The following is a 57,671-nucleotide window of genomic DNA, read 5'->3' on the forward strand; positions in this document are numbered from 1 at the left end:
AGGAAAAAATGCAACTGTGTGTATTTCCTTTACGTCACTAGAGAAATCATAACCATAAGTCATAATTTTCTCATACCAAACACTATCCCAAGCATAGAAAACATCCCAACCAAACGTAGCAGCAACGCTATTAGATGGGGCTGGAAATAATGGAGCAATTAGTAACATTGCGATAGCTATTAGAAGCCTACTAGATAGCCACATTACTATGATAAAAAATAAGCCATCCGGCAAAATTTTTTTCTCTATATTCATTTCTTTTAAATAGATACATTAACTTTTGATTGATGCGTTAGAAAAATTCAGCTTTGAATTTTGGATAAATCATGTCACAGTTTCGTACAACAAACCAGAGTGTAAAACCTAAAGGTATAGAAAACAACTGGATATATATAGGAGTTCCCAAATAGCCAAAAAATGAGGACATTTGCACTACGATAGCTACCCAACGATATTGAGGAAAGTAAAAGGCAAAGATCAGAGAAAATATATCGGTAGGATAGAAATATCTGTCGTGCATCTTGGGTAGGATATATGGCATAAAGAAAACTGATATTGTCGCTAAGTGTATCAGCCTGTCTTGAGTAATTTCTAGTCTACTTTTATAAACAATGTATGCAAATAAAAATATTGCAGATATAGTTAAGCCTAAACCTATAGGAACAACAATATTATAAAAATTACTGGGAATCCATTGATAAATATTAGGTGCATTTTTAGTGAGTTCTTTATATTTATTAGCTTGGTTAAAGTATATTAGCAGCAATTCTGACATTGGTCTGCCTACAAACCAAGCTGGCAATATTAAAACTACATATACTAATGGAATCAATGGTAAATAATACCAATAAATTCTTTTTTTAAGTAACATTATTAATAATAAAGGTGCTAAAAACATAGCTTGGAACTTAAAAGAAAGTGCTATGCCAAAGCTAATTAATGCTAAAACTTGTTTTTGAAGAGATAAAAAATAAATACAGGCAATCAATCCTGTTGTATAGATAACATCACATTGCCCCCAAATGGCACTATTACAAATAACACTTGGACTTAATATAACTGCCAAAAAAGCAAAGATTGGTATTTTCCCTTCTGGGTATTTTAGTTTGACAATTTTGTAAGTAAAAAAGGCACAAAGAAAATCAACAGTTATAGCAAAAAGCTTGATTGCGAAGATTTTTGGCAATCCAGACAGCAGGGTGGCGGAGATTAAAATCCAGTAGAGGTAAGGGGGTGTGTAATCGGCAAAACTATATTTTAGAGCGCTGAAGCCGCCATGAGATGCAATGAAATCATACCAAGGCTCTAAAAAATATTTATAATCAAGCGATTTACTCGGAACAAAAACTAATCGAATTACCACTGCTAAGATAATGCCAATAGTGAAGTATCTATTAACCTGGGATGGGAAAGAGTTTAACAGCCTATTGAACTGATGTTTCACCAATTTTAATAATGTATTGCCGGAAGTTTTCGTTATAAATTGTATCAGTCAAGTTGGCGGTGTCGAAATATTAAATCAAGAGGAAGCGATTAGAAATCGCGGCTACACAAAATTTTCTCGATCTCCTGGGGTTAAAAATTTTGACTTTTCATACTTTTTGTGTATTAGCATTCGCGTCAGCGTGCCGGAGGCTCTATTATGTTCGCCCCATACTACGATCCTTCGTTTGTTATTTGAACAGTGGATTGGCTAGATTGCGCTAGATAGATACCCACTAAAACTACGGCGAAAGTTGCCCAGTCAAACAAACCGACCTGTTCTGAAAAAATGAACCAAGCAAAAATGGAAGCCAGGACTGGTTCGAGAAGAAGTGTGACGGCGACGACGCTTGAGGAGATTCTGCTGAGGCTATAAGCTAAAAGTCCCTGACCCAATACTTGGCAGAAGAGGGCTTGGAAAATGATGAAAAACCAACCCGTCCAGGAATAGGGTAACAGTCGATCTTCGAGAAATGGGAGTACGGGTAGTAGAAACATCGTGGTTACTCCACAGCGCCACAGCATAATAGTTGCGGTGCTAAAACGGGTTCGGAGTCGTTCTATCAGCAGCATACACGTAGCCATGAAAATCGCGGTTAGCAATGCTAAGGTATCACCCAGTATTTGGTCAGTTGCAAATTGCACTTTATTGAGTTCAAATGCGATCGCTCCTGCCAAGGCTATGACCAGTCCAATCACGAATCTGTTATCGAAGCGCCGACCGAATAACACATACCCAGCCAAAGCAACAAATAAGGAGTTCAAATTAGAGAGTAAAGCAACATTAGCAACACTAGTTTGACTCAGCGACCAAGCCCATAAAAGAAGGTAGGTTCCAGCAGAGGTTCCCATTGCCAACAATAGCCACACTTCTTGGCTCGTAAAAGGCTCATTTTCTATAGGTTCATTATCAGATTGTTGGCTGCGGAAAGCTTCAAGTAAATTCCACAGGGCAAAGACAATTGTGGCGATCCAACTGCGATGAAATACTACAGCATTTGCACCAATTTCTTGTTGACATAATTTAGTCAGAGATGGTGCTAAAGATATGGGAATTAGGGCAAATAATAATGATGCAGTTCCTAATAAAGCTGGCGTTTCGGAGAATTGTTGCTTTAGTAATGACAGTTTGCTCGTCATACTTTTAACGAAAGTGTTAACTACATTTGTGACTGATTTCTGGATCGGGAAATTAACAACACCTTGGCTAGATACGGCTAAGTATAAACCCATTAAAACTACAGCGAAACCTACCCAATTTGAGAAAGTCAATTTTTCCGAAAATATTATCAGAGCGAAAATACCGCTAAATACTGGCTCTAACAGATGCACCAATGAGACAACCACAGAGGAAAACTTGGCAAGGCAATAGGTCAAAAGCCCATGACCTAAAACTTGGCAGATCAGCGCTAAGGAAATGACCCACAGCCACCCACTGACTGTAGAAGGAAAAAGCTGATCTTGAGTAAACAAAAGTATGGGTAAGATAATTAGGGCACTAATCGCACTGATCCACAACTGGATTGTGGCCGGAGAAAATTTAGTTCGTAATTTTTCTACGATTAGCAGATATACACTCAAGAAAATTGCAGAAACGATCGCAGCAAAGCCCCCTTGAACTTCGTCTGTGGCGATTTGCAACTCCTCAAATTCTATAGCGATCGCTCCCCCAAGGGCGATGACCATCCCAATCAGGAATTGGCTCTCAAAACTCTTACGATATAACAGCCACACCCCTAAGCTAGTAAATATTGGGGCGAGATTATGTAAAACACTAGAAATCGCAACGCTAGTTTCAGTTAGTGACCAAGCCAAAGAGACTAAAGTGCCAGCCCAAAATATCCCAGCACTTCCCAATAGCAAGAGATCCTGGCTAGTGTAAAATTGCTGTTCTTCAGGTTTGTCTAAGGAAAGTCGCTGACGTATAGCCTTGTATCCGTTCCAGAGCAAGAAGAACACACTAGCAAGCCACAAGCGATTAAATACAGTGGCATTGGGGCTGAGTTGAGTTTCGCTCAATTTCACGAAAATAGAGCCAAAAGATATGGCACCTACACCGACAAATAATGCAGCTAGGGCTATCTTCCTTTGATTGGATACATTCATTAGGGAATTTAAATTCAACTTCTCACCAATAAAGAATCAAACCTCTAACCAACCCAACGTTCTTGGGCAAATCCTACAGCTATTTTGGCTAGTAGTGTCATAAAAGCGCCCAAGATTAAATATCCCTGACGAGGATGGCGAGATAGCAGCACACCAATGGCTATATTCAAAGGCACAATACCATAAGCGAGACGGCTCAAGGAGATAGTACCCCCCGAAGCTAGCAGCAAACCAATACCGCAAAAGCCATAAATAACGGTAACTGCGGTCAGTTGCGTGCGTAAGCGCCATAACACATAGCCACCACCCAAAACCATGAACAAGTTGAGCAAGTTATTGATCCACTCTTCGCTTGCTAGGAGCAACAGAGATAAGACTAAAGCATAAAAGCTATAGAATAATTTCACAAAATTTAAATGTTGACGGAAGCGCCATAAAAGATAGCCACTGGCAACAATCACGCCTAATAACAATAGATACCAGGGGTCTGCAATCCCACCAGATGGTTTTTGAATCCAACCATATTGCCAGTTTTTTGTGCCAACTATAATTTGCATCAGCATATTTAACCAACCCTGCCAATCAAACCCTAGAGTTGGTCGCCATCCTCGTTGTGCTTCGATAAAAGCTAAAGGGTTGCCAAAATAAATCGCACAATAAAAACTGAATAGAAGTATGCCAGTGGCAGTAACAAAACCAGCAATATAGGCTATGGGTGGTCGGCGTTCTTTCCACGCTGCGATCGCTAATGCTGGAATTAATGCCATACCTGTAGGACGTGTTGCTGTCGCCATCGCCCCCCAAAGCCCAGTCCAGCCGTACTGCTTTTGATCAAACGCCCGCAAAGCCGATGTACTCAAAAATAAATACAGCCCCTCTGTGTAAACCACCCCCGTAAACATGGATGATGGATATAAAGAAACTACAGCAGTAGTCCAGTGCGCTGCATTGATGCCATAATTCTCCTTAACCCAAAAATACAAACAGTAAAGCGCTGCGAAAAATGCCAGGTTGTTGACTAACGTACCTGCTAATTCAAACGGCAAGCCCAGCTTCATCAAAACCCAGATGCTTAAGGGAAACAGGGGAAAGAAGGCAAGATTATGTTGCTTACCGTCATTCACAAATTCATATCCAGAAGTTGCGATCGCTCGATAATGCATACTATCCCAGGCATCAAAAACGCCCCAGCCAAAATGAGGCAAAAATTCTTCTGGTGGTAACGGTAGTTTTGGCGCAACCAGCAACATAGCAGTCCAGATGAATATTCGACTGGCAAGCCATATTGCTGCTGGAAATAGGAAATCATTTTTCCATAAAACTTTTTTTATAACTATTTGAACTTTGACCATAGGGTTGAGTGCTTCAACAAACTTCTTTCTGCATCCTTTTACCTATGGCTGTAACACAGCAATTTATGAGTAACATTTTGCATATTAAATCCTCCACCAACATAATTAACAAACTGGACAAATTAGCAATTAATTGAAATTATTTCCTATTTAGTTACTTTTGCCAATTCTCTAGAAGTTTATCTTTAAAAATATAGTATTTATAAGTACATTTTTTGTCTAGTTATATGAAAGTTGAGCTTTATGGCTAGCAGTCGATCGAGTTAAAATCAACAGATTGGGGTTGGCGCAGCGAAAAAAGTATGGATAAATTTCCCTTTGTATCCCCGATCTTGCCCTCCCCGCGTCTCTCCTCGTCTGCGTCAGTGTATCGATTATAGTCATTGCTGTTATTAAAGAGTCCCCAGCAATTTATAGTGGGAGTTGTCTGTAAATCCTTAAGCAATTGTGAAAGCGATTACTCTTGTTGGTTCCACTGGTTCTATCGGTACTCAGACTTTAGATATTGTCACTCAGTACCCAGATCAGTTTCGGATTGTGGGATTGGCAGCTGGGAATAATGTAGAGATGTTGGCTGCTCAAATTCGGCAGTTTCGACCGAAAATAGCAGCAATTTGCTCAGAAGATAAATTACCAGCGCTCAAAGAAGCTATCATTGACCTCGATCCCCAACCGATTCTACTAGCAGGCGAGGCTGGAGTGATAGAAGTAGCTCGCTATGGCGATGCTCAAACTGTTGTCACTGGGATCGTTGGTTGTGCTGGTTTGCTACCCACGATCGCAGCTATTGAAGCTGGTAAAGATATTGCCTTAGCGAACAAAGAAACCCTGATTGCTGGGGCCCCTGTGGTTCTACCCCTAGTCGAAAAACACGGTGTAAAATTACTCCCAGCCGATTCCGAACATTCGGCAATTTTTCAATGTCTCCAAGGTGTGCCAAAGTCAGGCTTGCGGAAAATTTTGCTCACTGCATCTGGTGGGGCTTTCCGAGACTGGGATGTAGAAAGGTTAGCAGATGTAACCGTTGCTGACGCTCTCAAGCATCCTAATTGGTCGATGGGGCGGAAAATCACAGTAGACTCTGCTACTTTGATGAATAAAGGACTGGAAGTAATTGAGGCTCACTTCCTGTTTGGGTTGAATTATGACAATATCGAAATTGTCATTCATCCCCAGAGCATTATTCACTCGCTGATTGAACTGCAAGATACTTCCGTTTTAGCCCAACTCGGTTGGCCGGATATGCGCTTACCCTTACTGTATGCTCTATCTTGGCCCGATCGCATCTATACCAACTGGGAACGACTAGATTTAGTCAAAGCTGGAAATTTAACCTTCCGGGAACCAGATCACCAAAAGTATCCTTGTATGCAGTTGGCTTATGCTGTGGGTAAAGCTGGTGGTTCGATGCCAGCTGTGTTAAACGCTGCAAATGAGCAAGCTGTAGCTTTATTTTTAGATGAAAAAATTCGCTTTTTAGATATTCCCCGGTGTATCGAATGGGTGTGCGATCGCCATCAAAATGATAACCGTGCAAATCCCTCTTTAGATGACATTTTGGCAGCAGATAAATGGGCAAGACAAGAAGTTTTAACAGCGACTGAAAAATTAGAAACTCACCCACGGATAATTTCTTTGCGATAAAAACCTTCACTCAGATACCCAAAAGGCAGATTTGCTGGCTCTTGACCAATTATTGTTTAGCCTTCAGTATTAAGCTGAAGGCTAACGACCAAATATCATACTTTCCTAATATCAAAAATGCGTAGCCGTAAGGCATCGCACTCCATCCCAAAGCCCAAGTCGGTGTAGGATACCAAAGGCAAATATTTTTGGTATATACTATAAATGCGCTTTGAGTGGGACGAGAATAAAGCCGAGTCAAATTTTTTGAAACATGGCATTGAATTCGAGGAAGCTGTAACAGTTTTTGCCGACCCCTATCTTCTGTTTACGGAGGATTCTAGTCATTCTCAGGGAGAAGAAAGGGAATGGGCAATTGGTGAAGCGGAAGATGGCTCAATTGTTGTGGTTGTTTTTACCATGCGAGGTGAGCGACTTAGGATAATTAGTGCAAGAAAAGCTACCTCAAAGGAGTGTCAACAATATGAGTCAGGAATCTGAGTTTCCTTTTGATAGAGCAAGACGAGTTACACCAGAAGAAAACCAAAAATTCAGAGATGCGATCGCAGATCAGTTTGGGGTTACACTCAGAAAGCGTGGACGACCTGCTAAGGGTGAAGAAGAAAAGTATGAGCCGATTTCTATCAGATTTCATCCTAAAATCATAGCCTGGGCGAAAGAAGAAGCAGAAAAACGAGGGGTAGGCTATCAAACGGTTATCAATGAAGCACTATTAGAGAAAATAGGCTGATAGTAAGATTTAAGCTATCTTACAACTCCAATAAGACTAAAATTTAGCGATCGCACTCCCTCCCAAAATACTAAAATGCGTAGCCGTAAGGCTTGTCGTCAGACATCGCACTTTCCTCAACATCACAAATACGTAGCGTGGCTATTTATTATTAGGGCAAATTTCTTTTCGCAAATCGGGACGGGAAGCGAGGTATTCTTTTAAATGGTCGCAACCTCGTATTAGTGAGCTATCTAACCCGAATTTCTCACGATCAATAAAACAGCCTTTTCAGTCTCAGGATGTTTTCAAAAATCAAATCGGAGTCCTAATCTAACTCTTGTATCTTGTGATTATTGATACATAAGATTTAAAAAATTCTTTCCAGTAATTCTGCCAAATTGCCAAATAAGTTGCCTCTCATCTGAATTATAGTCTCATTTTCAGATAATATGACATTGGTACAGTTAGACAAAAAATTTTGGCTTTAGTAGCTATTCCAAATTAGGTCTAATAGCTTTAGCACTAGTGAATTTTAGTTCAGATAAAATTACCCTTTCTGAATAAATATCCTCTCAGGTAAGGGCTATTGTTAAGGAATTTATATATTATGATTGCTACGTTGATTGTAGCTTGGATTGTCTTCGTAATATTGTGGAAGTTGTTGAAAGCCACTCTGAAGAATGCATTAACCATTGCCGCAATTCTGATTTTATTAAACATTAGTTTTGGCATTACCCCACAAGATATTTGGCATCACATCATGCAGTTTACTCAAAGTTTATCAAATATCCAAAGCGGCAAGTAAAAAGTAAGATTAATTAAATTCAGCACAAAATAACTAGACAAGTAGGGGAAATTCATGAATTGCCCCTACTTTAGCAACTTATTAAGGATAGTTAAACTCTGACACAGCGTACTGCTCAATCATTATTTAATGCTGAAATCTTGGCTAATGCATCCTTAAAACTTGGCGGTAACTGACGCATAATCTTGCCTCTTTCGCGATCTAAAGCTACTAAAGTCACCTTGGCAGTAACGTATAATTCTTGTCCATCAGTTGAGACAATTGCATAATCCCAATTAATTCGGACACCTGTTACCTCAGCCATGCGCGTTTTTACTACCACTGCCATACCCAATTGAATTGAACGATGATAACGCAACGACAGTTCTACAACTGGTAAATCACAACCTATCGCAACTAAATCAGCAAATTCAATCCCTATAGATCGCAAGCATTCAATCCGTGCTTCTTCCATCCAAGCTAGATAAGAACCGTGCCAGACAACACCAGAATAGTCAGTGTGGTGGGGTTGCACTCTTAGAGGATATTCAAACCAATTCCCAAATTCATGACTTGATGGATTGTCAAGGGCAGTGGTGGGTGGTAATTTTGGTTGGCTGGGTTTTTCTTGTGACATTTTCACTTTTCTAAGCACCTATAAATTTTCCAAATATGGAATAGCATAAAAATTCATTGCGTTCCATAACTTAATTGATTTAATATTTACACTTCCGAGTATAGGGAGTGTTTTGTTATGCAGCCTAATCTCCGGTATGTTAGTCTTATTACTTTAACTCTACTTAGTTTACTCGGTTTTGGGATGGCATACCCAGACAATAACCAGGTAAGTACAAATACAAGGTTGAAATATAACTCTGGAGAAAAAGCTCAAGCTTTACCCCAGAATAATCAGCTTTTAGAAATTGAAAGGCTCAATGAAGAAGCTATCAAAGAATCTCGGCAAGGTCAATCGGAAGAAGTGTTGCAGAGATTACAGCAAGCACTAGCCATTACTAGAGAACGTGGAGAGCGCTCTTGGGAAGCGGTAACATTCAATAACATCGGCAGAATCTACCAAAGTCAAAGAAAGTATCCTGAAGCACTTCAATCCTATCAGCAAGCCCTATTAATTAATAGAGAACTTGGGGATCTTGTTCGACTTGGCAAAACCTACAGTAACATAGGTTACTTATTTGATATTCAAAATCAACCAGAGTTAGCAATTTTTTTCTACAAGCATTGCTTAATTAATCGTGAGAAAGCTCGCTTGAATCCATCAGCACTGAGTGCGCCACAACCAGACGCTTACAGCATAACTGTTAGCCAGACATATCGGATTTTGGGTGAACGATTGCTCAAACAAGAACGTGTTGCTGAAGCACAAAGGACAATGGATTTACTCAAAGTTGAAGAACTAGAAGAATATCTCCAGACTGTGCCAGGTAATCAACGTACTGTCAAAGCTATTAATATAGCAGCAACAGAAAAACCAATTAAACAAAAGCTGGATCAAACCTTGGATAGTGCTGTTGTGTTGGGTAAAGAACTGACAACACTACGGAAAATTTCTCCCAAGGAGCGATCGCTCGAACAGAAACAACGCATTGAGCAATTAGTCTTAAATCAACAGCAACTTTTGGATAAATTTAACGACTTTATTAATAGTCCTTCAGTGAAAGCACAGATAGAGCAAATTAGCCGTACAGCTAGGCGGCAAAATTTGGATTTGGAGAATCTCAACGAACTTCGGGATAATTTGGCGAGATTGCCTCAAAAATCTGCAATCCTCTATCCACTGATTTTAAAAGATAGCTTGGAATTGGTATTAGTCACTCCTGAATCCCCACCGATTCATCGCACTGTTGCTGTAAAACGCGAAAATCTCCATCAAACAATTGGTACTTTCCGCCAAGCTTTAATCAACCCCAGCCGAAATATCAAAGCACCTGCACGCCAATTGTATGACTGGCTAATTAAACCTATAGAAAAAGACCTGAAGCAATCAGGTACACAAACTCTGATTTACGCTCCAGATGAGCAATTACGCTATATTCCTTTAACTGCTTTATATGATGGCAAACAATGGCTAGTGCAGCGTTTGGGTGTAAATCACATTACATCTGTCAGTCTGACTAACTTAAATACCCCACAAGAATCTACTTTGCGGGTTTTAGCTGGTGCTTTTACTAAAGGTAATTATCAAATTAAAGTTGGGAATCGACAGGTTGCTTTTGCTGGTTTGCCCTTTGCAACGCAAGAAGTGGAAAACTTAGCCGCTACGGTTCCTGAAACTACGAAGCTTTTAGATGATGCTTTTAGCCCCAAAGTCGCTGTACCCCAAATGGATGATTATACAATTGTCCATTTAGCGACTCATGCAGCCTTTGTGGTCGGTAAACCAGAAGATTCGTTTATTTTATTCGGAAATGGCGATCGCGTTAACTTGAGAAATGTCGCTACTTGGTCACTCCCCCATGTAGATTTGGTAGTGTTAAGTGCCTGTGAAACCGGCTTGGGAGGTAAGTTAGGTAACGGTGAGGAAATTTTGGGCTTTGGCTATCAGATGCAACAAACCGGCGCAAGAGCCGCGATCGCTTCGCTGTGGTCTGTAGATGATGGTGGGACACAAGCGCTTATGAGTGCTTTTTATGGTATCCTTACCACCGATAAGTTAACTAAAGCTGAAACCTTACGACAAGCTCAAGTCTCATTAATTACTGGAGACTGGAAAATAAGAAGCCACAATGTACCCGTGGCAGCAGTTAGTAATTTTAGTCACCCGTACTACTGGGCATCCTTTATTTTAATTGGCAATGGACTTTAGGTGTTGACCGTTTCCCATCTCTGTCAAAGGATGCCTTATTCAACTTTGTGGCTGATTCCCACCAAAAAAAATTCATTAAAAATTCATAATTCATGACTTATAATTCATAATTTCTTTATGTAAACAGGTTTTAACTCAAGCATAATTATGTTGGTTGCTTGATAGTTGTGATTTTTCTTAACCTATTTTTTAGTTAGGAATTATGAATTAGTAATTACTAATTATTATGCTAATTCTGATTAACAGTGCATTTTAACTTTCAGCTAAAAGCTCAAAATCAGGCTCGTGAGGTTTTAGCAGATAGAAAAAAATAGGCGATGGGCTACAAGCCAATCACTTGATGGTAATGGAGAACAGACTAAGAGCGATCGCTAACTAAGCCATCATTACCAATTACCGATAATCGATTTCTAATTTGCGATCGACCTTGGGAACCTTAATATTTCTTGGCAAGAATTTTAGAGTCTGTATCGGTTTGCATAGATTGCTTGACAAGATCAGCCAGTTCGTCCAGTTGGCTAATTGCCTCTGCGCCTTCTAGCTTCATTAATTCGCGGTCATCCCGCATTTCCGTCCAAGTAATCCCGTAATCGGACACCAAAAACCGAATCAGGTGGTTATCACCCAAGCTAACCATAAACGATGCACTATTCATTTGGTCGCCACAGGTATAACAAGAAGCAGGATACCCGCGCCGCTCTAATACGACTGCCAAGGCTTGCAGGTTCATTACCAAGTCTTGGACGAATTGTCGATGTTGATGTGCTAGTCTCAGAAACACTTTTGTCCTCCAGACACCACAGTCATTTGAGTTTCTTTTATATTTTCTTTAGATTTTCTCATCCACTGGTATTGTAAACTATTCAATACAATTACCAGACAGATAATATTGAGTCGTTAATTGACTACCTTGTTTAGGGTAGTAGATCAGGGTTTTGAGCGCCGTATCAAACTATTCAGTTTGCAAATTAAAAATCTCGGACAGAATTGCTAAATTTAACTATATCTTTATACACTTCTGTCAGGGTAGATTCTTACATGAAGCATTCCGCTTTAAGAGTAACTTAAATCTAGCACTAGTCAAGTACAGAAAAGCTTCATATTTAATTTTTACTGATGACGTGCAGCCAATTTCAGTGTTATTTAAGGCTATAACGTAGTTTTGCATCGTTATAGTGTCTCTTGCTTAGATGTTTAATCTGTTCTCTTTCTAACGTAGATTTTGGTATAGACCAATAATTAGGTATACCAAATTTCTTCCTCCCGTATATATAAAGTTGAGCAGATGACAGTGTAAATTTTAGATTCAGTACTAAAAGAAGATTAAGTATAGTAATTTATACAACCTTCACGTAGCCGATAGATTAAGTCTGAGTGTAGAATCCAGAATGGATCACCTTAACACTGACAGTATCTAAACTCAGCAGAGCAATGTTGCCATTTAGGCAATATTTTCAGCTATTTTGGGATTATCCTCAAAAAGTGGTACGAACCAAAACAGATAAATTTGGAAAGATAATTATTTTAGTTTGGTTTTGCCACAAAAAATCTATGTATAGTGTATTTCGATTATTTACTCAAACTGAGTAATTATTTTTTATTGGAAGTCGGCGGGGGAATTGGTAAATCTTCCCCATGCCCCAAAACTCAATCCCCTTGCGGATGGAGTTTTTCATTACTAACTAAACATTGCTCGTAGTGCTAACAAGTTTTTCCCCTTTTAACATCCGCGCCGCAGCTTCGAGGAGAGCTTCTTCGAGATAGGGCTTGGTAAAGTAGCCACTAGCACCGAGTTGAGCTGCAATTTGTCTGTGCTTGTCTGCACCCCGCGAGGTGAGCATAGCGATCGGTAGGTGGTTGAGGTTAGAGTCTTTCTGAATGCGAGAGAGTAATTCCAGACCATCGCAACGGGGCATTTCGATGTCGCAAAATACGATATCGCAAGGCAGACCGGAGCGGAGTTTATCCCAAGCTTCCTGTCCGTCACGCGCCTGTTCTACACGATAACCGGCTTTGTTAAATGTCAGGGATAGCAATTCTCGGACTGTAATCGAATCATCGACGATCAGCACTGTCGGGTCAATCTTCGCAGGAGAGGTGTCTATGGGAGCCCCTTTCTGCTGCCAAGAATTACCACCCATTTGTGTAGAAATTCGTCCCTGGAAGATGTCAATTATTTCCAGCACATCAGCAATAGGCATAATCCGACCATCACCCAAGACTGTAGCACCCGCTACACCAATGGGTTTAGGCGCTGGGCCTTCAAATTGCTTAATTACAATTTCTTGTTCGCTTAACACCAGGTCAATCTGTAGAGCAATCAATGTATTTGCCGATCGCACCACAACCACAGAAACCATATCATCATCTCGCGTACCGCCATAGACATTACCGCGACTGATTTGGCGATTGAAGGTTAAAAGCTCCTTCAGAGGTCGGAATGGTAGTACCGTATCGCGCCAGGAAATAAATGATTGTCCATTGGCATCGTGCTGAATATTTTTCACTGGAATATCTAGCGTATCTTCTACACCATCCATCGGGAAGGCGATCCTGGAGCGATCGGAGACGCAGCAGAGAGCTTTACAAATACTCAAAGTCAGTGGTAGACGAATCGTGAAGGTGGTTCCCTTACCGATCGCAGAATCGGTGTTCACTGTCCCCCGAATTTCGCTAATCTCAGAACGCACTACGTCCATACCCACACCACGACCGGAAATTTCATCTGCTTGGTCTTTGATTGTAAAACCAGACTGGAATAGCAGATCGTAGACTTCCAGGCGAGACATGGCTTTTGCTTGCGCTTCTGTAATCATGCCAATCTTCACCGCCTTAGCCTTAACCTTGGCGGAATCGATACCTGCGCCATCATCGCCTACAGAAATGATCGTTTGGTTGCCTTGGTAGAAGGCACGGATAGTAATAATTCCCACAGGTGGTTTACCAGCAGCTTGTCGTTCTTCTGGCGTTTCAATACCGTGAGCGATCGCATTATTCAGCATGTGAGTTAATGGATCGGTCAGATGATCCAAAATCATCTTGTCAATTAAGGTATCACCACCTTCGATTACCAACTCCACTTGTTTGCCACATTTGATGGCGTTGTCGCGCACTCCTCGCCGCCAGCGATCGATAGTTTGGGCAAAAGGAACCATTCGCGCTCTTGTTAATCCCTCTTGTAGCTGGGTGGTTACTTGGCGGAACTGCCTTGCGACTCGCTCGGTTTCTTCGGTGACAAAATCAATATCACTTGCCGACTCACGGACTCGCACAATGCGTTCGATCATCTGCTGTGAGAGTGTATGGAAGGGAGTAAAACGATCCATTTCTAACTCGCTAAAACCCCTATCAGCATTGAAATCAGGTGCTTGCAAGCCAGAGTCTTTCTTTTTGCGTCCAGCTAATAAAGAGGCTTCTAAGAGCGATCGCTCGTACAACTCTTGCATCCTTGCGCCCACATCCGAGAGTTGTTGTACCTGAATCAGCAAGTTATCTAATGACTGCCGTAGCCGTTCATGATCTTGCTCTAAGGTATTGCGATTTACCACCAACTCCCCGACTAAATTACTCATATCGTCCAGTTGCTTAACTGGAACCTTCATCGTTTCTTCAAATCTTGCAGCCCGACGAGTAGAGGGACGGGGAGGTTTGTTGGTGTTCGATTTTGCTGCTGGTGAATGGGATATTGTTTGATCCGCTTCTGCCAACAACTTCTCCAAGTCACCAAATTCATCTATAGCTGGTGGTGGAACGTCATTTTTCGCCAAGACTGGTTGAGTATTGAAGGGTTGGCGTTGGCGTAGCCCGTCGTGGACATTGCTGTCGTTATCTGTACCGAGCAATTCTTCCAGGGCTGCAAAATCTACTTCTGGTATTGAGGTAGCTTTGGGGTTAAGTGCTACTTCCTCTCCTAGTAATGCTTCCAAGTCTGCAAAATCATCTTCTGGAGCAACTACTTCAACGGTTTCTGTAGTTACCAATTCTTCATCTGAGGCAAGAATAGCATTTTCGTCCTCTGACACTGTTACAGATTCAGATATCTCTCCTAAATCATATAAATCGGTTTCTACATCTTCCTGAATAATCGTTTGTGTGAAATCATTGACATCTTGCGAATCAATTGTTGCCGCGTTTTCTTCTAATTGTTGCTGGTTTGTTGCTTCTAATAGAGCAGTTTCTGTAAATAATAAAGCATTTGCAAAACCCAGATATGTGTCGTCCAAATCCGGGTTTATTGGTAATTCAAAAGCAGTTTCTAAGTTATTGTTCTCTTCCGTTTCAAAATTTTCTAAGTTTGTTTGGGCTGAATTTGAAGTGTCACCAAAACTAATATCTAAAGAAGTTTCTGTAAGAGATAGTTCATCCACAGTATTCTCTGTGGTTTCCATCTGAATATATGTTGTTGAGTCAGTAGCTACATCTTCAAACAGCAGTTGTGAATTTTCATCGAAAGAGCCGAATAAATCATCTGGTTGTGCTTGGACTGAATCTAAAGTTTCTGTAAGAGATAATTCATCCACAGTATTCTCTGTGGGTTCCATCTGAATATAGGTTGAGTCAGTAGCTACATCTTCAAACAGCAGTTGTGAATTTTCATCGAAAGAGCCAAACAAATCATCTGGTTGTGCTTGGACTGAATCTAAAGTTTCTGTAGGAGATAGTTCATCCACAGTATTCTCTGTGGTTTCCATCTGAATATAAGTTGAGTCAGTAGCGACATCTTCAAACAGCAGTTGTGAATTTTCATCGAAAGAGCCAAACAAATCATCTGGTTGTGCTTGGACTGAATCTAAAGTTTCTGTAGGAGATAGTTCATCCACAGTATTCTCTGTGGTTTCCATCTGAATATAAGTTGAGTCAGTAGCGACATCTTCAAACAGCAGTTGTGAATTTTCATCGAAAGAGCCAAACAAATCATTTGGTTGTGCTTGGACTGAATCTAAAGTTTCTGTAGGAGATAGTTCATCCACAGTATTCTCTGTGGTTTCCATCTGAATATAAGTTGATGTAGCTACATCTTCAAATAGCAGTTGCGGATTTTCATCGAAAGAGCCGAACAAATCATCTGGTTGTGCTTGGACTGAATCTAAAGTTTCTGTAAGAGATAATTCATCCACAGTATTCTCTGTGGGTTCCATCTGAATATAGGTTGAGTCCGTAGCTACATCTTCAAATAGCAGTTGTGAATTTTCATCGAAAGAGCCGAACAAATCATCTGGTTGTGCTTGGACTGAATCTAAAGTTCCTGTAGGAGATAGTTCATCCACAGTATTCTCTGTGGTTTCCATCTGAATATAGGTTGAGTCTGTAACTGCATCTTCAAACAGCAGTTGCGGATTTTCATCGAAAGAGCCGAATGAATCAAGTTCCAGATCAACAGCAGATATTTCTGAGGGCTGATGAGTAAATTCTGGAGCAAAATCTAAAGCTTCTGGTTGTTGCGCTCTGAGAGTTTCTTCCCCTAGATGCTGCGTGAAAAAAGGCATTTCCGGCGTGGAGGTATTGCTGATTACCGAGGAAATAGCTGAGTCACTCTGTGCTAATTCATCAAATAAATCATCTCCAGAATCTGATGAGAATATCAAATCTAGCTGCTCTTCGTGCTGGAAATTGATATCCAATTCTTCCAAGCCGAAACTAGCTCTATCAGAAGGTATAGGTTGCTGACTGTCAGCAAAAATATCATCAGTTGTAGCAAACAAACTCTCCTCTAACGCCCTTTCTACATTCTGCTCAATTAAGGAATTGAAATCGTCCTGTTCCTCTGTAATTTCCTGATTCCAGAAGCTACTCAGATCATTTTCTGATTGAGAGAATTCAGGTGTTGTTACTGTAGATATATCAAATAAATCAACGATTTCTGATTCACTTGTAGGCAGTAGTGTCTCTTCTTCCATTTCAGCGAACAGATTGTCTGAAGAGAACCCTGTTTCCTGGGGTAATTCTATATAGTCACTAGGGGTAATTTCTTCTACCCAATTTGCATTTCTAGTTTCTGAGAATAAGTTATCAAAACTATTTGGTTGATTGGTCGATAGTTCCACATTGGCGAATGCCTCAGTTTCTGGTTGAGTTACTTCATCTGTAGGCAACAGTTCTATATCATCATCTAGCCCCAGAGTCAATAAATCTTCAACTACATCGTTTTTGTTAACACTAGCAAGCTGGTTTGTCTCACTTGGAATATCAATAAATTCTTGTAAATCTTCGGAAGAAGAGTCTAAATTTATATCAAGTACGTTAATAGAACTTAACTCTGGAATCGTAGCAGATGTTTGTTGATGTTGCGGTTCTGAATTCTCTTTTTCTAAGAAATTGTCGCCAAATAACAGGGATAAATCTTCCGTCGTGGCTGTAGTTGCTACTTGATCCAAGGAGAGTAAGTCAGATAAATCGCTATGAGCATCCTCAGCGTCAGTGTTGCTGAAATCAATTCCAAAATCATCGCTGGCAACAATATCTAAAGTTTCTTCTTGATGCCAACTTTCATCTAATTCGGGAGTCTCACCTGCAAATAAATCGGCAAGGGTATTTAACTCAGCTATTCCTACCTCTGGCCCATTGGGGTCAAGATTGTTACTGATTGGATGTGCTTCGTCATGTGTGGTGAAAGAAAAACTAGTGTGAGTTGCAGCGTTGAGCGGTGTCCCTTGTTGAACATAGGGGCGATCGCCTTTGACGTTGGCGTAACCAGACGCTCGCGGACTCACTAATGCTGCGCTATCGCTAGTATCCTTATCTAGATTAAATTCTTCGGTTGTTTGGGCTAGGTCTAACTGCTCGGTGTTACCCTCAAAAATTGCCTCTGACGTAGTTGATGATTCTGTCAAAACCGCAGACTGTTCATCAAACAAATCAGGAGTAACTTCTAACAGATCAATTTCTGCCAAGCTCAAAAGTGCTTCTAGTTGCTGACTAATTGCAATTTCGGCATCTCTACCTTGCAGGACTAATTCTTGAGCTTGCTTGATTTCGGTAATGACAATTTTAGCTAAAGTCAGATAACTATTTTCAGGATTGCCGATCGCACTAGCTGCTGCTTGACACAAACCACACCACTTGGACAAATTCCAAGTCTCACCAAGTTTGACTAACTGGTAACAGCATTGTTGAAGGTTTTGCCGAGTTGAAGGTGTTGTGGTTTGCTTAAACAGTTGCAACATTTCTCGCAGTGTTTGCAGCACTTGGGCTTGAAACTCGCCCCAATTATTATGTTCTTTAGCGGTGACTGGCGATAGCGCAGCGTTAGCGTCTCGCACCTGCTGAGGTGCTACTGAGACAGATATTTCTGGAGATTCCTGATGGGTGTCTTCTGCCAAGCTAGGAATATCTCGCCGCAGGAAAAGTTCTGTAAGTGTGGAGACATTCTCTACAGAGGTTGTGTGTAATTCTGTTGCGTCAGGATTGCTAGATACTCCACTTTTTCCTTGTTGTACAAGTAGTTCTAGATGTTCATACAACCATTGAAAGACTGGCTCTGTTTCTGACATCAAAGTATTCGCTGCATCTTCAGAAAGACCGTAAGGCCCGCTCAAATGCTCTAACAGCGATTTTAGGGTATCAGATACACCAAGAAATAAAGACTCTAACTTTTGGTCAATCTGAACCGGATTATCTTTAAGAACTTTAAAACAATCTTCCAGACGGTGGGAGGTATGCTGGATGCTAGTCAATCCAAGCATCGCCGCTCCTCCTTTGATGGAGTGAGCCGCCCGGAAGACTTCACTAATCATTTCCGGGTCGTTCAGGGTACCTTCTAGATTCAGTAACCCCTGCTCAATGGTATTCAGGTGATCCCTGGCTTCTTCGATAAAGTAACCCAAAATCCGCTGTTGTTGTTCCGGCAGCATAGCAAAAGTTATGAGTTATGAGTTGTTAGTTGTTAGTTGTGAGTTATGAGTTATGAGTTGTGAGTTATGAATTATGAGTTATGAGTTGTAATTTTTATTGCTAACTTTTTACTCCTAACTCCTAACTTTATTTCAAGTAGTGAGTTGTGATTTTTAGTTCTAACTCCTCACTCCTAACTCCTAACTTTTTATCTGGTTTCCATCGTTTCCACTCGGAAACGTTCAACGGAGGCGATCAAGTCACGGGATACACCTACTAAGTGTTGTAGGGCACCTGAAACTCGCTGTGCTTCCTGGGAAGTTTCTTGTGCAGTTAGTTCTACTGATTGCATTACGTGAGCGACAGCGCGGGAGGTTTCAGTCTGTTCCACAGTGTCGCTGGTAATAGAGCGCACAAGAATATCAATACGATTCGCCACTTGAATAATATTTTCGAGTGATCGCTTGGCTTCTTCTGCCAATTTTGTCCCTTTAATTACTTGTTGTGTGCCTTCTTCCATCGCGGTCATTACAGAACCTGTTTCGCTTTGGATTTGCATCACAATTTGTTCAATTTCCTTGAGGGATTTGGCAGATTTATCTGCTAACTGGCGCACTTCGTCTGCTACGATCGCAAACCCGCGTCCAGCTTCTCCCGCTCTTGCCGCCTCAATACTAGCATTGAGTGCTAACAAGTTGGTTCTGGAAGCAATCTGCGAAATCAACGCCACAATTTTAGAAATTTCTTGAGAAGATTCCGCCAACCGCTTCACTTTGCGAGTGGTTTCGGCAACGGTTTCTCGAATTTCCAAAATACCTGCGACGGTATTTTCTACCGCTTCACCACCTTGGAGAGCGATCGTACTAGCATCACGAGCAACGGTTTCAGCTTCCCGCGCCGCCTCTGCGACTCGCTGAATCGAGTCGGTCATTACCTGTACAGAATTCAGCGTTACTGCTAACTCTTCTGCTTGACGCAAAGCATCACTAGATAAGGCTCTAGCAAAGGTTTCAGAGTTGGTTGCACCTTTTGTTACATCCTTCGCTGCCACTTTTACCTGTTGCACAATATCTCGCAGGTTTTGAATTGTCAGGTTAAAAGCATCGGCTACGGCTCCTAGTACGTCGGCTGTCACTTCAGCTTGGACTGTTAAATCGCCTCTAGCAGCTCCTTCCACATCATCCAAAAGGCGAATCACCTGACGTTGCAGGTTTTCCTTGGCTTCCTCTTGTTCATCAGCTTTCCGTTGGGCTTCACTTGTCGTTGTGAAAATTACCCGCGCCATTTCATTAAAGCCAGTGGATAAATGCCCCAATTCATCTTCAGAAAACACTGTGGCTTGAGCATTCAAATTTCCTTGGCGTACAGCTTCAAACTGAGCTTGCAGATCATTGGTTGTGCGCCGAATTTGTTTGAGTGCAAGATTTCCCATAAAGCCTGCGGTGGTAAAACCGGCAATTCCTGCTGCTAGGGACATTGCCCAACCTGTGTTTCGTACTGATTCACGTTGTTGGGCTGGCGAAAATGTGGTGGCGACAAAGCTAACTGTGGCTACAACTAGCGCTGAGACAATGCCCACACTTCCAGCAATCAACCATTGTTTCCGTTCTATGGAAGCATTTTCTAATGGTGCTAACCAGCCTTGCTCGACACTAACGTTGGGTTCTAGTTTCGAGACATCTGTTTGGCTAAAGACTGGAACTCCTTCATGGGAACCAGTCATCGAAAATAGTTCCTCTTCGCGATCAGCTGCATTGCTTCCCGAAGTATCCGTGCTTTGACGTACACTGCCACTAGTTTCTGCTGGAGCAGAATACATTGCTGCATCACCGAAGTTAGAATCTTCTTCGATCAGGTCAAACCCTGGAATGTTTCCTAAATCGTCAAATTCCTCAAAGTCATCTAAAAAGTCAATATTGCTCTTAGAATTTTCTCCATTAAGTATATTGTTTGAGTCTTCATAAGAACTTAAACCATCTGAGCCAAAGGCAGACTCAAATGCTTCCATATCAAAATTTTCATCATCAAAGCTATTTTTGCTGATGATTTCACTTGATTTCATCTGCTTTTCTTTCAGAGGAATATCGCTCTTAAAAGATGAATAATTATCAGATGATTCTGGTTGAAACTCTTGCTCTGCTTCTAAATCTTGTGACTTCAACCAATCATGTGCTTCGGTTTCAGGCAAATCATATCTACTATTGTTATTTGTAGTTGTTGAACTATTTATAGGTTCTTCTTCAACAACAATAAGTAAAGTCTCGTCTCCAAAATTAGATTTATTATATTCTAAATTCCCAATCCTAGACTCTGAAGACTTTGGCTCACTCAACAAATCAGAGAAATTATTTTCGCTACTACTAGTTTGTGAATTAAAAGATGAAGAGTTATTATTGTCAATAGCTGAATTTCCATGATCGCGATTTATCTCGTTCTCTGAAAACTGACTATTTACTAATGATTCCTCATAGCTCTCTTCTGAAATATCTTCCTGCCAAAAAGCAGGCAAATCTAATTCTGTTTTTTCCTCATAACTACTGCTATTTAAATTTTGTTCCTCTGATTCTTCATCCAAAGCAAAAGGGTCGTCACCAAAAGCTATAGAAGAATCTGATATTTTTCCCATTCCAATACTATCTTCTGTGGGGATGTCAAATGGACTATTTGAAGATAGTTCTGTAACCCCATCCACAGTTTCTTGATGCTCTCCAAAAAAGTTCAAATCAAGGTTATTACTGTCAAACTCCTCACTAGCGCCCAAATCTTCTAATTCTGGTTCGCTATATGCCAGTGGATCGGACATCTCTGAGGAATTTATCTGCTCTTGACTTCCTGATGTATCAATCTGTCCACCGAATGACTGTAAATATTGATTGATATTTTCAATTCCATTATTGGCAAAACCAATAATTTCTTGTTCGTTAGTCAAGCTTAATACCTGTTGATATTCTTCTTTTGCGACATCGTACTGTTGCAAAACATAGTAGATGTGACCCCTTAACAAATGAGTGTTGGGATCATTTGGTAGATTTTGCACCACTTGATCAACTAAAGTGGCGGCAACCTCATAATTCCTTTGAACATAGGCGGTCATCGCCTGTTGATATGTTGGTTCGTAATTATCAATACTTGCTGCCATTTCCTCCTCCAATTTCATCCTGCCCACCTAGCACTCCGTACAATTGCCATTTGATCGAGCAGTCGTAGACACTGATTATTTTTAGCACTTAGTAACCACTCTCCACGTAGAAAGGGAACCATAGTGTCTGGAACACCAGTTGGTGGCATAAGATTCTGGACATCCAACCAGTCCATACCACCGATTTCCTCTACTGCTAAACCCACTATTGTGTCTTGCTCCTCGATGGCAATCACCGAAATTTCCGCTCTATCCGTGTTTAATGCACTTGCTTCCCCCAGAAATTGACCCAAATCAGCCACCCAAATAACTCGACCTCGTAAATTTAGAGTACCCAAAAGTAAAGGAGAAGCATTAGGAATCGGGGTGATTCTATCAGGACTTAGTTCAATTACCTCCCGGATACCAGTTGCTTGTAATGCAAACTCCTGATGCGAGGGAATGTAAAATCTCAAATGTAACTCACCTTCAGGACTTTCCACTTGTAATTCTGGTCGGAAGTGGTCTTGACCGCTACCACTTAAAAAGTCCGGTTTGCTGACCATATTGCTTTTATCCTTATCCTCGCAGCAGTTGTTTGACTGTTCCTACCAACTCGGTTGGTTGAAACGGTTTGGCTATGTAGGCATCTGCACCCTGCTTCATACCCCAGTAGCGATCAAATTCTTCGCCTTTGGAAGAACACATCACCACCGGGACATTTTGGGTTTTGGGATCGGATTTTAACCGCCGACAAACTTCGTAGCCGTTCATCCGGGGCATGACAATATCTAACACCACTAAATCGGGAGGTGCTATTTGGATTGCCTCCAATGCTTCTAATCCATCGCTGGCATGGGTAACTGTTAGGCCAGTTGCTTTTAGGAGGTCTGTAATCATCTCCCTTTGCGCGATACTGTCTTCCACAATCAGAACTGTACTCATAAATGTCTATTTACCTCCTGATGTAGACGTTCCTATTTGGAACATTCCCTGATTCCTCCGCAATTATTAACTGTATAAATTAATTGTATGTTCTCACTATTTTCCTGGATATTGAGGTTTCACTGAGTTAGCTGACTCTGTGATAACATCTTTTAACTGATCTTTTAGTAGATCAACAAGTTATGTTTTCCCCCAGCCCTTACTCCCTATTCCCTAGTCCCCATTTTCATAGAATTCTATTTTGAGATATTTCTCTACAATCATGAGTAATTCAGTGTCTGTAAATGGTTTTGTTAAATAATCTGTTGCCCCGACCATACTAGCTTTGACTCGATCAATAAATCCATCTTTACCAGTAAGCATGATAATCGGTGTGAGCCGAAATGCTGTGGAATGTCGCAACATGGCGCAAACCTCGTACCCTTCCAATTCCAACATGGCTATATCGCACAAAATTAAATCGGGTTTGAGTTGAAAAACCAGACTCAGTGCTTCTAAGGGATTGGTGAGAGCGATCGCTTCATAGCCTTGTGGTTGTAAGATCGAATTTATAGTCTCACCGATGGCGATCGCATCGTCAATACATACTATCCGCCCCCTGTATTTTCCCTTCAATTCCCAGTTGTCATTGTGGGTATCTGGTTTAGTTGTGGCTGAATATACTAGTTGGAGCCAACTCTGTTGCACATAAGGATATATTGCCTTGGCAACTGTCAAAATATCTCGGTTGAGATAGCGAGCCAGTTGACGCAAGGATGTTTTACCATCAGCCCAATGTTGTAATTTCTCTACAGTTGCTTCTGGTAGCGATGATTGTAGCTGAACTTTGTCAGATAGCACTGGCAATTGTTCGGGAGACTGAATGTGCGGATAGAGTTCCTTCCACTCTTGCACCTGCTTCGTAATTTTTGTAACAAATGGAGCAATCTCGAAAGTGTTTAATTGTGGGGCAAGTGCCGCACCCTGATGGAAAATGAAGTTCCCTTGGTGTAAACTCAGCAGATCAAAGAGAGTTTCATGCACCAAGCCGTGAATGATACTACCAGCTATCTTGGGGTTGATAATATTCCGCTCCAAAAGTGCCCACAGATAGGCATACTCTGGTGAGTCGGTTGATGGTAGAGAGGCAATCTGTTTGTCGGTGAGTCGCATCTCGACTCGATAATGACGTAAATAATCGTTAATTCTGGATAAATTACTCTCACCTTCTCGGCAATAGATAATTTGACCATTGAGGAAAAAGACGAACCAAGACTGTTGTTTGGGGCGATAAATGTTTGCTCCCTCTCCACTCAGCTTGTTGTTATGGTGAGAGCTATGAGCTTCTACCCATAGTTGCCCAGTTCGCTGTCCCAACGCAATCAATTGCAGGATACTGCAAATATCAATTTCACTTAAATTTCCCTGCATTTACCTAAAAAGTACTCCTTGTAATGCCGTTAAATATTATTTTTGAATTGTGTCCTGCAATTTTTCCATTTTTAGAGCAGGTAGTTTAAGTATTGATTATGGAGTATTGGCAAGATTTTTACCCTTCTCCTTGTTGGCATTAGGGAATAGATTCAACTATAAACCTTAATCTTTTGTAATACACTTTGACAAAGCTAGTGTTAACACGGAAGTCATCATCACTGTCATCAGTACAAAATATAAAGGCGTGACCAAATCGCTTTTATAAATATCAAGGCGTAATATATTGCGTCTATAGTTTTGTCTGTCTTGTTTTCCTAAACATGGGTTCAGGGAGACAAGTTAACAGAATTATTTAAGGTATATCTCAAAACATGAACTTTAAGTGCATCAATAAAGGACTAACGGTGTGCTGTATTTAGCAGAAGTACAAAAACAGAAAGGTGGTTTACTCAGTGGCAGCGGCAAAACTGAATTGAAACTGCTAGCTTGTCAGCGAACTGACCAGAATTGGAGTACTGTGTCGGAAGAAGTGATTGCTGCTGAGGACGCAAGCAAATTAAATGATGGCGCTTTGGTACTGGTTGAACTGAATCCGAATCGTCAAGTGCAGCGAATTCAAGAAGCAGGGCGGCCACTAGTCAATATTTTGCAGAATTTTTCCCGCCAATTGGAGAAATTTAAGCTCAAGGAAGATGAAATCGATCAGTGGAAACAGTCGTTAACGTTTCAGGCGCAAGAGTTGAATCGCCGTGAAATGGACATGGAAGTCCGCTCTGAACAGTTGCAAAACATGGAAGAGGAGTTGCAACAACTAGAGCAGCAAAAACAAGAAGTTGACACATCCCGTCAGGAAATTGAACGGTTACAAACAGAAGTTGAACGCAACCGCCTAGAATTGGAAGGCGCTTGGGAACATTTGCGGGGTGAGCAGCGCCGTCTAGAGGAACATCAAGCAGATTTTAAACAAGGGACGGTTTTGGATGAAGAGCAAAGTCGGGTAATGAGTGAGTTACTCGATCGCTTATCTAGTCGCGTAGCTCCCACAGAAACAGTCAGGGAACACCTGCATCTGGCTTTTGAATTCGTGGAAAAGCAGCAAGCGACTCTAAACCCGCACTGGCAAAAACTAGAAGAACAAAAAACTGCGATCGCACAACAGCAAGAAGAAGTGGAGCGGTTGTCACAAACATTTAGCGATCGCCAAAATGCATTGCAAGAAGCACAAAATACTCTAGTTCAGCAAACAGCCCAGTTGCAAATCAATACAGCTGACCTGACTAGCAAGCAAGAGTATGCCCGGATAATCAAAGAGCAGTTACGAAACGCTGAAGAGTTATATCAACAAATTCACTCTATAGCTGCAACATCTAGTGATGTAGTTCTCGGCCAGCAAGCGAATGTGGAAGCTTTGGATAAAATGCCTTTAGAAGAACTACAAAAGATAGTCCAAGACTTGCAGCATAAACTGGAAATAGATGCTACCTTTGTTCACGATCAGGAACAAGAACTGGAATATAAACAAGAAGCTATAGAAGAACTGCAAAATAAATTAAGCCAAGCATCTGACCAGGATCACATCAATTTGGAACTGGAATTAACAGATGAAAAAGACCTCTATCAGATGCTAAACTCCAGTTTGGTGGGACAACGTCGCAATATGTTACAGCATCAGAAGTTTCTCAAGCAACACCAAGCTGTATTACTACGGCGACAAGGACATACTGTTGTTGAGGAACATGATGGTAATAAAGTCAATTTAGAACCAGTTCTGTTACAAATTGAAACCCAGCGACAACAGTATTCCCAAGAAATCCAAAAGCTAGAACGTGAAATCGATCAAATCCGTTCTGGTGTTGAGCTAAATCAGGGAATGATTGACAATCAAACCCACGATTTGGATGAAAAGCGCCAAGAACTAAAAGCGATCGAAGAAAATTTGCTTTCCCTGCGAAGAACAACTGCTGAATGTTGTGGTCGAGTGAATCTTTATCAAGAAGCACTACAACCAATTCAGGATTCTCTTGATGGCTTACGGCAAAAGCTGCAAGGAATTGCAGAATCTTTGGATAAATTCCAGGAAACTGGCGATCATCAAGTCCAAGCGATCGCCCAGTTGCGCCACACTCTCCAAGGTTTAATGCCTCAGCCAGAATTATTAGCGTCTTAATAAGTTAGGAGTGATGAATTAAAGATTAGACATCTCCGAAAAAGTAGAGACGTAGCAATGCTACGTCTCTACAAGGTTTCTGGGTAATGCATATTTAATTTCTGGAGATGTCTATTTTTAACTCCTAACTATTTTAAATAAATCCAGTCTCCTTCTACTTGAGCGATCGCACCACCAGGAAATGGATCGGTTTGCGAACGGTTTGGCGCTGTAATTAAAGCCGTTAATTTCTCAATGTGTTCAAAACTCGCTGCATCAGTAAGTATTTGCTGCAACACCTGACGCATCACACGACGTTGCAGTGCCAATGGTGCTTTCTGTAATACCCGACGATTTAACCGTAAGGGAAGAAGAGGAATAAGGGAATCTTCTTCATCCCCTATACCCAAAGCCTTTTCCCGCAATTGCTGGGCAACTTTTTCGAGATATTCTACTTCTGCTTGGAGAAGTTCTGCTGTTTGAGCTAAGGCTGATTCTACTTGGGGATTGAAATTTTCCCGTAAATATGGTATCAACTCTTGGCGAATGCGGTTGCGAGCATATTGCAAATCTTGATTAGTGGAATCTTCCCAAATTGGCAATTTAAACTCTTGACAAAATTGCTCTGTTTGTATTCGAGTGACTTCTAAAAGTGGGCGTACTAGCATAATGCCTGTAGTCAGAGGGCGTTGCCAAGTCAGGGCTTGTAAACCATCAGCACCAGTACCCCGAATTAAGTTGTAGAGGAGAGTTTCGGCGCGATCGCTGGCGGTGTGTCCTGTAACTATATACTGATAATTGTTCGACTGAGCGATCGCACTTAAAGCTTGATAGCGCCAATCGCGTGCAGCAGCCTCACTATTTATAGGTTCGTTCGCCGTTTCTAAATAAAAAGATATACCCCAAGTTTCAGCTAGGTTTTCAACGTGATGAGCATTAGCTTGAGAGTCAGAACGCCAACGATGGTCGCAGTGAGCAATACCTAAATACCATCCCCATTTGGATTGTAAATCTAAAAGTAATTTTATTAAACACAAAGAATCTTGTCCGCCGGAGACAGCGATTAATAGTCGCTGGTTGCGCTCAAACAAGTGGCGCGATCGGATGGTGCGATGTATTTTTGCGTGTAGAGGAGTCCATACCATTTTGGATTTTTTAGCGCCGACGGACACAGATAATTGTCTCTTATATCACGTGCATCGACAATTACGATTTGGGTATTAATTTTCACCTTCCTTGAGTTGCTGACGAAGGTCATCGAGCGGAGAACTTTCTGGATTGATATCTAAGCGATTATTTTCTTGTTTTTCTTCAATTTCAGTTTCATCAGGGCAAAATTCTAGGCGGACTCTAATTTTACCTCTCCGCCATTGTTGACCAGGTATTAAAACATAACATTCAAATCCTTCGTCAAAGACTCTTGAACCTGATGAGGTACAGTGCTTTTCCCAAATTTTTTTTACTTCCTTTAAAAGCTGAAAGACTATTTGAGTGCGGGGTAAATTTTCAAACGCTTCTTGGTGAAAATGCACAACATCTTTTTCAGGATTTAGAGGTTCCCATTCATCATTCATAAATCTTGCTCCTGTAACTAAATCTATAGTTCCCAAGAGAGACAAATTAATTATAAATCCTCATAGTTTTGGGATTTGGCTTGCAGCTACAACTTCTTTAAGAGCTAGTTCTAGTTCGGGGAAATTCGTAGAGATAATTCGGTCATTGCGCGTAAATTTTTGGACTTAGTATCGGTTTTCAAGCAATAGTTAGTTTTTTAACTGGAGTCTGAACCATATTGTTCATCTTCTAAAAAAGGACTTATAACTATTTGTAATTGATAATTAAATTATCAATTACAACAAATAATTTTATTTTTCTACTTGTTTGAGCTTTTGAAAAATCTCATCAAGCGGGGACTCAGATTCATCAGGACAAAATTCTAAAGCAAGTCTAACTTTTCCTTTTTTCCATCCCTGAGTACTAAATTGCAAAACTTCACAATTTAATCCTTGGGTATACAAATTTACTTCGTCTGTTTCTTCCGCTCCAATATATTCCTTAATTGCGGTAATCAAATCACGGACTTTAAAAGTTTTAGCAATATTTAATTTATTAAAGGTGTCTGGTTCTATAGACACAACTTCATCGTGATTAAGTCTCTCAAATCCATCTTCCATAAAAATGTCCTATCACTAAATCTATATTTTCCAGTGATATAACAGTTCATCCGAAATAATTCCCAAGAGATAATAGTAAATTTAAATCTCCTCCTTTCTCCCTCTCCGTTGCTGGAGAGGGTTAGGGGTGAGGTTATTAAAAAAACCAGCCGTAAGAATGCAAACCTTTACCCAAAAGATTCACACCGAGATAGCAAATCCAAACAACAACAAAGCCAGTGGCAGCTAAAATTGCGGGACGGCGGCCTTGCCAACCGCGAGTGATTCGGGCGTGGAGATAGGCGGCGAACACCAACCAGGTGATTAATGCCCAAGTTTCTTTAGGGTCCCAACTCCAGTAAGAACCCCAAGCTTCATTAGCCCAAACGCCACCGGCAATAATGCCAATTGTCAATAAGGGAAATCCGAGTCCGATGATGCGATAGCTGATGTTATCGAGGGTTTCGGCAAGGCTAAGGCGCTGAGGTGAAAGAGGTTCGGCTGATGCTACGGTTTGAGGTTCAGAAGTAGTTACTAAATTCAAAACGGCTGTGTTAGCGTTACCGTTGCCGTTGCTACTACTTTCAAAACGAGCAAAGCCGTTATTTTCAGCAGAAGGGGCTGGTGGTTGAGAAATTAGTTCAGCTGCTTTGTGCAAGCGGTAGCCGTTGCTGCGATAGCCACCAGTACCGACAGAACTACCTTGTAGTTGGATGTTTTGACCGCGAGTGACAATCAGAAAAGCGATCGCTAACAACGCACCCACCATCAAAGCAGAATAACTCAACATCATGACGCTGACATGCATCATCAGCCAATTTGACTTCAAGGCAGGTACTAGGGGTTCTGACGCTTGCATCTGGGATGGTAATGTCATCGTCGCAAAAGCAGCAATCAACATCGCCACCGGAGCTGTAACAACTCCTACTAAGCGGCTACGGCTACTACTTTCAGCAATTAGATGGACAGTGGTAATTCCCCAAGTTAAGAAAAACAGGGATTCATAGAGATTACTTAGGGGAAAGTAACCAGCTTCTATCCATCTTGCCCCTAGTAGAGTCGCCATGCACAAATTAGCGATCGCCATCCCAGCTGTCCCCAAAGCGGCTAGATAAGGCAGATTCGGAAAAGCCGCTCCTCCCCAATACACCAGCATTGTTAGGAATAATATGGCAAAGGAGGCATTGTCCAGCCAGTTCTGGAGTACAACCAGATTCATAAAGTGTTCTCTCCGTGGATGATTTAAAATATGGATTCTGACTGTTCTGATCCTATATGTTTACAGGGTTATGGGATAGGGGAATTGGAAATTGGGAATTGGGCATTGGGGAAAGACTTGTTTCAAGTTCTCACCCCTTGTCCCCTTGTCCCCTTGTCCCCCTGCCTCCTGCCCCCTGCTCTCTTATCTAGAAGAGTTGCTATTATTGCTTTCTGGGCTAGGCAAGGGAGTCGTATTACTAACTTTTTTGAGTGCTATAAAAATGTCGTAGAGGTTACTACGACTGTCGCTGACAGCAGATGTCATCCCAATTGAGCGTGTTGCAGCTAGCAAAGTTTGTTGATTGGGAATTAGAGTTGGCAAAGGGAAATTGTTCACAGTTCGTTCCACATCCAGAAAAAATTGACCATTTGTTGGATTTGGTTCTGTAGGAACTGTTTGTTGGAATGGGATCGTGCTAGCTAGTGTGTTGTTGGGCTTGGGAACAATTTTATCAGTGATGGGAGCGCCCACTACTAAAAAGGCGACATCTCCATCTAACCAACCGTGGGTGGCAGTTAAAGTACCATAAGGTGAAACCCAGTTGACAACAGGTTGCCCTGCAACTTTTGCAGGTTGCACTTGGAACTGGTATTGATTTCTCATCACATCATCCAATTGTTTTATGGATGCTTCGGCTGAATTGCGTAGGCTTTGCCCGCCGGCATTGCTGGCCTGTACCATGAACACCAAACCCGCACGAAAATCGTTTGGTGAACCTTCTTTGGGAGTATTAGGAATCACTGATAAGGAAAACTCGCCTTTCATCCAACTGAGCAAATCCTTATCTAAATCTAGAGTGGTAAGAGATTTTATCCCACCTTTGAGTTGTTCTGGTGCGATCGGTGAGAGGGGATTTCCTTGAGATGTTAAAATGTAATCTCCCCATAACCTTTGTAAGTTTCCTCCCGAAAGCATCATTAAGGTTTCTGCTGGTACGCGACTTTGCATTTTCCCAGCTTTATTTTCCACTGCCAGCACACGTTGACTATTAGGATTTAACCAAGAAACGCCCTTGAAGCGGATTCCTTCTGCCTCTAAAGTCATTGTCCCTGCTAAACCTTGGTTATTTTGCAGTTGAGCTAAAACTTGAGCGGGTAAAGGGCGGTTTGGAGAAGCTGCGGCTATTTTAGCTGCTGTTGGCACATTGACGTAAAACTGGCCAAAGCGTTGGTAATTGGCAATTTTAGGAAAATTCTCCGCAAAGCCCCCTATTGTTGCTAGGGATGTTTGATTTTTGTAGGCATCGATCGCTCGTTCTGTGGCTTTAGGACTATCAGTTATGACTAAAAAACGCCCATCTATTAATGCTGCTGATAAGTTTTCCCCTGTCTGTCCCTCACTTTGTTTGATGGCGATCCCTTGATAAATACGGTCAATCCATTTGCCTTGTTTAAGGGTTTTGGGTTGTGCCAAAATGTTTTTGGCGATTTCTGGATTTTTTACTGGTAATACCATTACCATCGACTGCTGATCGCTGGCAGCATCTTCATTAGTGGTAACTGGTTTGGGTACAGCTTTGCTTGCTGTTGCTGGGGCAAGAATTGCGATTGTAACGTCATTGCCTACCCAAGGGGCGATATCTTTCTGGAAGTCGTAACCATTATTAGTCAGAAAGCGATCGCGCAATTCTACTAAATTTCTGTCCAGTTCTGCTTGGGTTTCTCTTGTCCCAAACTCCCGCAATTTCTGCCATTGCTGGGGATCTGTTGTCAGAGAAACCGCAAACAGTGCATCACCAGGAATAATATTTGCACCTACGAGCAAATCACTGGAAGATATTTGTCTCTGGCTTAACAACCAGTATGCGACACTCCCTGCACCAATTAATAGCCCAGCAGCTGAGAGCGTCAGCACCAGAGAGGGTTTCTTATTTTTCTTCATTGGAACAGACACAAGAGGCGGTGCCATCGAAACCTATACCTTATACTTGCAAACTTATTACTTGCTTGATTAGTTAAGTACACCAACTGGTTTAACCATTCTTTAGGACAGCCAATTAGATTAAATTTTCCACCCTAAATGTTGATGATACTTCGGTAATCAATCTTCCCTAGTCTTTCAAAAGCCGTGTTTTTGATTCAGTTACCATTTTTAACACGCTTTGTTGAATTTCGTAGGATGTTTCGCTAAGATTAATGCCTCATTCGGAAGATTTCCGCAAGTAAATCTGTGATTCCAAGCAATTAAAGAATATAACTAACTGGACAAAGCTGCAAGTTAATTTAAGCTATTTGGCTTTGCTCGGTAGCGATCGCCTACGATGGGTGGATACGCCATCGCACTACATAATGACTGCAATATTTTTTGGGACAACCTATAATTGCAACTCAAATCCAGGTAATATATCCTCTCCAGAAACAATCGCCGGCATTTGCACAACTTCTACAGCTTTCAAAAGTCGGTAAATTTCAACTTGACGATCTTGAGGATTAATCAGCCAACCCAAACGCAGACCATTTTTGATATATTCCTGCATTTTCTCTTGAATCTGTGACAGTCGGTCTGTCTCCGATCGCAGTTCAATCACAAAGTCGGGTACAAGTGGCGGAAATTTTTTTCGTTGTTCTGGTGTTAAAGCTTCCCAGCGCTCCAATTTTACCCAAGCAGCATCAGGAGAACGTTTTGCACCATTTGGAAGTATAAAGATAGTTGAAGAACTAAAAACTTTCCCTAATTTAGCTTGACGATTCCAATTATTTAAGTCTGTAATTAAATCTGCTTCTTGATTTCCGCTTTCTCCTCCGACTGGTGGCATAATTATTAATTCTCCGGCTGCATTCATCTCTAGGCTTAAATCACGATTGGCAACACACAATTGATAAAATTGCTCATCGCTTAAATGAGCAATCGGTTCTAGATTTAGCACAACAGTATTCATTAAATCTTTCCTCGTGTCTTTGTTGCTAACATCAGTAGGAAATTCTTGCTTGTTGGAAAATCTCTTGAGGTGTAATTTGTAACCCTTCAAATAAGGAATCTTCTAAACTCTCAGTACCACGTTTGGTTTGAGGGAGAATATCAGGATAAAAAATAGTAATAGTTTTTGCTCTAGAATCAATAATCCAAACTCGTTGAACTTTAGCTTTTAGATAATCAGTGGCTTTTTCGGTCATTTCTCCGAAAGTTTGACCAGGGGAGATAATTTCAATGACTAATTCGGGTGCAACAGGACAAGCCTCATCTTGCAACCAATCAGCAGAAAGACGGTTATAAGAAAGATAAGTCAAATCTGCTACAGGAACCCAGTCTTGTTGATTTCGTTTTAGCTTAATTGCCCATTCAATTACAACCCGCCCTTTTCCTTGCGCCCATGCAGACAATAGTATAAATAATGCACCTGTTATAGAACTATGAAAAAATTTTGGTGCCATTTCATCATTTTGGAATTTAGGAACAGCTTTTCCATCAATGAATTCGTAGGTGATATCTCCTTCGGGAAGTGCAAGAAATTCTTCGAGGGTGAGTTGGGTTTTAAGTTGAATCATGGTTGATCTTGGGGAATTTACTACCAGATGCGATCGCTACAATATTCAACCTTCCTTTGATAACCTCATTGTATTGCTCAATAGCGATCGCAGGCTTTTTACCGATTTTGGGAATTCAATTGCATCGCTCCCAAATATTTAGTTAAATAAGGCGAAAAAACTTCATAAATTAAAGTTAGTGGCTGTCCATGATGCCAAAACAAGTAGTGGCGACCCCAAAAAGGCCCAGTTACGTCAAAACCAGACTCTAGCGCCGATGAGTCACCATAGTAAATCCCTCGAACATCCCGATATAACTCTGTGCGGAGACGAGCTAAACTTGCCCAAATTGGTAATGAACGATTTTGCAAATACTCATCTACATGGCTGGCTTCCCACCACGAGGTAGCATAAGCTAATCGTTGACCAGAAGCAGTCCGCAGCCACACTTGTCGCCGTAGTCGAGGCCCTGGAACAGCTTGGATTAAATCAGGTGCAGCATCCAAATCCATGCCAATAAATGACATATCAATGACATCTACTTCTACAGGCTCGCCTGTAAGCAATTCTAGGTGACGTGTTGGAGAGCCGTCACCTAAAAGCATGAGCTGCCAAGCAGGTGCTAGCTGAGTGTGAGGTAAACTTTTTTGAATTACTTCCTCCCCTCCTTGCCAAATCGGAGTGAGGCGATGCCAAGCTGCTGGCTGTGTTAAGTTGTTTGTAGGCGTAAAAGTAATACTCAATGCTTTTTACAAAACTTCACGTATCTCTATAAAAGCATAAAAAACCAGAGCTATACCAAGATTTAAGGGTCAACAGTCTCAGGTCTATTGACCATTGACTACTGACCCTTGACTAATCAACAAAATATGCGGATGGTGAGACTCGAACTCGCAAGGGCATAGCCCACACGCACCTCAAGCGTGCGCGTATACCAATTCCGCCACATCCGCACGGCTTGTCTAAAGATAGACTATAGCATAAGAAAATAATTATAGTAAGGTGATATCTAAAGTTATATTTCTCAAAAATATAAATTTCTTCAAGGCGGTATCAGACTGACAGAAATTTGGCATCTGCACAAGTGATATTAAAAAGGGTAGAGCGACTGTGGGAGAAACGGTGCGATGGCGTATCGCAAAAACCCAGTTTGGTAAGCTAGCCAAGACTTACAGCAGCAATGTTGTTAGTGTAGTAAAACCCGTAGAGGCAGCAAGCCTGCAATATGCGAGTTTGCTTAGAGTCAGGGTGGCGAATCTCCTGTGATAATTTGAAATAATGCGGAAGCGTCGTTTCAAGTTGGATCAGAGAAAATGTGAATCTACTGGTAATGATATCGAAACTAAAAAATGAAGTTTGACAAAATATTAATTGCCAATCGGGGAGAAATCGCCCTTCGCATTCTCCGCGCCTGTGAAGAAATGGGAATTGCGACAGTTGCGGTTCACTCCACCGTTGACCGGAATGCTCTTCACGTCCAACTTGCTGATGAAGCGGTTTGCATTGGCGAACCAGCTAGCAGTAAAAGTTATTTGAATATTCCCAATATTATTGCTGCCGCATTGACGCGCAATGCGACTGCTATTCACCCAGGTTATGGCTTTTTGGCAGAAAATGCCCGGTTTGCGGAAATCTGTGCCGATCATCATATTGCTTTTATCGGCCCAACTCCAGAAGCTATCAAGCTGATGGGCGATAAATCCACTGCCAAAGAAACCATGCAAAAAGCTGGAGTCCCCACAGTACCAGGTAGTGAGGGGTTAGTAGAATCCGAGGAAGAAGGATTAAAATTCGCCAAGGAAATCGGCTATCCAGTGATGATTAAAGCCACAGCTGGTGGTGGTGGGCGAGGTATGCGCCTAGTTCGTTCTGAAGATGAATTTGTCAAACTTTTCTTGGCAGCGCAAGGGGAAGCAGGAGCAGCTTTTGGGAATTCTGGCGTTTACATCGAAAAATTTATTGAACGTCCCCGCCACATCGAATTTCAAATTTTGGCGGATAACTACGGTAATGTCATCCACTTGGGTGAACGGGATTGCTCAATTCAGCGCCGGAACCAAAAGTTACTAGAAGAGGCCCCAAGTCCGGCTCTCGACCAAGACCTGCGTGAGAAAATGGGACAAGCTGCTGTCAAAGCTGCCCAATTTATTAATTACAGTGGGGCAGGTACTATTGAGTTTCTCTTGGATAGATCCGGTAAATTCTACTTTATGGAAATGAACACCCGGATTCAAGTAGAACATCCTGTAACAGAGATGGTTACTGGAATAGACTTGGTTGCCGAACAAATTCGAATTGCCCAAGGAGAAAGACTCAAGCTTTCCCAAGAGCAAGTAGTTTTGCGGGGTCATTCCATTGAGTGCCGAATCAACGCTGAAGACCCAGATCATGACTTTCGTCCTTCTCCTGGACGGATTAGCGGCTATCTCCCCCCTGGAGGCCCTGGTGTTAGGATTGATTCTCACGTTTACACCGATTACCAAATCCCGCCTTACTACGATTCTTTAATCGGCAAGTTAATTGTTTGGGCCCCAGACCGACCCACTGCTATTAACCGTATGAAACGCGCACTCCGGGAATGTGCCATTACTGGACTGCCTACCACTATTGGGTTTCATCAAAAAATCATGGAAACTCCACAATTTTTGCAGGGTAATGTCTATACAAATTTTGTCCAGGAGATGAACGGGTAAGGGACTGGGGATTGGGAAGAGGGCAGGGGAGCAGGGGGACAAGGGGACAAGGTGACAAGGGGTGAGAACTTGAAACAAGTCTTTCCCCTTGTCCCCAATTCTCCTTGTCCCCAATTCCCAATTCCCAATTCCCAATTCCCAATTCCCAATTCCCTAATTCGCACGAGATATCATAGTCAGCAATCCTTGCTGACCTAGTAATATTTCTCGTAGCAGGCTGAAGATACCAACCCAAATAATAGGTGTAATGTCCACTCCGCCTATAGGTTGTACCAGTTTTCGCAATGGCACTAAAAATGGTTCGGTAGGCCAAGCTATTAAGTTAAAGGGCAAACGATTCAGATTCACTTGCGGATACCAAGTGAGAATGATCCGAAATATAAATAAAAATGTCATCACCCCTAACACAGGGCCAAGAATCCAAGCAGTCAGGTCAACACCAGTCATCGGTTTAAGGTACTATCTATCTGTAAAGAAAGAAAACTCCGGCGAACGGCAAGCCGCGCTTCGCGTAGGCGTAGCCCGTCGTAGACATCGCCACAAAAACTTTAAGCTTTGTAAAGCACTCTCATCATCATTTTAACCAAATGCTGTGACTTTCTTCTGGAATAAAAAAGTAAACTCGCTTACAGCAGTTACCAAGTTTAGCAGTTCCGAGTTAGAGGCTTCTCAAGAAAGTAATACACTATTAAAATTAGGATGAAGTGTGTAAAAAAAGGTTTAGAAGTATGACGCCTTCTTTAGCAAATTTTCTTTGGAGCCTGCTATGGGGTACTGCAATTGTTGTGATTCCCGTTACAGTTGGTCTAATTTTCATTAGCCAAAAAGATAAAATTCAGCGTTCATAATGCTTATGAGAGTTAATTTAACTCTCACAACCAATTGTCTGTCAGCTATTTATAATTGCATTACAAGCAGCAGTATTTGCCGCTAGAAGCAGTTGTAGCTAACAGACACAGGGTTTTTTAATTTTTCGGTGAACAGCTTCAGAGCTTCTTTGCCAGAGGCTTTGAAGCTTCAATATTTATCGTGCCTAATTACAGTAGTGATTTTAATTGTGACTCGCTAACATAGATTTGATATTGGGAAAACAGCAATGATAAATTTTGGGCTGAACTCAGCCAGTTTTCTGGCTCAGGTAAATTTTGGGGCAAATTCAGCCAGTATTCTAGGAATTTTCCTGGCTGTGGCTGGGGCAGCACTGTATTTTCTCCGCACTGTGCGTCCAGAATTGTCACGGGATCAAGATATCTTTTTTGCGGCAGTCGGGCTACTCTGCGGCTTTATTCTCGTGTTTCAAGGATGGCGGCTAGACCCGATTCTGCAATTTGGTCAACTGCTTTTAGTTGGCACAACTGTATTTTTTGCAGTTGAAAGTATTCGTCTGCGGAGTATAGCTACCCAGCAAGCAAAGCGTAACACTCCGATTGTGGATGAAGACCGACCGGTTAGCGATCGCTATTCGTACAACGATCGCAGAAAGTATCAAGCTGAAATGGATGCAGACTTAGATCCATTGCCTTATGAAGACGAGGAAGAACGCCCCCCGCGTCGCCGGATTCAGGGTAGCAGGGATGAAATTTCCACTCGTGATAACTATTACGAGGAGCAACCCCCCCGTCGTTCTGAACGCCGCAACAGCAGCAGTAGTGAAAGACAGGCTCCAACTGATAGAACGCGGCGACGGACTTCTGGCCGTCCTGTGAATCGCCCTTCTGAAACCTCTGAAGATGAAAATTGGGGTTCATCTAGGCAAATTGATGATTGGGAAAGTTCGGGAGGGGAAGTCAAAAAACCTTCTCGCCGTAATAATAACGGTTCTCAACGCCCAGAAAGCCGGGAAGATGATGTTGCTCCTAGACCAAGAAGGCGTCGTCCATCCACAGACTCAGCTTCTCGAAGACCGCGCGAAGATGATGAGGCGATCCCAACTGATTATGTACCGTACAACCCGATTGAAAAGCCAAATCAGGGGCCAGATAATTCGACTGATTTTGATGACGATGTTTAAAACAGTTGGCGTGGAAATAGGTTTAAAGGCAACGGAAAACAGTTGAGGTGGAAAAATTTACGCCTACATTTTGGCTCCAAAGACCAATTCATTGGAGCCTGGTTTTTGGTTTAACAAGTTTGCTTGCATCTTGTGGTTCTAACAATATTCCCATAGGGCCTACTTCCCTCAACAGTCGCTACACCGAGGAGCAGCCTGCTTTGAGTGGAAATGGGCGCTTTTTAGCGTTTGTATCTAATCGGAATGGTAATCAACAGCTATTAGTTTTCGATTTGGAGAGGCAACAGTTTATTGGCACACCGGGTATAAACCGAGCAGAGACAATCGCTGAAAGTCCTAGCTTGAGCTACACCGGGCGTTATATTGCTTATCTTACTAGTGACCAAGGTAGACCCGTAGTGGCGCTTTACGATCGCGCTACGCAACAGTCGCAAATCGTTACACCAACATATCGCGGCTGGATCAGAAAACCGAATATTAGCCCAGATGGACGTTATGTTGTCTTTGAAACCGCTAGCCGTGGTCAGTGGGATATTGAAGTCTTAGACCGAGGGCCAAATATTGAGTTAGATATTCCCAACGGTGCAACCGTAGGTTCACCTCCGTAGAAGAGAGGGAGCAGGGGAGCAGGGAGCAGGGAGATGAGGGAGAATAATTAATGCCTGTACAATGCCCAATGCCCCATGCCCAATATATGAAACGTATTTTTTTTATACCTGTATTTTTCTGCTTAAGTTTATTAACTGGGTGTTTTGGCTACCCTCGCCTTTTGAGTTATCCCTTTGATCCGGGGGGTCGGAGTCTCAATAGTTTAGCCTCAGAATTAAACCCCCAAATTTCTGGGAGATACATTGTTTTTATTACTGACCGACGCGGTAGCCAAGATGTTTATATGTTTGATACGGTGACTCGTGATTTGGTTGATTTGTCAGGTTTAAATTCCTTTGATGCGATCGCAAATCATCCTAGCGTTTCACAAGATGGTCGTTATATTGTGTTTGCGGCTAGCCGCCAGGGGCGATCGGCTATTTTTCTCTACGAGCGAGAAACACGCCAATCACGAAATTTAACTAGTAACCTACAAGCTGAAGTCCGCAACCCTACAATTAGCGCTGATGGTAGCAGGATTGCTTTTGAGTCCAGTAACAACGGGCAGTGGGATGTTTTAGTATATGACCGTTATGGGCGACCGTTGAATATACCTCAAGAACCGCGTTGAAGAATTGGGAGTGGGGGCTGGGAAGAGGGCAGGGGAGCAGGGAGCAGGGGAGACAAGGTGACAAGGGGTGAGAACTTGAAACAAGTCTTTCCCCTTGTCCCCAAGTCCTCTTCCCAATTCCCTATTCCCTATTCCCTTCAACTTGTTGCACAGATTCAATGAGCGATCGCACTTGTTGCGTCCCTTCAGAAGGTTCAAAGGATAGGGGAAACTTACCTCGGAGGAGCATCCGAAAACCGAGGGGTGCAAGACTGAGTAATCCTCTTAAATCTTTAAAGTAATTACCGACTACTTGTAAACCAAATTGACGTTCATCAATCCAACCACCTTCTTTAACTAAATCTATCAAAACTTTCCGGTGACGAATTGAGCGACTATCGCTGGCTTCTTTGTGCGTAAGAATTTCTTGTTTAACTTTGGTGATTTGTTCTAATGGTGCAACTTCCATTGGACAAACTGAATCGCAGTATAAACAACGGGTACAACCCCATACGCCTTTAGTACCTTCGTTGTACATTTCTAAACGATTTTCGGTATCGCTATCGCGAGAATCCGCTACCATCCGGTAAGCCTTGGCAAGAGCATGAGGGCCAACAAAGTCTGGATTAACTTCACGGGCGTTGCATTCTGAGTAACAAGCACCGCACATAATACAGTTACCAGTTTGATCGAGACGCGATCGCTCTTGTGGTGTTTGCAAAAACTCTCTTTCTGGTACTTGTCGTGCTGCTGTACTCACATAAGGAGCAACTGCCTCCAAATTATTCCAGAAACTGCTCATATCTACAACCAAATCTTTAATCACGGGCATATTGCCAAGAGGTGCGATCGTGATTTCAGGAATGACATTTACTTTATTTTGGGATGATGGTATTTGTTGTAATCTAGCAAGTTCACTGCCAACATTTTCCTTACAAGCTAAAGCCGAACGCCCATTAATTCGCATAGCACAGCTACCACAAATGGTATTACGGCAATTTTTGCGAAATGCCAACGTTCCATCTTGCTCCCACTTAATATGATTGAGGCAATCCAGGATTGTATTACCTGGTTCTGCCTCTACAAGATAGGTTTGCACAATAGGGGAGGAATTTTGTTGCTGTCGAATGACCTTAAAAATAACTTCCATGACTACTAACCAAAATTTTAAAATTGCTTCACCAGCCTTAACAATCATGAGTCAAGGCTGGTAGTTACGAAAAGTGAGCTATACTTTTTTTGCCCTCAATTCAAAGCCTGGTGTTAATAAGCTGACGATTAAAGGGAAACTGATTCTAGTTTAAGGATAACCATTAAAATTTTACTTTTAGCAGCGCTGTAGGCAAAATTTGTGTCAAATTCTGAGATAAAACGCCAAAAATGTAATGGTCGCTTGACATTGAATTTAGTCGTTTGAGAATGTAAAGGAAAGAGGTTTACTTAGAAAGGGACTCAGGTTTATCTTTGGTCTAGCGATCGTATCCAAGGTAAATGCAGTTACCGTTAGCAACAGGTCTTCATATCAACTTGAGTCAAGCAATCCTAGCTGGAAAATTCCGCCTTCGCTAACGCTTGACAGAATTTTTTGATTATATAGAAGTGTAAAAGCACATCTTCAATATATAGTAGTGGCAATTAAGTGCTAGGCGTATGTTAAGAGATTTATTCTTCCCATAGACAGACGTAGAAAATCCTCTGACCGCTTTTGAGCTTACGGTAATAAACCGAGGAAAAATCCTTACCACTTTCAAATAAAAGTCTCGCGCATCGAAGAATCCCGGATAGGCGAGACTTTGAGATTTTTGCAGCCTCTCAATCAAGAAAATCTTGAATTTAACTAATTGGTCAAAACTGCTCATCTAAATTAGATAAATTTTTATAATGCAATAAAGGGTTAGGAAAATCGTCACGGCTTTTTCCAACCTTTAAGTCCAGAAATTTAAATAAAAATTTACCAGCAACTTTAATTCAAAATTAAACAACTATTTTGCTATTATTAGTCCATGCTAGTATTTAATATAAAATTACGAACTCACAAAACCAGAATCAATAGCCGTATCAGCGCGGCTACTACTGCTTTGTTGATTCGTAATGTAGAGACAAGAAAATTCGCGTCTCTACTGGCAGGACAAAGGGCATAAGCCCGTAGGACTCTATTGAAATACTATGCTGTCCTAAGCTTGAGAGGATGAGTAGAGAAAACTCTACCTACTCATTAGCGAGAAGGGCAAGCACTGAAAGTGAAAAACCTGCGATTTATTGGGTCTACGACTTATTTGGAGTAGAGCCAACCCCATTTGTAAAGGTGGCTGAAAGTTACACCGCTACAGTAGCGCCAAAAGAGAAAATAATTTCATTTCTGATGGCGAATAATGGTTAAAAGTGCCGTGAAATCAGCAAAATTAATTTCTATGGCAACTATGACCTCTAATTGGTTGTAGACAACCATAATATGAAGTGCTTTTGTCTCCTATCGGCAGTGATTCACCCGTAACACTAGAGTCCTAAGTAGCTCTATGCACATGCTAAAAAGCCAAATGCTGGCATGAGACTACATCATTTATCAGCTTGGAGAGAGTAAGGAAAATTTGAGCATAATGACTGAAACTGCAACCGCGCCATTAACTGGAAAAGCACTACTTGCGAAAGTAAAAGAACTTTCCACTTTGCCACGCCGAGAAAGAGCTAAACAGTGCGGCTATTACACTGTTACTAAGAATAACCAGGTTCGTGTTAATCTCACCGATTTTTATGACGCTTTGCTATCGGCTAGAGGAATTCCTCTAAGTCCAGAAGCACCTAAAGATGGTCGTGGTCGTGAACCGACATATCGGGTTAGTGTCCATCAAAATGGTCAGATTGTGATTGGTGCCACATATACCAAAGCAATGGGCTTAAAGTCTGGAGATGAGTTTGAAATTAGGTTGGGATACAAGCATATTCACTTGATTCAACTTGGTGAAAGTGATAAAAAACTGACCTCACCAGATATAGACTCCGACGAATCGGACGAAGATTTGGAAGACGAAGAGTAAATTTGCTGATGGTAAGGATAAGTATCAGGTATGATAACTTGTCCTTACCTCAATAGCAAACTGGTAACTCTATTGAAAAATTTTGTTCCAGATAAAAAATACGATTAGACCCCTTGCAGAATTTGCCAAATTTAGTAGATTCTTGATAAATCAGCAAGAAATCTATAGTGCAAGAAGTCTATCGTGTTTTTTTTGATAACTTTTTTTGAGCCTTCGGTCAACGCCTTACTAGCATTTATGCAAAATGCACCAGCACTAGTTATAGTAATGGCATTTTTTGCTTGCTGGATAGTTTGTTGGTTGCCAGTCGCAGCAGTATCAGCAATATTGCTCAATTGGCAACCCCCTAAACCTTTGCAGCCACAGCAAAAGATGCCATTATTGCTGTCACTTTACCTATTAGCTCCCCTGATTCTGTGGGGAGTTAGTTGGCTTACCAATAAATCTTTTTCGGATTACGGCTTTGTTGGGAATCTTTCAAATTTTGGTTCTTTAGCATTAGGTTTCGGTTTGGGAGTGGTAAGCCTAGGGATTGTATTTAGTGGGCAATTCGGATTAGGTTGGTGTTCTTTTGAAAAAAAGAATTTCAAGTTACTATTACCCATCTTGCTACCGATTTTCTTGATAGCATTATTAGTCGGTGGGATAGAAGAGTTAGTTTTTCGGGGTTTTCTGTTCACTGAATTAGTACAGGATTATCCAGTTTGGGTAGCAGCAGCAATTTCTAGCTTGATTTTTGCCTTGCTACATCTAGTTTGGGAGCAACGTGAAACTGCACCACAACTCCCTGGATTGTGGCTGATGGGAATGGTGTTGGTGTTGGCACGTTTTGCCGATCGCAACAATTTGGGTTTAGCTTGGGGACTACATGCGGGATGGGTATGGGCGATCGCAACTCTAGATACAGCAGAATTAATTACTTACACAGGTAAAGCCTCTGACTGGTTAACAGGTAAGAATAAAAAACCCCTAGCGGGTTTGGCGGGAATTATTTGTGTACTGGGAACTGGAATAAGTATTTGGCTTTTCTCTAGGTATTTTTAATTTGGTGTTAAATGTCTTATGGGGCTTGGTTAAGTCATGCACAATTTAGTCTGTCAAGGAATAATTGACGAGTACATTCTCTCTTAGGACGACGATTTATCTACATCTCTCTAACGTATCAGTCTTTTAGACGTGATAAATCGCGTCTCTATATGCAATACCATTGCCAAAATAAGAGTATGAAGAGGTAGGGCATTTCGTAGTAGATTTATTGTCTCTCACAACGATAAATCAAACACTACAAGCAGCCCATGCCTGATATCTTATCACTGCTACAATGCCTGCTACCGCAGATCAACGCGACAACAATGCGGCAATTTAACCAAATAATCCTGGCTATGTTAACGATGAGCGGGCGAGTCACGATGTTGGGAATCTCGCGTTGGGCAGGCACTGGTGGTAGTTATCGGACGATATTAAGATTCTTTCAGACAGTAATACCTTGGGCGACGTTGTTTTGGCTATTTTTCCGTAAGCATTTATTCCGTGCAAATGAGGTGTATTTGCTTGCAGGAGATGAAGTTGTAGTGAGTAAATCAGGTAAAAAAACTTATGGTTTGGATAGATTCTTTTCCAGCCTAGTAAGTAAACCGATATTAGGACTGTCTTTCTTTACATTATCATTAGTAAGTGTTGAACAAAGGCACTCATTTCCCATTCAAATAGAACAGGTGATTAAGAGCGATGTAGAAAAAAGTAGTTCAACATTAGCCTCAGAAATAAAGCCTAAAGAAAAACGTAAGCGTGGACGACCAAAAGGAAGTAAGAATAAGAATAAAGCCGAGGTGATTTTAACATCTGAATTAGTGCGAATTCAAAAGATGATTAATTCGCTGTTCAAATTATTAGCTGGATTTGTGCCGCTTACTTACTTAGTGCTAGATGGGCATTTTGGTAACAATAATGCTTTGCAGATGGCACGTCTTGTTAACTTACACATAATTTCTAAGTTGCGCCACGATTCTGCATTGTATATCCCATATCAACATCCTGACTCCCATAAACGCTCTCGTCGTAAATACGGTGATAAGATTGACTACCATAACATACCTGATAAGTATTTGCGTAAAAGTAGCATAGAGGATGAAATTCAAACTGATGTTTATCAATGCACTCTCCTTCACAAGGAATTTGCCCAAGCACTAAATGTAGTTATTTTAGTTAAAATTAATCTTAAAACTCATGCTCGTAGTCATGTAATTCTATTTTCTAGTGACCTAAAGTTGTCCTACGAAAAAATAATAGATTACTACAAATTGCGCTTCCAAATCGAGTTTAATTTCCGTGATGCCAAGCAGTTTTGGGGACTGGAAGATTTCATGAACTTAAGCCAAACTGCTGTGACTAATGCTGTTAATTTAGCATTTTTCATGGTCAACTTGTCCCATCATCTTCTCTTGGATTTTCGTCTCCTTAATCCCGACTCTGGCATTATTGACCTGAAGACTCATTATCGTGGTTTTCGATATGTCCGTGAAATCTTAAAAATGCTTCCGGAAATGCCTGAGCCTATTTTATTAACCCAGATTTTTGCCAAGATTACTTCTTTGGGACGGATTCATAACGTTTCTACAGGCGTTGAACCCTCGTAAATTGGCAAAGGTATTGTATATGACAATACGGTTCAGTTAAGGATTTTTGGTACTGATTTTAGGTCTGTAGAGACGTTGCAATGCAACGTCTCTACAAAGGATTTCGAGGCTTAACTGAACTGTATTGCTCTACATGAGGGCTTTCTAGCTTATCCCAAGCGTATTGGGATAAAACTAAAAGTTCAAGACAGCAAAGAGGTTCGGTCAAAAAGGTGAGAGCATCAAGGAACCCACCTACAACTATTGACTAACCTCCAAAGCCAGGAATTAAACGCTTGAGGGCACGATCGGTAACATCGCTATAGCGCAGTTCTCCACACATAATCTGACCCATGATTTTGGCAGCAGAGGGATGCTTAACACCAACTTTGTAGCCAATACCAGGAAAGCGATAGAATGCTCCAGCTAGTTTTTGTGCCCAAGCCATCTCAGTACCCCATTCTTCATTAATAGCTTCACTATATTTTTCTAAAGCGTTGATGTCACCAGAAAGGGCCTCATTAATGGCTCCTGCTGCAATCAAGCCGCTAAAAATTGAAGGACGAATGCCTTCTGCTGTCATAGGATAAACTACACAAGCAGCTTCGCCAGCCAAAACAGCATTTTGGGTATGCAACTTTTGCTTTCCATCCCACAAGCAAAGGGGATAACCATACTTCTTGCTGGTTTTGATATCTAAATTAAACGATCGCGCATATTCATCTAAAATCTTCTTAAAATCTTGGGGTTCGCCACCGCCAAACGTACCAATACCAATGGAATAACCATCCGCTTTCGGGAAGTTCCAAATGTAGCCATTTTTCACCAACCCCAACTCAATATGAATTGTGGATTTGTCTTTCACAGTGGTGGAAACTTCTGCTTCCAAAGCTGCTGCTAAACGGCGTTTACGTTCTTTGAAGCCTAACCATTTTGCCATTAGCCCTTTAGCACCATCAGCCGCGATTAAGTAGCGACCTATAATTGGCTCATTAGCTGTGTTAACTTGCCAATAGTCACCTTTAAATTCAATACCCTTTACTTCAGTATTATCTCGTAGTTCAGCCCCTTGCTTCTGTGCTTGCTGCACTAGGAAATGGTCAAAAATATCTCGTCGCACCATCCAGACTGGTTCTTTCGTGGCTATTTTTGCTTCCACTGGGTCGCCTAATTTCCAGGTAAAGCGAAAGGAGTCAGCTTTGACAGAAATTGCTGGGCTAAAATCAAAGTCAAACCATTGAGCGATCGCTGGAGATACACCACCACCACAAGGTTTATATCTTGGTAGGGATTCTTTTTCTAAGACTAATACTGAGCGACCCTGCTTGGCTAAATGATATGCAGCTGTTCCACCAGCTGGCCCAGCGCCGACGATGATGCAGTCGTACATAAGGCTGAATTTTGGCTCCTGAATTAGTTGATTTTCTCTTGAGTAGGGGCACAATTCATTCAATTGCCCCTACTTTAATTATTTATCGAACAGAATTCAGGAGTCAGGAGTCAGGAGTCAGGAGTCAGAATTCAGAATGAATTCTGTGCGAGTGGCGGATAGCGCAGCGTAAAGCCTTCTCTACGAGAGGCTGCGCCAACGGCATGGCTTCGCTTAAAGCGAGTCCACGAGCGTCTGAATAGCCGGGTTTAAGACCCCCACTAAATCTACGATTTGGTGGTCTTTAATCAGTCGCGGGTCTGAATCCCCGACTGATTTATTCTGACTCCTGAATTCTGACTTCTGAATTCTTCTTCAAGTCTACTTACTTGTTTAATTTTTGTGAGATACCTAAAAAATGATAAAGGCTGAAGAATTTTACCATCATCCTTCAGCCTTTATGCTTCAGACTTTAGACTTTAAACAGTCGTAATGTCTTTTTCTTTTTCTGCCAATAATGCGTCTATTTTGGCTGTATACTCATTTGTGAGTTTTTGCAAGTTGTCTTGTTGGTCTTTTGATTCATCTTTGGAGATTTCAGAAGCTTTCTCCTGCTTGCGAATCGAGTCTATGGCATCGCGGCGGATGTTGCGAATAGCAACACGACCCTCTTCAGCGTACTTAGTAGCCATTTTGACGAATTCTTTTCGGCGATCGCTTGTCAAAGGCGGAATATTCAGCCGAATTACAGAACCATCATTGCTGGGAGTTAAACCCACATCAGAAAGAGAAATCGCCTTCTCAATAATGTTTAGGGTGTTGCGCTCGTAGGGTTGAATTAGAATTGTCGAAGCATCTGGCGTGCTAATATTTGCCAGTGATTTTAAGGGTGTAGGCGAACCGTAATAGTCCACTAATACCTTATCTAATAGACTCGCATTGGCACGACCAGTGCGGATCGTGTTAAAAGCTCGTTGAGTTGACTCAACAGAACTTTGCATTTTGCTTTTCGCGTCAGCTAATATCACAAGAACCTCCCACAAGGGTACCGATGGATTCTCCCAAGACTGCTCGGTGGATGTTACCTCGCACCGTTAGGTCAAATACCAGAATTGGGATATTATTTTCTTTACACAAGGCGATCGCAGTACTATCCATCACCCGCAAATCTTTGGCTAAAACGTGCGCGTAGGTAAGGCTATTGTAACGCTTGGCGTTAGGATAAATCTCAGGGTCAGCATCATATACCCCGTCTACTTTGGTGGCTTTAAAAATCACTTCCGCATCAATTTCTGCTGCTCTGAGTGCCGCAGTAGTATCAGTAGTAAAGAAGGGATTTCCAGAACCAGCCCCAAAAATTACCACCCGCCCTTTTTCAAGATGACGGATGGCACGACGACGGATATATGGTTCTGCTAATTCTTGCATAGCGATCGCAGTTTGCACCCGCGTCTGTACCCCTATGTGTTCTAGCGAATCTTGCAACGTCATGGCGTTCATTACCGTGGCAATCATCCCAATATAGTCAGCGGTTGCCCTGTCCATCCCCGCCGACGCTGCTTTCACGCCACGAAAAATATTGCCGCCGCCAACAACGATGGCCATTTGAACGCCAGTGGCTATCACCTCTGCTACCTCTTGCGCTATTCCTTTGACCACTTCTGGATCAATGCCATAGCCCATGTTGCCCATTAAGGCTTCACCGCTCAGTTTGAGTAAAACCCGTCGGTAATTCGTTCCCATGAAGTTACGCTTTATCAAAAAAGTTGCAATTGCCTCCAATTTAAGATAGCAGTTACAGGGACTATCTATGTCTAGTTACGCCAAATCAATGTAGTACCTACTGGTTCTGTTTGTGGTACATCTATTGGTTGACCAAGAAAGAGAGAGGCGATCGCAGTTCTTAAATATTCTTCTCCCACTGCTGATGCATCTTGGGGATGATTGTCAATTTTGCCTTTGTAGCGGACTATACCATTGGCATCTATTAAAAAGGCCATTGGTGTTTTCGTAGCACCAAAACTTTGGGTTACATCTTGCGTCGAGTCCCATAGGTAAGGAAAGTTCAAATTGTGATGTTGGGCAAAAGCTTTCATATTTTCAAAGCTTGGCCTAGTTTCATGATTACCATCACTACCATTCATCCCAATTAGTGTGAAGCCTTTGGGGGCAAATTTGGCTTGAATATTTTTTAACCTGCCTATATAGGACTCTACATAAGGACAGTGGTTACATAAGGAAATAACGCCCACTGCTCGGAACTTCTCAAGATAACGCCTAAGATGGTGTACTTGACCGTCAATTCCTGGCAGTTCAAAATCGGGTGCATAGCTCCCGATGGGAGTATCGATTGTTTCTAGTATATTCATATTGTCTGGCTCGCAGAACTAGGAACAAGAAAAATGTTGTTAAATTCAGCGTCAGTTTCCAGTTGCAAACCACCCCTTAGCCGATGCCTCATATTCTGACAATGTTATAGACCAAAATAGCGATCGTAAATTGTGAATCTACTGAATCTAGCACTGATGCTAATTCACTCACATCTAAAAAAATGGCAAAAATATTACTCACATTTATAGAAGTGATGATTCCTAATGCTGACATAATCTAAGTTGTGAGGAAATTACCTCTATCAACAAGATAAAAACTCTCTACCTGGATAAAACTATCAGCCTAGAAGCTTTTCTAGTGTATGTCTAAGTTATCACTAGACCAAAGGATTTTATTTGAAAATCTGATAAATTTTATTCAAATTCAAAAGAATTTTACTTACGCCTTGCTGCTGACGAGCTTTGACCCTTGTACTCATCAAATTTCTTATGACAACCTCAAGTTCAAAAACAGCATTTACCTCTACAAAAACCTGGATTTGGCAAGATTTCCCTATCTGCTATCAAACCCAAGGAAGCACGGGGCCGGCTGTTGTCCTCGTGCATGGATTTGGCGCTTCTTGGTGGCATTGGCGGAAAAATATTCCCGTGCTAGCACAAAATTGCCGTGTTTATGCTATTGATTTGATTGGTTTTGGTGGTTCCGCAAAACCTCAACCTGGTGAAAAAATTACCTACACTCTAGAAACATGGGGACAACAAGTAGCAGATTTTTGCCGTGAAGTTGTCGGCGAACCTGCTTTTTTAGTCGGAAATTCTATTGGCTGTATTGTAGCCATGCAAGCAGCTGTTAGCAACCCAGATATTGCCTTGGGAGTTGCATTGCTCAACTGTTCTTTACGGCTTTTGCATGATCGCAAACGGGTAACTTTACCTTGGACTCGTCGTGTCGGAGCCCCTTTACTGCAACGCTTGCTTTCTATCAAACCAGTTGGCGATTTCTTTTTCAATCAACTTGCCAAACCGAAAACAGTGCGGAAGATTTTACTAAAAGCTTATGCGAATCCTGAGATGGTGACAGATGAATTGGTCGATATTCTCACTTCACCAGCAAGTGATCCGGGGGCTGTAGCTGTTTTCCTTGCCTTCACTTCTTATTCTACAGGGCCTCTACCAGAAGACCTTTTACCGCTGCTACCTTGTCCTGCAATTATCTTGTGGGGAACGGCCGATCCGTGGGAACCAATTAAGTTAGGTAGAGAATTAGCTAATTTCCCACAGGTACAAAAGTTTATTCCTTTAGAAGGAGTTGGGCATTGTCCCCAAGATGAAGCACCAGAGTTAGTCAATCCGATTTTACTTGATTGGATTTGGGAGCGATCGGCAGTGTGAGATTCAGTTGAAAGCTTTTATTGCTTGCCACAGACACAAACTATGTAGAGAATACATCTGGTAGCGGTAAAAGAGTAATTATTAAGTGCAAGTTTACAGAGAATTAGTATATGATAAAAGCCCGTTAAAACGGGCTTTTTCGTCTTTCAAGCTTAGTCTAAAGCGCGGAATACAGAGGTACGCACTTGTTCTGCCCTGACTTGCAAACTCCGGCATATTTCTTGTCATCTGTTGGTTTTTTAGCATTAGGATTGGAAAGCCTTGTTGCAAGCATTCCAGACGGCAAAAAGTGCAAGTTCAATAGGCGATAGTTTACCACCAGGATCGGCGGCCGCGCCAAGGGCGGAAACCCCAACCCCCGCTGGGCCGCCAGCCGCCGACCCAACCAGGACTCGAACCGCCGCCCCACCTGCGGACGTTACCTCCAGCTAAAAGCTCCTGTTGCTCTATGGATAGCTCGACAAGCAAATCGGATTGGATGGATTGAAATGACATAATTGTTTGCCTCACTTTTGTACAGTGCAAAAGAATGGCTAGTGCCTTGATTTATACATTAACAACCTGCTACACAAAGAACTTTGACTATTTAATTTTGAGCAGGGGGTAAGAAAGGTAAGTAGTAGGGGTAGCTCTTACTACTTTGTCAAGAAATAATTGATGATTAGGGATTGTTTGTAGTTTTTGCTGTCTTCGTTAAAGTGCAAATTACAAACCATCCAATCAAACTTGACATACTACTACCTTTCTTCTTTCAAAAAGGCTGATTTAAGACCTTAGCAGAATATTAGGAGACTAACCAATCTTACTCAAAATATGATTTGTCTTGAGCAAGTTTTATGATATTAGTTTTCTCCTCTTCTTTGCTAAGAGATTAAACCACGCACAGTTAGTGTGCCTTCACGGCGACCACCACGTGGCAAAAAGACAATGATCCTTGCTCCTCCAGAGAGAAGCTCTTGTTCCTTCGTGGATAACTCCACAAGTAAATCAGATTTGATGAATTGGTTTGACATAACTAATTACCTCACTTACTTTTATAGAAATTCCACATTTATTATGTTAAAGAAATGTGGAATTTCTATTAATTCTATCCTAGCTATTTTTTTATGAAAATCAAATTAACCAAAAGTGGTAAATCAATTTAGCCAAAAGTAATAAACTTGCCATTTTAATCCAGTTACAAACAAAACAATGTTTTTCAAAAAACAATATGTATGTTATGGGAATAATTCCAATATTTTTTTAATTTGTACTGCCAGTATTTACTTACCATAACATTTTTACTAGCAGTATATTAATCCAATAAGAAACACTAGATATCGGTTATATAATTCGTTAATTTTTACTTAAAAATAGGTAAGCACCCATGCTGGTAAAATACCTTTATGGGTGCAGAATTAAGGCTATTTTCTTGAGTTATCCCGCAAAAAATCTTCTGGTTAAATAGTCACAACTATTTGCTTTTGAAGTTAGAGGAGAACGTAAAGGTTAGTGCTACCCCTACCCAACAGCTACCTTCCTTGTCTCTTAATATTTTAAGAGAACTATGGAAGACTGTTTAAACTCTCTCAAAATCAGATTTATTTTAATTGAGCGAGTCATATTAGTCTTTTCCTCCTCCCACTAATTGCAAAGTTTAAAAAACTTAACCTTATGATACTCCTCTAATTGGTCTGAGGGTAACAATGCCACGAATGAAGAATTTGGGGACGGAGGTGGAGCCAGTATCGCCATTATCGCCAGTATCGCCATTATCGCCAGTATCGCCACCAGTATCGCCGTCGGTCACTTTTCCTCCAGCTAGAAGCTGTTGTTGCTCTGTAGATAAGTCCACAAGCAAATCAGACATGGTACTTTGATTTGACATAATTTTTTACCTCACTTACTAACATAGGTGTTATTCACCTATATTTTTAATAGTAATTATTTTCTGACATTTTAAATTATTCTCAGGTTAGAAATAATAATAGCCAAATTATTCCTTTTGACTCATGAAAATTTAAATAGAAACTAAAAAATAGTTTTATATTTTATATTGGCAAAACTGCACTAAATATTGATAATTTCCCCAAGTTTTATCCTGATTTAAAAAGTTAAAGTTGAACCGTCTAGGTTTTATTAAAAAATGTAGAGGCACGAGTAATTGTGCCTCTACGTGTAGGAGATTTCTTTTCCAAAAGCTAAATTTTATGAGAAGATACTATTTAAAAGATTGGCAATTAAATTTTTCCATTTATCCTCTCCTAAACTAAAGTTTGGTAAACCAAACGTTATGGAAGACCCAATAGTAAATTGTGACAAACTATATCTAGTTTTTTGTGAAGAAACATCACCACTTACAAGATTTAATGTATTGTCTGCCGCAGTTTGGATATTAGTTTGCTGGATAAAAAAATTACTTCCACTAGGTATATTTGTGATTTGCCCAGCAGCTAGGGTTTCCTGTTCTTCTTCAGACAAATCCCTGAACCATTCAGAATTGGGGAATTTGGTATTTTCAGACATAGTTTTATTTGCTCATACAAAGACTATTTTTTACATTGATAAAAACTTTAAATGCTCTCCTTGCTGAGAGAGGAAAGTCTCAATATCACCTTGTATTTGTACCTGACCTTTATCTAGTAGTACAATCCAATCGGCTCGATTAATTACGCTGGGACGATGGGTAATCAAAATAGTAGTTTTGCCTTCTCGGTATTCCAAAAGCCTGTCTAGTACGTGAGATTCGCTGACTGGATCGAGTCCAGCTGTTGCTTCGTCTAAAATCAGTACAGGTGGATTGGTAAGGATGCCTCTAGCGATCGCTAATCGTTGTCTTTGTCCACCAGAGAGATTCGCCCCAAATTCCCCTAAAACTGTTTGATACTGATTCGGAAGTTGACTGATAAACTCGTCTGCATCAGCTATCTGGCAAGCTTTGACAATTTCTTCAAAGGCAATGTAAGGCGTTCCTAAGCGGAAGTTTTCTAAAATTGAGCGACTCCAAAAATGGGGTTCTTGGGGTACATAGACTACTTGTTGTCGCAAACAATCCAGGGAAAGGTCGTTGATGTTATAGAAACCAATGCGGATATTGCCAGAGTTAGGCTGATATAAGCCTGCAATCACTTTCGCTAAAGTACTTTTACCACAACCTGACTTGCCAATCAAAGCGATCGCTTTCCCTCCAGGAAGTTTGAGAGAAAAATCTTCTAATAAGTCAACTCTGCCAGCATGGTGAAATTGTACATGGGAACAGCGAATGTCTGCATCACTAGAAATTTGAACAACCGGCTTTTGGCTACCTCCGACTACTTCCGGTGTTGCATCGATAACTTCCAGAAGGCGAGAAATTGCTGTTTGAGAGCGAAAATATTCATCTACTAAGCCAACCACTGAGTTAATTAAAGCCAGAACATTGAACTGTAAGGCGTTAAAAGCCAGCATTTGACCAATGCTTAATTCCCCATTAATCACCAAGATACTTCCTAGACCAAGCAAAATCACGCCACCAAGGGTAGCTATAAGTTTGCTAATAGTACCGTTGATAATACCGATTTGGATGGTGCTAAAAGTCAAGTTAGCAAGGCGGCCAAAGCGGCTTTGAAATTCATCCCAAAATTGCGGAGCGGCATTTGTAGTTTTGATTACCTGTGCGCCCTTAAATGTTTCCACCAAAACACCTTGATTTTCCGTCCCTAAAACTAAGAGACTGCGGGTTTTTTGTTGGAGGATGGGTAAAAAAGGTAAGGTAGAGAGGGTAATTAACCCAGCAAAAACGATGACTGCCATTGTCAGTTTCCAGCTGTAAAACAGCATCAAGCAAAAAGAAACCACAGCAACAAAAAACTGGCTAGGTAAAAGAACTACAATTTGCGATACCAACTGGTTGATGTCGTTGATATCTCGCAGACGGCTAGTGATTTCACCACTACGACGGGCTTCGTAGTAATTTAAAGGCAATTGGAGAATTTTTCGCCCAAATTCCAAGACTAATCCTAATTGCAATCGCTGCCCAAAATGAGCAATCATAATCGCTTGCAATAGTTGCAAAGTACTGCCGAATAAGCTCATAACTACAACGGCTGAGATCACAACAGTGAGTAACTGGGTATCTCCGCGCACAAGTACATCGTCTGTAAGCAGTTGGATCAAGACGGGAGTACCTAGAGCCAACAGACCTAAGACAATGTTGATTGTTAAAACCTGAGTTAGCAGTCCACGATAAGGCAAGATGCGTACTAAAAAGCGACTTAAGCCACCTTTTGCTTCTTCTGTGGGCTGCTCAAAAAAGCGGACTGGATCTGGCTCTAGTAAGAGCATCACCCCATTCCAAGCTTCTGTTAACTCTTCTCGGTTAATATAACGGATACCCACAGCTGGATCGGCAATGACGTACTTATTGCCGCGCTTGGTGTATAAAACAACCCAATGATAACCCCGCCAATGAATAATTGCTGGTAGATTGATTTCTGTGATTCTATCTATGATCGCAGGTGAAGCTTTCACTGCCCTGGCATTAAAACCGAGAGTCTCAGATCCACGCTTTAAACCCAGCAAAGTTGTTCCTAGCTGTCCAGTCCCAACGGCATCTCGACTGCGATTTATGCTTAAAAAACGTCCGTGATGTTTGCAAATTGAAGCAAGGCTGGCGGCTCCACAGTCTTCTTCACTCAACTGCAAAACACACTGGTAATTTTTATGGAGTTTGAATAGATCGAACATGGTTACAGACCTATTAAATTAGTGATTAAAAATTTGTGATGAATCTGGCTTTGCGGAGAATGAACTGAAGCACCGTTTCTCGGCGGGAAATTATATCAGCCCTACCTTCCATACCCGCTTTCAGATGACACTGGCGATCGCTTCTACTCAAATATGAAGTTTTTGGCTCAATAGTTACTTCATAAGCAACTACCTGGGCTTGGGCTACACCTGAATTGACATTGCTTTTTACAGGTAAAGCATCTGGTGCAACTGTTTTGACAGTTCCTTTGAGAGTGCCGTAGTCTGGATAGGGACAAGCAGAAACCTGCATTTGAACTTTTTGGCCTGCTTTTACCTTGTCAATATCTTGAGCCGGCACACGAGCTTTAACTACTAAAGAAGCGTTGAGAGGAGCAATCTGAGCGATCGCTTCACTTGGTTGCACTACTTGTCCTGGGTTGCGAAGATTCAATTGCAGCAATGTTCCGGCGATTGGCGATCGAATCACACTCAAATTCAAGTCGGTTTGAACCTGTTGTAAATCTTTGCTGCTACTAGCAAGTTGCTTTTGGAGTTCAAGGCGTTGCTGGAGTAAAGTTTCTCGTTCTTTTTTCAAAGCGGCTAAAGTAGCCTCACCTCTAGCCTGTTCTTGCTTAATCCGTTCAGATGCCACTATTACAGCCGCATTACTGGCATTAATCGCGGTTTTAGCTTTTTCTAAATTCGTCTGTGCGATATTTAGGGCTTGTTCTTTGTCCTCCAAAAGATTTTTAACACTAACTTTAGCTTCTTCTAACTTCGCCTGAGCAGATATAACCGCTTGTTCTTTTTCCTCAAACAGATTGCGAGAAACCGATCCCGATGCGACTATCGGCTGCAATCGGTCACGTTGCACCTTGGCTACTTTCAAAGCTGCTTCTGCTTCTTGTACAGTTGCCGTTAAAACTTTTTCCCGTAGTAAGCGATCGCGTTGTACCTTAGCTAAGATTAAAGCTGCTTGTGCTTGTGTAATATCAGCCGCAGCCTTAACTTGCTGATCTTGATAGTTGCGTTGCGTCCCATCTAATTCAGCTTGTGCAGCAATAATCGTGCGGTTGGTTAAGTTTGTCTGAGCTACAATCTGAGCATCGATTTCACCCAGTTGAGCATCAATTTGACTTTGTTGTAACTTACCTTGCTGAATACTACTTTCTAGTTGACTCTTTTGAGTCTGAAGGCGGGAATTATCAATTTGAGCGATCGCTTGTCCCTGAGTCACCACCTGATTTTCTTGAATATCAATGTTTTGAACGGTTCCAGCCATAGCAGACTGAACCACCCGTAGTTCTCCTACAGGTCGAATACTTGCAGGAACTTTGACCGTGACATTGTAACTGAGAATAGATGTAAGAGCGATCGCAGCCACAAAGGTAGTGAGCAAAACTCCTGCGCCAATGTTAGTCCATTTGCTGAGATGGGGGAGAAACTCGTTAACATCAACTACATGGAGTTGTTCTGGATTGGGTTCATTAAACCTATTTCCAAAATAGTTTTCCTCGCGGGCTAAGAAGTTCGCCATATTACATAATTTTTTGAAATGTATACATCAAAAGCTCAGATTTATCTAATATCAACCCCAATTTTTTTGCTGCAAAGCTGGTTAAACCTCATCTATGTTGAAACTAAGAGTTTTTTAAAAGATATATTTATTGATGTAGGTTGGGTGGAGTGAAACGCAACCCAACATTACCACCTGATTTATGTTGGGTTACGCGATCGCTGCACCCAACCTACAAAACTACGGTTCTCAACATAAACGAGGTTTATCGAAACAGAATTCACGAGTCAGGAGCCAGAATTCAGAATGAATTCTGTGCGACTAGTGGATAGCACAGCGTTAGCGTTCGCGCAGCGTCTCGTCTTGATTCTGACTCCTGAATTCTGAATTCTGAATTCTTCTTCAAATTGCATAACTTGATTGCAAATCAGATGCTACAAAAAATATATCTTTGGTAATATGCCACAGGGCATAATCAAGAATTAAAGTCTATGTTAATCTTGCCAAGATTAATCAGATAGCTAATCACAGATTCGGCTTGTAAGTTAATCACAATGTGAAATGGACTATCATCAGGAGTGTTTGCCAAATTCAAAAATTAAAAAGTAACATATACTGCTAAAAATTCCCAGCATAATGTTTTACGATTGTCTATAATTAGTAAAAGGGGAAGAGAAAGATATGCGCGACAAGATAAGCGAATTTATCTTTCTCAAGATTCAAACGCGGGCAACGCGGTAAAGAATACAGAGGAGAACGCTCAAACTCCCTCAAAGTCCTCACTTACGTTGAGCGAGTTACAATAAACTCCTCTGTCCCCTTTTTTATTTATAAACAAAGCAATCTTATACCACTTTAATGTGAAGTTGCACATATCTTTATCCCCCTAAATCCCCATTAAAAAGGGGATTTTGATGGATGTTTTTCCTGTTCCCCCCTTATTACAGCACTTCCGGCGGCTATGAGGTACAGCCTCAAAGCTGAAAGCTATGATAGGAGAGAGGTAAGAAGAAAATTGTATTGCATAATAGCCGGAAGCGCTGTAAGGGGAGCCAGCGCGGTCTTCTCCCAAGGGGAGACGCTAAAAGCGATGGGGTCTCCCCAAGTGGAGCGACTGGCGTGGGCTAGGGGGGATCGAATTCTATGCAGCTTCATAAAAAATTGATATTAACTACAAATCTCCACCCTGAATCTGGATGTTGGGTTTCTGTGCAGAGTCAAATAACACGCAAGTATTGAAATGACTTATTGGATTTCTGGTCAGGTAATAAAGATAGTAAAAAAACAAGTTTTGCAAAAAATAGATTCACTCTTAGATGCTTGAAAACCTTAACTCACAATGTTCTCGTTGATACTCTTTTCGCCGAGGATTTTGATAGATGATGAAGATGTACAATATCTATCGGCTAAGTAGGGAAAACTCAAATTTTCTAGATTATCCAGCACCACCACAATGATAAAATTGGTGGTGCTGTGTAGTGAAAGTAGACAGGTAGTCTTTGTAATAATCAGCTACTCGGTTCAAAGTTAGAGATGGATTTAAGCTAAGAGAAGTCAGAAAAAGCAAAAAT

General features: G+C 41.4%; 47 protein-coding genes and 1 tRNA gene (1 of these 48 cut by a window edge). 17 read left to right on the forward strand and 31 right to left on the reverse strand.

All coding sequences use genetic code 11. The annotated features are described in order from the left end of the window. The 4 genes from FD724_RS13340 to FD724_RS13360 form a co-directional block, all read right to left on the reverse strand. On the reverse strand, window positions 1–255 hold the beginning of the coding sequence (locus tag FD724_RS13340; protein WP_179072964.1) for a hypothetical protein. The gene continues 1,011 nt to the left of window position 1, outside the view; 255 of the gene's 1,266 nt are visible here — the first part of the coding sequence; it begins with the start codon at window positions 253–255; its stop codon lies beyond the left edge, outside the window. Between the two features lie 37 nt (window positions 256–292). After that, window positions 293–1,363 carry a hypothetical protein gene (locus FD724_RS13345; RefSeq protein ID WP_256874552.1) on the reverse strand — a complete coding sequence of 357 codons (1,071 nt, stop codon included), beginning with the start codon at window positions 1,361–1,363 and terminating at the stop codon, window positions 293–295. Between the two features lie 293 nt (window positions 1,364–1,656). Next, window positions 1,657–3,588 (reverse strand): DMT family transporter, encoded by a 1,932-nt coding sequence (locus FD724_RS40335; protein ID WP_218651521.1) that lies wholly within the window; start codon window positions 3,586–3,588, stop codon window positions 1,657–1,659. Between the two features lie 44 nt (window positions 3,589–3,632). After that, entirely contained in the window at window positions 3,633–4,940 is a 1,308-nt protein-coding gene (locus FD724_RS13360; RefSeq protein ID WP_179072965.1) for a mannosyltransferase family protein, read from the reverse strand. A 447-nt stretch (window positions 4,941–5,387) separates the two neighbouring features. Between FD724_RS13360 and dxr the strand changes: the two genes are divergently transcribed. The 4 genes from dxr to FD724_RS13380 all read left to right on the forward strand — a co-directional run bounded on the left by dxr (window position 5,388) and on the right by FD724_RS13380 (window position 8,101). Then, complete coding sequence (gene dxr, locus FD724_RS13365; RefSeq protein WP_179072966.1) at window positions 5,388–6,584, forward strand: 1-deoxy-D-xylulose-5-phosphate reductoisomerase; 1,197 nt, start codon at window positions 5,388–5,390, stop codon at window positions 6,582–6,584. Between the two features lie 204 nt (window positions 6,585–6,788). Further along, window positions 6,789–7,064 (forward strand): BrnT family toxin, encoded by a 276-nt coding sequence (locus FD724_RS13370; RefSeq protein ID WP_179072967.1) that lies wholly within the window; start codon window positions 6,789–6,791, stop codon window positions 7,062–7,064. Then, window positions 7,048–7,314 carry a BrnA antitoxin family protein gene (locus FD724_RS13375; protein ID WP_179072968.1) on the forward strand — a complete coding sequence of 89 codons (267 nt, stop codon included), beginning with the start codon at window positions 7,048–7,050 and terminating at the stop codon, window positions 7,312–7,314. Before FD724_RS13370 ends, FD724_RS13375 begins: the two co-directional genes overlap by 17 nt. Before the next feature lie 589 nt (window positions 7,315–7,903). After that, on the forward strand, window positions 7,904–8,101 hold the full coding sequence (locus tag FD724_RS13380) for a hypothetical protein (protein ID WP_114083805.1): 198 nt from the start codon (window positions 7,904–7,906) through the stop codon (window positions 8,099–8,101). A 115-nt stretch (window positions 8,102–8,216) separates the two neighbouring features. Here FD724_RS13380 and FD724_RS13385 read toward each other — a convergent pair whose 3' ends face one another. Continuing rightward, the gene (locus FD724_RS13385; protein ID WP_041565716.1) at window positions 8,217–8,717 is read right to left on the reverse strand and encodes a thioesterase family protein; all 501 of its coding nucleotides are present in this window, start codon (window positions 8,715–8,717) and stop codon (window positions 8,217–8,219) included. Between the two features lie 117 nt (window positions 8,718–8,834). Here FD724_RS13385 and FD724_RS13390 point away from each other — a divergent pair, with 117 nt between their 5' ends. Next, window positions 8,835–10,904: a CHAT domain-containing protein gene (locus FD724_RS13390; protein WP_179072969.1), complete on the forward strand. Its 2,070-nt coding sequence runs from the start codon at window positions 8,835–8,837 to the stop codon at window positions 10,902–10,904. A 436-nt stretch (window positions 10,905–11,340) separates the two neighbouring features. Here the strand turns inward: FD724_RS13390 and FD724_RS13395 are convergent, their stop codons facing one another. The 6 genes from FD724_RS13395 to FD724_RS13420 form a co-directional block, all read right to left on the reverse strand. Continuing rightward, the gene (locus tag FD724_RS13395) at window positions 11,341–11,685 is read right to left on the reverse strand and encodes a DUF1815 family protein (RefSeq protein ID WP_012412199.1); all 345 of its coding nucleotides are present in this window, start codon (window positions 11,683–11,685) and stop codon (window positions 11,341–11,343) included. A 901-nt stretch (window positions 11,686–12,586) separates the two neighbouring features. Then, window positions 12,587–18,754 carry a response regulator gene (locus FD724_RS13400; protein WP_179072970.1) on the reverse strand — a complete coding sequence of 2,056 codons (6,168 nt, stop codon included), beginning with the start codon at window positions 18,752–18,754 and terminating at the stop codon, window positions 12,587–12,589. Between the two features lie 188 nt (window positions 18,755–18,942). Next, window positions 18,943–21,873 (reverse strand): methyl-accepting chemotaxis protein, encoded by a 2,931-nt coding sequence (locus tag FD724_RS13405; RefSeq protein ID WP_179072971.1) that lies wholly within the window; start codon window positions 21,871–21,873, stop codon window positions 18,943–18,945. A gap of 14 nt (window positions 21,874–21,887) precedes the next feature. Beyond that, a complete protein-coding gene (locus FD724_RS13410) occupies window positions 21,888–22,418 on the reverse strand; it encodes a chemotaxis protein CheW (RefSeq protein ID WP_163927234.1) in 531 nt (176 codons plus the stop codon). Between the two features lie 13 nt (window positions 22,419–22,431). Then, window positions 22,432–22,797 (reverse strand): response regulator transcription factor, encoded by a 366-nt coding sequence (locus FD724_RS13415; RefSeq protein WP_069073698.1) that lies wholly within the window; start codon window positions 22,795–22,797, stop codon window positions 22,432–22,434. A 213-nt stretch (window positions 22,798–23,010) separates the two neighbouring features. Beyond that, window positions 23,011–24,207 carry a response regulator gene (locus FD724_RS13420; RefSeq protein ID WP_179072972.1) on the reverse strand — a complete coding sequence of 399 codons (1,197 nt, stop codon included), beginning with the start codon at window positions 24,205–24,207 and terminating at the stop codon, window positions 23,011–23,013. Window positions 24,208–24,616: 409 nt separating this feature from the next. Here FD724_RS13420 and hmpF point away from each other — a divergent pair, with 409 nt between their 5' ends. Next, complete coding sequence (gene hmpF, locus FD724_RS13425) at window positions 24,617–26,377, forward strand: pilus motility taxis protein HmpF (protein ID WP_179072973.1); 1,761 nt, start codon at window positions 24,617–24,619, stop codon at window positions 26,375–26,377. Window positions 26,378–26,505: 128 nt separating this feature from the next. Here the strand turns inward: hmpF and tilS are convergent, their stop codons facing one another. The 9 genes from tilS to FD724_RS13470 all read right to left on the reverse strand — a co-directional run bounded on the left by tilS (window position 26,506) and on the right by FD724_RS13470 (window position 34,187). Next, window positions 26,506–27,501, reverse strand: coding sequence for a tRNA lysidine(34) synthetase TilS (gene tilS, locus FD724_RS13430; protein WP_179072974.1), 996 nt, complete (start codon window positions 27,499–27,501; stop codon window positions 26,506–26,508). A gap of 75 nt (window positions 27,502–27,576) precedes the next feature. Continuing rightward, the gene (locus FD724_RS13435) at window positions 27,577–27,930 is read right to left on the reverse strand and encodes a KGK domain-containing protein (RefSeq protein ID WP_114083797.1); all 354 of its coding nucleotides are present in this window, start codon (window positions 27,928–27,930) and stop codon (window positions 27,577–27,579) included. Between the two features lie 291 nt (window positions 27,931–28,221). Beyond that, a complete protein-coding gene (locus tag FD724_RS13440; RefSeq protein ID WP_114083796.1) occupies window positions 28,222–28,530 on the reverse strand; it encodes a KGK domain-containing protein in 309 nt (102 codons plus the stop codon). A gap of 136 nt (window positions 28,531–28,666) precedes the next feature. Further along, window positions 28,667–29,728, reverse strand: coding sequence for a c-type cytochrome biogenesis protein CcsB (gene ccsB / locus FD724_RS13445; protein WP_012412189.1), 1,062 nt, complete (start codon window positions 29,726–29,728; stop codon window positions 28,667–28,669). 183 nt (window positions 29,729–29,911) lie between these two features. Further along, the gene (locus FD724_RS13450) at window positions 29,912–31,678 is read right to left on the reverse strand and encodes a DUF3352 domain-containing protein (RefSeq protein ID WP_179072975.1); all 1,767 of its coding nucleotides are present in this window, start codon (window positions 31,676–31,678) and stop codon (window positions 29,912–29,914) included. A 406-nt stretch (window positions 31,679–32,084) separates the two neighbouring features. Then, window positions 32,085–32,648 carry a Uma2 family endonuclease gene (locus FD724_RS13455; RefSeq protein WP_179072976.1) on the reverse strand — a complete coding sequence of 188 codons (564 nt, stop codon included), beginning with the start codon at window positions 32,646–32,648 and terminating at the stop codon, window positions 32,085–32,087. A 31-nt stretch (window positions 32,649–32,679) separates the two neighbouring features. Further along, window positions 32,680–33,255, reverse strand: a complete 576-nt coding sequence (locus FD724_RS13460) for a Uma2 family endonuclease (RefSeq protein WP_179072977.1) — start codon at window positions 33,253–33,255, stop codon at window positions 32,680–32,682. A gap of 98 nt (window positions 33,256–33,353) precedes the next feature. Then, on the reverse strand, window positions 33,354–33,977 hold the full coding sequence (locus FD724_RS13465) for a chorismate lyase (RefSeq protein WP_114083792.1): 624 nt from the start codon (window positions 33,975–33,977) through the stop codon (window positions 33,354–33,356). Window positions 33,978–34,104: 127 nt separating this feature from the next. Continuing rightward, window positions 34,105–34,187, reverse strand: a tRNA-Leu gene (locus FD724_RS13470). 396 nt (window positions 34,188–34,583) lie between these two features. Here FD724_RS13470 and accC point away from each other — a divergent pair. Continuing rightward, entirely contained in the window at window positions 34,584–35,927 is a 1,344-nt protein-coding gene (gene accC / locus FD724_RS13475; RefSeq protein WP_114083791.1) for an acetyl-CoA carboxylase biotin carboxylase subunit, read from the forward strand. A gap of 153 nt (window positions 35,928–36,080) precedes the next feature. On the opposite strand, the gene FD724_RS13480 is transcribed toward accC, so the two are convergent. Continuing rightward, window positions 36,081–36,374, reverse strand: coding sequence for a YggT family protein (locus tag FD724_RS13480; RefSeq protein ID WP_012412184.1), 294 nt, complete (start codon window positions 36,372–36,374; stop codon window positions 36,081–36,083). Between the two features lie 281 nt (window positions 36,375–36,655). Here FD724_RS13480 and psbX point away from each other — a divergent pair, with 281 nt between their 5' ends. The 4 genes from psbX (at window position 36,656) to FD724_RS13500 (ending at window position 39,157) form a co-directional block, all read left to right on the forward strand. Next, window positions 36,656–36,775, forward strand: coding sequence for a photosystem II reaction center X protein (gene psbX / locus FD724_RS13485; RefSeq protein ID WP_012412183.1), 120 nt, complete (start codon window positions 36,656–36,658; stop codon window positions 36,773–36,775). Between the two features lie 248 nt (window positions 36,776–37,023). Further along, window positions 37,024–37,938: a Ycf66 family protein gene (locus FD724_RS13490; protein WP_179072978.1), complete on the forward strand. Its 915-nt coding sequence runs from the start codon at window positions 37,024–37,026 to the stop codon at window positions 37,936–37,938. A 47-nt stretch (window positions 37,939–37,985) separates the two neighbouring features. Beyond that, the gene (locus FD724_RS13495) at window positions 37,986–38,546 is read left to right on the forward strand and encodes a TolB family protein (RefSeq protein ID WP_012412181.1); all 561 of its coding nucleotides are present in this window, start codon (window positions 37,986–37,988) and stop codon (window positions 38,544–38,546) included. Between the two features lie 86 nt (window positions 38,547–38,632). After that, a complete protein-coding gene (locus FD724_RS13500) occupies window positions 38,633–39,157 on the forward strand; it encodes a PD40 domain-containing protein (protein ID WP_179075504.1) in 525 nt (174 codons plus the stop codon). A gap of 121 nt (window positions 39,158–39,278) precedes the next feature. Here FD724_RS13500 and FD724_RS13505 read toward each other — a convergent pair whose 3' ends face one another. Beyond that, window positions 39,279–40,286 carry a succinate dehydrogenase/fumarate reductase iron-sulfur subunit gene (locus FD724_RS13505; protein ID WP_179075505.1) on the reverse strand — a complete coding sequence of 336 codons (1,008 nt, stop codon included), beginning with the start codon at window positions 40,284–40,286 and terminating at the stop codon, window positions 39,279–39,281. A 1,447-nt stretch (window positions 40,287–41,733) separates the two neighbouring features. Between FD724_RS13505 and FD724_RS13510 the strand changes: the two genes are divergently transcribed. The 3 genes from FD724_RS13510 (at window position 41,734) to FD724_RS13520 (ending at window position 44,807) form a co-directional block, all read left to right on the forward strand. After that, on the forward strand, window positions 41,734–42,171 hold the full coding sequence (locus FD724_RS13510) for an AbrB family transcriptional regulator (RefSeq protein WP_012412178.1): 438 nt from the start codon (window positions 41,734–41,736) through the stop codon (window positions 42,169–42,171). A 237-nt stretch (window positions 42,172–42,408) separates the two neighbouring features. Continuing rightward, window positions 42,409–43,215, forward strand: coding sequence for a CPBP family intramembrane glutamic endopeptidase (locus tag FD724_RS13515; RefSeq protein WP_179075506.1), 807 nt, complete (start codon window positions 42,409–42,411; stop codon window positions 43,213–43,215). A 251-nt stretch (window positions 43,216–43,466) separates the two neighbouring features. Further along, on the forward strand, window positions 43,467–44,807 hold the full coding sequence (locus FD724_RS13520) for a transposase (RefSeq protein ID WP_179071337.1): 1,341 nt from the start codon (window positions 43,467–43,469) through the stop codon (window positions 44,805–44,807). Window positions 44,808–45,054: 247 nt separating this feature from the next. Here the strand turns inward: FD724_RS13520 and FD724_RS13525 are convergent, their stop codons facing one another. From FD724_RS13525 to FD724_RS13540, 4 genes are all read right to left on the reverse strand, one after another. Beyond that, window positions 45,055–46,176: a geranylgeranyl reductase family protein gene (locus tag FD724_RS13525; RefSeq protein WP_179072979.1), complete on the reverse strand. Its 1,122-nt coding sequence runs from the start codon at window positions 46,174–46,176 to the stop codon at window positions 45,055–45,057. A gap of 458 nt (window positions 46,177–46,634) precedes the next feature. After that, the gene (gene frr, locus FD724_RS13530; protein ID WP_163927258.1) at window positions 46,635–47,183 is read right to left on the reverse strand and encodes a ribosome recycling factor; all 549 of its coding nucleotides are present in this window, start codon (window positions 47,181–47,183) and stop codon (window positions 46,635–46,637) included. Then, window positions 47,170–47,898: a UMP kinase gene (pyrH, locus tag FD724_RS13535; protein ID WP_012412364.1), complete on the reverse strand. Its 729-nt coding sequence runs from the start codon at window positions 47,896–47,898 to the stop codon at window positions 47,170–47,172. The genes frr and pyrH overlap by 14 nt, the downstream gene beginning before the upstream one ends. 71 nt (window positions 47,899–47,969) lie before the next feature. Beyond that, window positions 47,970–48,524, reverse strand: coding sequence for a thioredoxin family protein (locus tag FD724_RS13540; RefSeq protein ID WP_179072980.1), 555 nt, complete (start codon window positions 48,522–48,524; stop codon window positions 47,970–47,972). A 450-nt stretch (window positions 48,525–48,974) separates the two neighbouring features. Between FD724_RS13540 and FD724_RS13550 the strand changes: the two genes are divergently transcribed. Together FD724_RS13550 and FD724_RS13555 are read left to right on the forward strand one after the other, a co-directional pair. Then, complete coding sequence (locus FD724_RS13550; protein ID WP_179072981.1) at window positions 48,975–49,877, forward strand: alpha/beta fold hydrolase; 903 nt, start codon at window positions 48,975–48,977, stop codon at window positions 49,875–49,877. 261 nt (window positions 49,878–50,138) lie between these two features. After that, window positions 50,139–50,309 carry a hypothetical protein gene (locus tag FD724_RS13555; protein ID WP_179072982.1) on the forward strand — a complete coding sequence of 57 codons (171 nt, stop codon included), beginning with the start codon at window positions 50,139–50,141 and terminating at the stop codon, window positions 50,307–50,309. Window positions 50,310–50,740: 431 nt separating this feature from the next. Here FD724_RS13555 and FD724_RS13560 read toward each other — a convergent pair whose 3' ends face one another. The 5 genes from FD724_RS13560 to FD724_RS13580 all read right to left on the reverse strand — a co-directional run bounded on the left by FD724_RS13560 (window position 50,741) and on the right by FD724_RS13580 (window position 56,121). After that, window positions 50,741–50,890: a hypothetical protein gene (locus FD724_RS13560; RefSeq protein ID WP_179072983.1), complete on the reverse strand. Its 150-nt coding sequence runs from the start codon at window positions 50,888–50,890 to the stop codon at window positions 50,741–50,743. A gap of 638 nt (window positions 50,891–51,528) precedes the next feature. Next, on the reverse strand, window positions 51,529–51,744 hold the full coding sequence (locus FD724_RS13565; protein ID WP_179072984.1) for a hypothetical protein: 216 nt from the start codon (window positions 51,742–51,744) through the stop codon (window positions 51,529–51,531). A 320-nt stretch (window positions 51,745–52,064) separates the two neighbouring features. Further along, window positions 52,065–52,382, reverse strand: coding sequence for a hypothetical protein (locus tag FD724_RS13570; protein WP_179072985.1), 318 nt, complete (start codon window positions 52,380–52,382; stop codon window positions 52,065–52,067). 30 nt (window positions 52,383–52,412) lie between these two features. Next, window positions 52,413–54,581, reverse strand: coding sequence for a peptidase domain-containing ABC transporter (locus FD724_RS13575; RefSeq protein ID WP_179072986.1), 2,169 nt, complete (start codon window positions 54,579–54,581; stop codon window positions 52,413–52,415). Window positions 54,582–54,606: 25 nt separating this feature from the next. Then, window positions 54,607–56,121, reverse strand: a complete 1,515-nt coding sequence (locus FD724_RS13580; RefSeq protein WP_179072987.1) for an HlyD family secretion protein — start codon at window positions 56,119–56,121, stop codon at window positions 54,607–54,609. A gap of 149 nt (window positions 56,122–56,270) precedes the next feature. Between FD724_RS13580 and FD724_RS13585 the strand changes: the two genes are divergently transcribed. Then, the gene (locus FD724_RS13585; protein ID WP_179072988.1) at window positions 56,271–56,432 is read left to right on the forward strand and encodes a hypothetical protein; all 162 of its coding nucleotides are present in this window, start codon (window positions 56,271–56,273) and stop codon (window positions 56,430–56,432) included. Window positions 56,433–57,671: the final 1,239 nt, after the last annotated feature.

Origin of the sequence: Nostoc sp. C057, assembly GCF_013393925.1 — a bacterium.
GTDB classification, from domain to species: Bacteria; Cyanobacteriota; Cyanobacteriia; order Cyanobacteriales; family Nostocaceae; genus Nostoc; species Nostoc muscorum_A.

Bases quoted from the DNA above. Each gene is read 5' to 3' on its own strand.
- FD724_RS13510 (WP_012412178.1), top strand. From the start codon at position 41,734: ATGACTGAAACTGCAACCGCGCCATTAACTGGAAAAGCACTACTTGCG.
- FD724_RS13370 (WP_179072967.1), top strand. From the start codon at position 6,789: ATGCGCTTTGAGTGGGACGAGAATAAAGCCGAGTCAAATTTTTTGAAA.
- FD724_RS13390 (WP_179072969.1), top strand. From the start codon at position 8,835: ATGCAGCCTAATCTCCGGTATGTTAGTCTTATTACTTTAACTCTACTT.
- FD724_RS13420 (WP_179072972.1), bottom strand. From the start codon at position 24,207: ATGCAGGGAAATTTAAGTGAAATTGATATTTGCAGTATCCTGCAATTG.
- accC (WP_114083791.1), top strand. From the start codon at position 34,584: ATGAAGTTTGACAAAATATTAATTGCCAATCGGGGAGAAATCGCCCTT.
- FD724_RS13440 (WP_114083796.1), bottom strand. From the start codon at position 28,530: ATGGAAGATGGATTTGAGAGACTTAATCACGATGAAGTTGTGTCTATA.
- FD724_RS13435 (WP_114083797.1), bottom strand. From the start codon at position 27,930: ATGAATGATGAATGGGAACCTCTAAATCCTGAAAAAGATGTTGTGCAT.
- FD724_RS13565 (WP_179072984.1), bottom strand. From the start codon at position 51,744: ATGTCAAATCAAAGTACCATGTCTGATTTGCTTGTGGACTTATCTACA.
- FD724_RS13550 (WP_179072981.1), top strand. From the start codon at position 48,975: ATGACAACCTCAAGTTCAAAAACAGCATTTACCTCTACAAAAACCTGG.
- FD724_RS13405 (WP_179072971.1), bottom strand. From the start codon at position 21,873: ATGGCAGCAAGTATTGATAATTACGAACCAACATATCAACAGGCGATG.
- FD724_RS13380 (WP_114083805.1), top strand. From the start codon at position 7,904: ATGATTGCTACGTTGATTGTAGCTTGGATTGTCTTCGTAATATTGTGG.
- pyrH (WP_012412364.1), bottom strand. From the start codon at position 47,898: ATGGGAACGAATTACCGACGGGTTTTACTCAAACTGAGCGGTGAAGCC.
- FD724_RS40335 (WP_218651521.1), bottom strand. From the start codon at position 3,588: ATGAATGTATCCAATCAAAGGAAGATAGCCCTAGCTGCATTATTTGTC.
- FD724_RS13525 (WP_179072979.1), bottom strand. From the start codon at position 46,176: ATGTACGACTGCATCATCGTCGGCGCTGGGCCAGCTGGTGGAACAGCT.
- FD724_RS13410 (WP_163927234.1), bottom strand. From the start codon at position 22,418: ATGGTCAGCAAACCGGACTTTTTAAGTGGTAGCGGTCAAGACCACTTC.
- FD724_RS13360 (WP_179072965.1), bottom strand. From the start codon at position 4,940: ATGGTCAAAGTTCAAATAGTTATAAAAAAAGTTTTATGGAAAAATGAT.
- FD724_RS13415 (WP_069073698.1), bottom strand. From the start codon at position 22,797: ATGAGTACAGTTCTGATTGTGGAAGACAGTATCGCGCAAAGGGAGATG.
- FD724_RS13540 (WP_179072980.1), bottom strand. From the start codon at position 48,524: ATGAATATACTAGAAACAATCGATACTCCCATCGGGAGCTATGCACCC.
- FD724_RS13575 (WP_179072986.1), bottom strand. From the start codon at position 54,581: ATGTTCGATCTATTCAAACTCCATAAAAATTACCAGTGTGTTTTGCAG.
- FD724_RS13515 (WP_179075506.1), top strand. From the start codon at position 42,409: ATGCAAAATGCACCAGCACTAGTTATAGTAATGGCATTTTTTGCTTGC.
- FD724_RS13460 (WP_179072977.1), bottom strand. From the start codon at position 33,255: ATGATTCAACTTAAAACCCAACTCACCCTCGAAGAATTTCTTGCACTT.
- FD724_RS13490 (WP_179072978.1), top strand. From the start codon at position 37,024: ATGATAAATTTTGGGCTGAACTCAGCCAGTTTTCTGGCTCAGGTAAAT.
- FD724_RS13450 (WP_179072975.1), bottom strand. From the start codon at position 31,678: ATGGCACCGCCTCTTGTGTCTGTTCCAATGAAGAAAAATAAGAAACCC.
- FD724_RS13385 (WP_041565716.1), bottom strand. From the start codon at position 8,717: ATGTCACAAGAAAAACCCAGCCAACCAAAATTACCACCCACCACTGCC.
- FD724_RS13480 (WP_012412184.1), bottom strand. From the start codon at position 36,374: ATGACTGGTGTTGACCTGACTGCTTGGATTCTTGGCCCTGTGTTAGGG.
- FD724_RS13400 (WP_179072970.1), bottom strand. From the start codon at position 18,754: ATGCTGCCGGAACAACAACAGCGGATTTTGGGTTACTTTATCGAAGAA.
- FD724_RS13520 (WP_179071337.1), top strand. From the start codon at position 43,467: ATGCCTGATATCTTATCACTGCTACAATGCCTGCTACCGCAGATCAAC.
- FD724_RS13500 (WP_179075504.1), top strand. From the start codon at position 38,633: ATGAAACGTATTTTTTTTATACCTGTATTTTTCTGCTTAAGTTTATTA.
- FD724_RS13375 (WP_179072968.1), top strand. From the start codon at position 7,048: ATGAGTCAGGAATCTGAGTTTCCTTTTGATAGAGCAAGACGAGTTACA.
- psbX (WP_012412183.1), top strand. From the start codon at position 36,656: ATGACGCCTTCTTTAGCAAATTTTCTTTGGAGCCTGCTATGGGGTACT.
- FD724_RS13505 (WP_179075505.1), bottom strand. From the start codon at position 40,286: ATGGAAGTTATTTTTAAGGTCATTCGACAGCAACAAAATTCCTCCCCT.
- FD724_RS13455 (WP_179072976.1), bottom strand. From the start codon at position 32,648: ATGAATACTGTTGTGCTAAATCTAGAACCGATTGCTCATTTAAGCGAT.
- tilS (WP_179072974.1), bottom strand. From the start codon at position 27,501: ATGGTATGGACTCCTCTACACGCAAAAATACATCGCACCATCCGATCG.
- ccsB (WP_012412189.1), bottom strand. From the start codon at position 29,728: ATGAATCTGGTTGTACTCCAGAACTGGCTGGACAATGCCTCCTTTGCC.
- FD724_RS13570 (WP_179072985.1), bottom strand. From the start codon at position 52,382: ATGTCTGAAAATACCAAATTCCCCAATTCTGAATGGTTCAGGGATTTG.
- FD724_RS13580 (WP_179072987.1), bottom strand. From the start codon at position 56,121: ATGGCGAACTTCTTAGCCCGCGAGGAAAACTATTTTGGAAATAGGTTT.
- FD724_RS13560 (WP_179072983.1), bottom strand. From the start codon at position 50,890: ATGTCAAACCAATTCATCAAATCTGATTTACTTGTGGAGTTATCCACG.